The organism is Aeromonas sp. R1-1 (assembly GCF_040908495.1).
GTDB classification, from domain to species: Bacteria; Pseudomonadota; Gammaproteobacteria; order Enterobacterales; family Aeromonadaceae; genus Aeromonas; species Aeromonas veronii.
Genome location: NZ_JBFODV010000189.1, coordinates 1 through 57,671 on the forward strand (window position 1 = coordinate 1; position 57,671 = coordinate 57,671).

The following is a 57,671-nucleotide window of genomic DNA, read 5'->3' on the forward strand; positions in this document are numbered from 1 at the left end:
GCCAGCGGGGCAGTGTTTGCTGGTGAACCCAGGGGTAGATGATGGCAGTGGTTAGCCCCGCCAGCAGGCCGCAGATCATGTCGGCGTGCAGGTTGGGAGCCAGCGTATTGAAGGCGGTGCTGAGCAGCAGGAAGTTGACCGCACCCGCCAGCGTCTGTCCGCCCAGCTCCTGCCGACTCAGGCCAAAGGCGATCGCCACCGCATAGATAAGCGGCATCTGGCTGAAGATCGCCTGACCGGTGAGGGAGAGCACCGCCAAATCGAGCACGTCGGGTTGACCAAGCCGGTATATCAGCGCCGCCATCGGCAGGATGGAGACGGGCAGCAGCAGGGCATAACCGAGCCGCTGCAGGGCTTGAGTAACGACTTGTCGAGTGGCTTTAACGGGCATACAGCGGCTACGTTCTGTGACTTGGCGCACAGTTTAACCGGAAAACACCTATTTGGGGATAGTTTTGGAACCCCTAATTTATATTTTTATTATTTCTGCCCGAAAAGCTCGCGCACTTCCCGCGATGGCGGTGCCGTCAGCAGGCTGACCGTGATAAAGACCACCAGCGCCAGCGTGAGGCTTGGCACGATGGCGTGCAGGCCAGCCAGCTTGAGCCCCCACTGACTCAGTACCCCATAGCTGACGATGCCGCTGACCATGCTTGCCAGTGCGCCCGGGCCGTTGGCCCGCGACCAGTAGAGGCCGAGCACCAGCGGCCAGAGGAACACCGCCTGCAGACCGCCAAAGGCGAGCAGGTTGAGCCAGATGATCATCTCGGGCGGTTGCAACGCCGCCAGCAGCACCAGAGTGCCGAGGATCAGGGTACAGAGCAGGGAGAGGCGGGGGATGCGCACTTCCAGCTTCTCCTGCTTTGGACTCAGATAGTTGAGATAGAGATCCTTGACCAGAGTGGCGGAAGCCTGGATCAGCTGGGAGTCGATGGTGGACATGATGGCCGCCATCGGCGCCGCCAGAAAGACCCCGGCCAGCCAGGGGGGCAGCACTTCCATCATCAGGGAAGGCATGATCTTGTCCGGGCTGTCCATGCCCGGCAGGATGGCGCGGCCGAGGGCGCCCGCCAGATGCATGCCAAACATCAGCAGTGCGCTGACCACGGTGCCGATCAGAATGCCGCGATGGAGCGCTTTGCTGTCGCGATAGCCAAAGCAGCGCAGCGCCGAGTGGGGTAGCCCCACCACCCCGACACAGACCAGGATCCAGAAGCTAAGCATAAAGGGCTGGGTCAGCATGTCGCCGGCCCCCTGCGGGCTCACCAATTTGGGATCGATCTCTCTGAGCTGGTGGATGAGGTTCGGCAGACCGTCACCGGCAACCAGAATCCCCGCCAGCAGGGCGCCGGTGCCGATCAGCATGATGATCCCCTGCAGGGCATCGGTCATCACCACCGCACGGAAGCCGCCGATGATGGTGTAGAGCAGCACGCAGCTGGCAAACAGCATCAACCCCTGTTGGTAGGAGAGGCCGGTGGCGGTCTCCAGCAGGCGGGCGCCGCCGATAAACTGCACCACCATGGTCGCGATAAAGGCGAGGATGATAGTAACGGAGCCGAGGATCACCACCGCCTTGCTCTGATAGCGGGCCCACAGCATGTCGTTGATGGTCACCGCATTGACCCGGCGGGCGATGATGGCGAACTTCTTGCCAAGCACCCCCAGAGTGAGCCAGACGGTGGGCAGCTGGATCATCGCCAGCAACACCCAGCCCAGACCGATCTTGTAGGCCGCGCCCGGCCCACCGATAAAGGAGGAGGCCGAGGTGTAGGTGGCCACTAGCGTCATCGCCAGCACCAGCCCGCCCATGCTGCGGTTGCCGATGAAGTACTCCTGCACGAAGTTGCCTTCTGCGCGATGACGGCTGGCCCAAAAACCCACCCCCAGCACCAGCACCAGATAGATGACAAGCGGCAGCATCAACTCAAGATTCACGGGGGTGCTCCTTCTGCGGGCTGGCGTGGGTATCGAGCGGGATATCCACGAAGAGGCGATTGACCATCAGGGCGCAGAGGATGATGAAGATGAGCGGCATCACCATGCAACTGAGCAGGAACCAGAGCGGGATGTCCCACAGCTCCAGATGGACTGGGATAAAATAGGCGGTGCCATACCAGGCAAAGAAGTAGAGCAGGGTCAGCAGCAGGCAGAAAGCTGCTTCCCGGCGGGCGAGAGCAAAACGGTTCACCTTGGCCTCCGACAAATTTGAGGGGCGCAAGGATAACAAAAAAGGGCCATGTCGCCATGGCCCTTTTTCAGCAGAGGCTCCTTGCGGAGCAGACTTCCACCGGAAGTCCGGTCTCTATCAGCGATCCTTACAGACCCAACTTCTTGCGCAGGTAGTGGGCGTTGGTACTGCCACCGTGCAATATCATCAGGTCTCTATCAAGCGATCCTTACAGACCCAACTTCTTGTGCAGGTAGTGGATATTGGTGCCACCGTGCTGGAAGTTTTCGTCTTTCATGATCTCTTTTTGCAGCGGTACGTTGGTCTTGATCCCTTCCACCACCAGCTCGTCCAGTGCATGGCGCATGCGGGCGATGGCAATGTCACGATTCTCGCCGTAGCAGATCAGCTTGCCGATCATCGAATCGTAGTGGGGAGGTACCTTGTAACCTGCATAGATGTGGGAGTCCCAACGCACGCCCAGACCACCCGGCGCGTGGAAGCGCTGCACCAGACCCGGAGAGGGCATGAAGGTGGCCGGATCTTCGGCGTTGATCCGGCACTCGATGGCATGGCCACGGATGCGAATATCCTGCTGGGTGATCGACAGGGGCTGGCCGGCGGCGATGCGTAGCTGCTCCTTGATCAGATCGATACCTGTGACCATCTCGGTGACCGGATGCTCAACCTGAATACGGGTGTTCATTTCGATGAAATAGAACTCGCCGTTCTCGTACAGGAACTCGAAAGTACCCGCACCGCGGTAGCCGATCTCGATACAGGCGCGCACACAGCGCTCGCCGATGAACTTGCGCATTTCGGCGGTGATGCCCGGTGCCGGCGCCTCTTCCACCACTTTCTGGTGGCGACGCTGCATGGAGCAGTCACGCTCGCCCAGATAGAGGGCGTTGCCCTGGCCGTCTGCCAACACCTGAATTTCGATGTGGCGCGGGTTTTCCAGGTACTTCTCCATGTAGACCATGTCGTTCTTGAAGAACTGGCCTGCTTCGGATTTGGTCAGGGCGATGGCGCCCGCCAGTTCCGCTTCATTGCGCACCACGCGCATACCGCGACCACCACCGCCACCGGCGGCCTTGATGATCACCGGATAGCCGATGCGCTTGGCAATGGCGGCGTTGTGCTTGGCGTCGTTATCGACGGGGCCGTCAGAGCCCGGTACACACGGTACGCCCGCTTTCTTCATCGCTTCGATGGCGGAGACCTTGTCACCCATCAGGCGAATGGTCTCGGCGCGCGGGCCGATGAAGATGAAGCCGGACTTTTCGACCACTTCGGCGAAATCGGCGTTCTCGGAGAGGAAGCCGTAACCCGGGTGGATGGCCACGGCACCGGTTACCTCGGCGGCGGCGATGATGGCCGGGACGTTGAGGTAGGATTCAGTACTGGCCGGTCTGCCGATACAGATGGATTCGTCGGCCAGCAGCACATGTTTGAGCTCCCGGTCGGCGGTGGAGTGAACGGCCACTGTCTTGATCCCGAGCTCTTTACAGGCGCGCAGGATCCGCAGGGCAATTTCACCGCGGTTGGCGATGACTACTTTGTCCAACATGGGTGGCGATTTCCCTTATTCGATGATGAACAGCGGCTCGTCAAATTCGACGGCCTGACCATTTTCAACCAGGATCGCTTTGATCACACCGGCCTTGTCAGACTCGATTTGGTTCATCATTTTCATGGCTTCGACGATGCACAGGGTGTCGCCGACATTAACTTGCTGACCCACTTCCGCGAACGGCTTGGCATCCGGGCTGGAGGAGCGGTAGAAGGAGCCAACCATCGGGGAGCGCATCAGGTGACCGCTCGGGGCGGCATCGGCGGCCGGTGCAGCGGCAACCGGGGCGGCAGCGGCAGGTGTGGCAACCGGAGCGGCTTGCTGCATCATCATCTGCGGCATGGCGGTGGTCACCTGACCGGAGAAGTTGCGGCTGATGCGAACGGACTCTTCACCTTCGGAGATCTCCAGTTCGGCGATGCCGGACTCTTCAACCAGTTCAATCAGCTTCTTGATTTTGCGGATATCCATTAGCATTCTCTTTCTTCTTTATCTGATCAGTGATTATCAAGCCGCGCGCAGATGGTGCACGGCCGCGGTTAAAGCGAATTGGTAGCCATCGGCCCCCAGACCACAAATGACCCCTTTGGCGACATCAGACAGATAGGAGTGATGACGGAACGGCTCCCTGGCATGGACGTTTGACAGGTGAACCTCGATAAAAGGGATGGCGACACCCAGCAGCGCATCGCGAATGGCGATGCTGGTGTGGGTGAAGGCGGCTGGATTGATGATGATAAAATCCACCTGGCCCATGGCCTGATGGATGCGGCCGACCAACTCATGTTCGGCATTGGATTGCAGATGTTCCAGAGTGACACCGAGTTCGCTGGCGTTAAGCTTCAGATCGGCGACGATCTCATCAAGCGTCTTGCTGCCGTAGATACCCGGTTCCCGTTTGCCCAGCAGATTCAGGTTTGGTCCGTTGAGCAGGAGGATTCGGTGATTTTGCGACATATTGAGTACATCCTCGATGATAATGCTGCTATCTATCAGCTATCTTGTGGACTACCAGAAATCTAGCCATTTTCTGCGCAAATCGGTGTGCCCTGGCACACAGATTTCGCAATTATATTGATTTCGTGAAAATTAGCAGCATTTTACTGGTCTAATCTCTACATCTGGCTATTTATTGCACGTTTCGGCCTGAGATACTTCGTCGCTGCCACCTTGCTGTTTGCTGGCAGATAAGAAACGACAAAGCCGGCACAGGGCCGGCTTTGTTGAGCAACAAACGAAGCGGGATCAGGCTGCTTCCGACTTCTCGCGGATGAGTTTGTCTACTACGCCCGGATCCGCCAGGGTGGAGATATCCCCCAGGCTGTCAGTCTCGCCGGTGGCGATCTTGCGCAAGATGCGGCGCATGATCTTGCCGGAACGGGTCTTCGGCAACCCCTCCGCCCAGTGAATGACATCCGGCGTGGCGATGGCACCGATCTCCTTGCGCACCCACTCCTTCACCTCTTTGTGCAGCTCACGGCTCGGCTCTTCTCCGGCGATCAGGGTGACATAGGCATAGATACCCTGACCCTTGATCTCGTGGGGCACCCCCACCACCGCGGCTTCAGCGATCTTGGGATGGGCCACCAGCGCCGATTCAATTTCGGCGGTACCCATGCGGTGGCCGGAGACGTTCAGTACATCATCCACCCGACCGGTGATCCAGTAGTAGCCGTCCTCGTCGCGACGGGCACCGTCGCCGGTGAAGTAGCGGCCCGGGAAGGTGGAGAAGTAGGTCTGCTCGAAGCGCTCGTGATCGCCGAATACGGTGCGCATCTGGCCCGGCCAGGAGTCGGTGATCACCAGATTGCCCTCGGTGGCCCCCTCCAGCGGCTCGCCCATGTTGTCGACCAGCGCCGGCTGCACCCCGAAGAAGGGTTTGGTGGCAGAGCCGGGTTTCAGATCGGTAACGCCGGGCAGCGGGCTAATCAGGATGCCGCCTGTCTCGGTCTGCCACCAGGTATCGACAATGGGGCAGCGCTCATCGCCAATGGTGCGGTAATACCACTCCCATGCTTCCGGGTTGATGGGCTCACCCACCGAACCCATGATGCGCAGGCTCTGGCGTGATGTGCCGGTGACCGCTTCGTTGCCTTTGGCCATCAGGGCGCGGATGGCGGTTGGGGCGGTATAGAGGATGGTGACCTGGTGCTTGTCCACCACCTGACTCATGCGGTTGGTGGCCGGGTAGTTGGGCACCCCTTCGAACATGATGGTGGTGGCACCGTTGGCGAGCGGCCCGTAGACCAGATAGGAGTGACCGGTAACCCAGCCCACATCGGCGGTACACCAGTAGATGTCCTCTTCGTGGTAGTCGAACACATATTTGAAGGTTAGGGTGGCATAGACCAGATAGCCGCCTGTGGTGTGCAGCACCCCTTTGGGTTTGCCGGTGGAGCCGGAGGTATAGAGGATAAAGAGCGGATCTTCGGCGTTCATCGCCTCTGGCGGGCAGTCGCTGCTGACGGCGGCGGTCGCTTCATGCCACCAGATGTCGCGGTGGTTGTGCCAGGCGACATTGCCGCCGGTGCGCTTGAGCACGATCACCTTGTTGATCTGGGTTTCCGGGTTGGTGAGCGCTTCATCCACATTCTTCTTGAGCGGTACCGGACGGCCGCCACGCAGTCCCTCGTCGGCGGTGATCACGATGCGCGAGCCCGAGTCGATGATGCGACCGGCCAGCGCTTCTGGCGAGAAGCCGCCGAAGACGATGCTGTGTACCGCGCCGATGCGGGTACAGGCCAGCATGGCGATGGCGGCTTCGGGCACCATGGGCATGTAGAGGCAGACCACGTCGCCGCGGTGAACCCCTTGTGCTTTCAAGACGTTGGCAAACTTGCACACTTCGCTGTGCAACTCGCGGTAGGTGAGTTTGCGATCTTCGGCGGGGTTGTCCCCTTCCCAGATGATGGCGACCTTGTCACCCCGTTCGGCGAGATGGCGATCGAGACAGTTGGCCGAGACGTTGAGCTGGCCATCTTCAAACCATTTGATGGAGACATGGCCCGGATCGTAGGAGGTGTTCTTGACCTTGGTATAGGGTTTCCTCCAGTCGAGAATTTTTCCCTGCTCTCCCCAGAAGGTATCGGGATCCTCGATGGAGGCCTGATACATGGCGGCGTAGTCGCCCTTGTCGAGCAGTGCATTGCTGCTGATGTGGGGTTTGACCGGGTAGACCTTGCTCTCGCTCATCACTCACTCCTTTGAATACATACTTTTAATAATTAAGTAACAACTTATACCTTTGGCTGATGGGGGCAATTAGACTTTTGGATAGACAGCAACATTTGGTTACAGGGTTATGGGTGACACTCACGCAGTGAGTCGGTAAAAAGGAGGACTTCGATGGATGGAGGTAGTTATGTTCTCTCTATTGCTCTGTGCATCCCTGTGGCAGTTTGATACGACTGTTCTTGCAGACAAGCCTCCCAAAGAGTTTGCGATTACACACCAGGAGCCTTCACAGACTGTGCGGGAGCGGGTTGCTGATCAGCTTGGTCATGCATGGCAGGACAAAAAGTCGGGAACCAAGTTTTCCCTCAGTGAGCCAGGATCCCGCTACTCTGGCGACTCACCGCTCACTCGCATGGCCAATGACCGGGATAATGGTGGTGTTCCTACCTTGACGTTTGGAAAGTAGTTTGATTGGCCGTTTGTTTCCTTGGTATCGCTAATGTTGAACGTTTTGGCAATCCAAGCGTTCGTGCATCTGTTCTACATGCAGTGGTTTGCTGAACAGATAACCCTGTCCTTCGCCGCAGTTGAGTGACTGCAAGAAGGCGTGTTGTGCCTTGGTTTCAATCCCTTCGGCGGTGACCTCCATATCCAGACTGTCGGCCAGATTGATGATGGTGCGGCAGAGCTCCCGACTGTTCTTGTCTTCCGGTAATGCCTGCACAAACGCCCGGTCGATCTTGATGCGATCGATCGGCAGGGTCTTGAGCAGACTCAGTGACGAGAAGCCGGTACCAAAGTCATCGATGGCAATCTGCACGCCGAGATTTTTCAGGCGGGTAAAGAGATCCAGACTCTGTTCGACTCGCTGGATGATGCTCTCCGTCACTTCAATCTCCAGCCGTTCTGGCGGAAATCCGGTCTCGGCCAGGATGGCTGCGACCCGTTCAACGTAGCCCGGGGAGCGCATCTCCCGCACCGAGACGTTGACTGACAAGCGAGGCACCGGCAGTCCGGCGGCCAGCCAGTTTTGTCCCTGCTCGCAGGCGTTGCGCATCACCCACTCCCCAATTTTCTCGATCAGGCCGCACTCCTCTGCCACCGGAATAAAGCGGGTCGGCGCTATCATCCCCTCATTGGGGTGCTGCCAGCGCAGCAGGGCTTCCAGTCCACTCAGGTGGCCGTTGGCCAGATTGGTCATGGGTTGATAGAAGATGCAGAGCTGTTCGAGCTCAAGGGCCTTGAGCAGACCCTGCTCAATCTGCATCCGCTCGCGGGCTCGAGCCGCCATGCAGGGGGTATAGAACTGGAATCCGTTGCGCCCCTGACTTTTCGCCTCGTACATGGCGCTGTCGGCGGCGCTGACCAGGGTTTCCGGGCTGTCTGCATGATCCGGATAGATGGCGATACCGATACTTGCCGAGATCGCCACCAGCTCATGGGCCAGCTCAACCGGTTCACGCAACACGGTTAGCAGGGTATTGGCGAGGGTTGCCAGCTCGTCAGGCTCCTCCAGATAGGGGATCAGTACCAGAAACTCGTCTCCCCCGAGGCGGGTCGCCAGATCGTTGTGCTGCAGGCAGCCGCGGATCCGCTCTGCCAGCCGCTTGAGCAGCTCATCGCCAACTCCGTGGCCCAGGCTGTCGTTGATCAGCTTGAAGCCATCCAGATCGATAAAGAGCAGCCCCAACCGTTTGCGATTGAGCTGCGCGGTTTTCAGCTCAAGGGCCAGCCGCTCCTGCAACAGATGACGATTGCCCAGCTCGGTCAGGGGATCGTGATAGGCAAGGTGATTCAGCTCGGCCTCCACCTTGCGAATGGCGCTGATGTCGGAAAGGGCGATCACATAGTGAGTGGTGTTGTTGAAGTTGTCATAGACAGCGCTGATCTGCTGCCAGGAGGAGAAGTAGCTGCCATCCTTGCGCAGACAAACCATCTCGCCATGCCAGGCGTTGTTGCCGGGGCGCAGGTGATACCAGGGATAGTCGAGGTCGGTGTAGCGCCTGGGATGCATGATGATATCCGGGGTGCGGCCTATCACCTCCTCGGCATTGTATTGGGTCAGCATGGTGAAGGCCGGGTTGACCGACAGAATATGGTGCTCGCTGTCGAGGATGATGATCCCCTCGGCCGTGGTATCGAATACCACGTTGGCTTGATGAAGTCGCTCTTCCTGACGGCGGCGGGCGGTGGCATTGTGAATGACTCCCATGACCCGGTGGCCGACCGACTCGGTGGCGGGGACATGGTCGGCATGAATATCGACCCAGTGGCGCTCGTTGAGAGCGGTGAGGTAGCTCAGGGTGAGATGGATGGGGTCATGACTTTGCAAGGCGGCCTTGAGCTGGCTGCCGGATTCCGGTTCAAAACAGTCGACGAACGCTTGCAGCCCGCCGTGGAACTGGTTGGCCTCGATACCCAGCAGCGGCTCAATCTGGCCGTCGAACAGTAATCTGTCCTCCGCCACGTGCCACTCCCACACCCCGATTTGGGCCGCTCGCATTGCCAGTTGCAGGCGTTGTTCGGTTTCGTACTGCTCGGTGATGTCCCGCACGATGGCGAGGATGCCGTTCAGCTCCCCTTTCTCATCACGCATCGGGCTGTAGGTGGCCTGAAAGCGGCGGGAGCTGCTGTCGTACGCCGCGGTTTGGCCCGTGATGGCGATATCCACGTAGGGCATGCCGCTGCGCATGATCTGCTGAAACATGGGCTCCAGCGTCGGTGCCAGCTTGGGAACCACCTCTCTGAGGTGTTTGCCATGATGCTCCTCGATGCTCTTGCCATTGATGTCGGCCAGCACCTGATTGACTTTACGGTAGCGAAATTCGCAGTCAAAGACGCCGATGCCCAGAGGGGCATTATCCATCAGCTGTTCCAAGACGGTGTGATCTGACAGCTGGGTCAACATTGCCTCGGTGTCGGCGTTGAAAGGCTTCCCATCCATGATGACCTCGGCATTGATTGTTTTATCACTTGCATCAGTTGTCAGTATGGCACGAACTGTTTGGCCGGGAGTCAAGCGGAGTTATCTGGTTGTTTTGACGGCAAGAATAGGCAGAAAAACCTGATAAAAAGGATGGAAAAAGGGGGCGAGTGGTTATCCCTTCTGGCGACCAAACGCCTGAATACCGCGCACCAGTACCAGCCAGCCGATCAGATGGAACGGGAGGGCGAGCAGATAGAGCAGCAGGAAGTGCGACTCGCTGCCACTGCTGTTGATGAAGTCGATCCAGGCGGCCAGCAGCGCCAGCATGCCGGCAATCTGGAAGCGGCGGCGCAACACCACCTCGACGCCGAGATTGGCAAGGTAGAGGGTGAGCAGGATGCCGGCAAAGCCGGTGAGCTGGGCGGTGCCGTAGAGCTCGCGATCAGGGTTGAACAGCAGCGCGATCAGGGGCGTAATGCCCTGATCCAGCGGGATCAGGGCCAGCAGCCAGCATGCAATCAGAAGCAGGGCTGTCTTCATCGCGGCCTCAGTCGGCAGACGGTGCCGGTTTGACCAGAGAGAGGTAGTTGGCATCCATCTTGAGGAAGACCCCCAGCAGACGGGCACTGGCGCCGTAGAAGCCAAACTGGTCGGCGGCGCGACAGGCGCTTTCGAACTTGTCGAACCACCCCAGCAGATGACCGTGCAGCAGCGCTTCCTGCTCGTCGAGCCAGCGTTCCCGCTCGGCTGCGCTCTTGGCTTCCGCCGCACGGATGATGAGATTGCCCATCAGATCCAGCTCGATGGCCAGATGATCGGCAGGCTCTTTGTATTTATCGCTGACATTGATGCCGAGGCGATCGAGGCGGGCCTGCATCTCGGCCATCGGGGCCTGCATCAGCAGCTTGGCCTCGCCGCGGTAGAGCGATTCATAGGGCAGGGCGCCCTGTTTGGGATCCACCAGAAACAGCCCGGCGAAGTCGGCGGCGAGTTCCAGCTGGCGATCCGGGCGCACCAGCAGGCGGGCGATGGCCTCGTTGAGTTCGGCCACGGCTTCGCGCATCGGATCCAGGGTGGAGAGGCTTTTCAGGAAGCTTCGCACATCATAGGTGTCATATTCGGCGATCTGCTCATCACTGAGTTCGGCGGCGAACAGGGTGGAGAACCACCAGTAGAGTTCGGCCCGGCGTTCGCTGGTAGCCATAAATTCCTGCATTTTTCCTCCGTGGATGGCAATCGGGAGCCTTGATGGCTCCCGATTCTAACGACTTTAAAAATAAAGGAAACTCAAGGGGGCGCTTTCGTCCCCCCGGGGTCAGAGTGCCGGGAACATGGGGTCGATGCCCTTGGCCGATTCCGGCGCGCCGAAGGCAGTGATGGCGGGTGCCTGTCCGCGGAACTTCTCGATCTCCACCAGCGCAGTGTGGGCCGTGGTGGCCTGCGCCAGGCTGGAGGAGCCGATGTCGGCGGTCAGCACGTTGGGATCGCCGTAGGTACAGAGAGTCCCCACCTTGCCACCCTCTAGCGGGCCATACCAGGCACCTTCCTGAATGCGCACCACGCCGGGGGCGTAATCATCGCTCACCACCAGACCAGCCAATACCTGACCGCGGCCGTTGAACACCCGCACCAGATCGCCGTCTTTGAGGCCGCGGGATTTGGCATCTTGCGGATTCATGTAGACAGGTTCGCGACCCTGCACCGTGTAGGTGGCGCGGTAGTTGTCGGAGGAGCAGAGCTGGCTGTGCAGCCGCTTGTCCGGGTGGCAGGATTGCAGGTGCAGCGGGTACTGTTTGCTGCCCGGCCCGCCGTGGGAGCGCTCGTAGGGCTCGATCCAGACCGGATGGCCCGGGCAATCCCCATAGCCGTAGTCGGCGATGGTCTTGGAGTAGATCTCGATAAGGCCAGACGGGGTGCCCAGCGGCTCCAGATCCGGCTCCTGACGGAACGACTCGTGGCGCACCCAGGGTTGGCCCGCCGGGAAGGTGACGAAGCCCTCGCCGTGCCAGAACTGGCTGAAACGGGGCAGACGAATGCCGATGCCGCGGCCCTGCAGGCGGGCGTCGTCATAGATGCTCTGGATCCACTCCAGCTTGCTCTTGCCACCGGTGAACTCGGCCTCACGACCGAAGCGACGGCAGAGGTCGGCGAAGATGTCGTAGTCATCGCGCGCCTCGAACAGCGGCTCCATCACCTTGTACATGGCCAGAATGCCCGCGTTGGAATGAGAACCCCACTGCTCGATGTCATCCCGCTCATAAGTGGTGGTGGCGGGCAGCACGATATCGGCGAAGCGGCAGCTGGCGGTCCACTGGTGATCGATGCTGACCACGGTTTCCAGCTTGCGCCAGGCCGAGACCATCTTGTTGCGATCCTGCTGGTGGTGGAACGGGTTGTTGCCGCAGAACACCGCCATCTTCATATGGGGGTAGGTGATGGTCTGGCCGTTGAAGGCGATCTGCTTGCCCGGATTGAGGATGCAGTCGACGAAACGGGCCACCGGAATGTATTTGGAGTAGCCCTTCCAGTCGCCGTCATGGAGTGGTTTAACGCCGGGAATGACCGAGCTGAAACCTGACATGATAGGGCCGCTGGAGGTGATGGTGCCCGCTCCGTTGTAGTGCCAGCCAAAGCCGTAACCGCCCCCCGGCAGGCCGATCTGGCCAAGCATGGAGGCCAGTACCACCAGCATCCAGGCGTACTGCTCGCCGTGGTGCATGCGCTGCACACACCAGCCGCCGATAAGCTGGGTGCGGCCGCTGCTCATGGCGCGGGCCAGCTCGCGGATGGTCTCGGCTGGTACGCCACAGATGGCGGCGGCCCACTCGGCATCCTTCACCTGACCGTCGCTGGTACCCAGCAGATAGGGCAGGAACTTGTCAAAACCGGTGGTGTAGTTCTTCAGGAACGCCTCATCGTGGCGCTTCTCGCTGTAGAGGGTGTGGGCGATGCCCAGCATCAGCGGCACGTCGGTTTGCGGATTCAGGGTCACCTGATCGCAATTGAGGTACTTCTGGGTCTTGGATTTGACCGGATCGACACTGATCACCCGGATCTCGCCCTTGGCCACCTTCTCTTTCAGCTGTGCCCAGTAGTCGTAGACGCTGTGATCCGGCACCAGCCAGCCAACCTGCAGGTTCTTGATGGGATCGGAGCCCCAGATAACGATGGTTTTGCTGTGCTCCAGCACCAGCGGCCAGGAGGTCTGCTGTTCATACACCTCCATGGCGCCCGCCACGTGGGGCAGGATCACCTGGGCGGCACCGGTGGAGTAGTCACCGGCCTTGGCCAGATAGGTGCCGTGCAGGTTCATGGCACGCCCCAGCATGGCGCCAGCGGAGTGCAGCTTGCCCACCGACTGCCAGCCGGAGTGGCCGGCATAGAGGGCGCTCGGGCCATAGGTCTTCTGCACCCGCTCCAGCTCGTGATAGAAAAAATCGAGCGCCTGAGACCAGGTGACCCGCACGAAGCGGTTCTGGCCGCGTTCGCTGGTGTCGGACTGGTGGCCCTTGCGCAGCCAGTCCAGTCGCACCATGGGGTAGCGGATGCGGGAGGGGTTGTAGACCACTTCACTCAAGGCCTTGAGCATGTCGGTGGGGTGCTTGTCGTGCTCGAACGGCAGGGTCTCGACCCAGCGGCCATCGACCACCCGGGCACGGAAGGCGCCCCAGTGGGAGCCGGACTGCACCAGCTTGTCGCCAGACTCGGCAGCCATCACGGCGCGACCGAGCAGGGAGGGGCCGATCAGGGCAGAGGCACCGCTGGCCAGCAAGCCACCCAGAAAACCACGACGGGAAATATTGATCATCTTGTTATTCCTCTTTCGAATCCGGACTTAGTGGCTGCCCTGACCACCGGTATCGGCGGCATGGTTTTGCAGGTATTTGAGCAGGGTGCGCTCCTCTTCCTTGCTCAGGCGATAGTAGGCAGACATCGCCTTGAGCCCCGAGATCCAGCCGTTGGCAGTGAAGTGAGCGGGATCCGGCGCGCCGTGGCAGGAGTTACAGGTGGATTTGTACATCTCGCCGGCGTAATCCCAGATCGGCTTGAGAGAGGACTCAAAGCCCTTGCCATCGACCCAGGCCTGCACCTGAACCTGCTCCCACTTGATATGGGTGGCGCTGTCGGTCTCCTGTTTGAGCACTTTCTCGCTCGCTTTCAGTTCATCACGGATGGTGGCGACGAAGACCCGCTTGCCCATGTATTCGCTCAGCACCCTGCCCTTGCCATCGCTCTCGCGCCACCCTTCGATGGTCACCTTGAGGCGATCGCCGCTGCGGTCCACCACGTCGATGCGGGAGGCAGGCAGCAGTTTGCCGACCGGGTCGCTGCTCTGCTCGCTGGCGTAGAGATCTTTTTCACCCAAGTTGTAGAGGGTCTCGGCGGCTGGCGCCTCTTGCGCGTCGTTGACCAGGGTGGCGTAAGTGGCCCGGAAGCCCCCCGCCATGTTGGGGAGTTCGTGGGCGATGCCCTTGTGGCACTCGATGCAGTTCATGTTCTTCGCCGCCGCGTCTTTCATCGCCAGCGCGGCCGCCGGGGACTGCTTGGCGTGATCCATGTTGTCGTAGCTGTGGCAGGACTTGCAGGTCTTGGAGTTCTGGCTGCTCATCCGTGCCCACACCTTCTCGGCCAAATGCAGGCGCCGGTCCTCGAACTTCTCCTGGGTGTCGATGCTGTGGCCTATGTACTCCTGATAGAGGTCGTTGGCCGCCTCCATCTTGCGGGCCACCTTGCCGACAAAGTCCTTCGGCTGGTGACAGTCGGTACAGACCGCCTGTACCCCTGAGGCATTCTTGAAGTGGATGGACTCCTTGTACTCCGGATAGACGGTGTCTTTCATGGAGTGGCAGGAGATACAGAATTCGAGGCTGCTGGTTTTCTCAAAGCCATAGTGCAGGCCGACGGTGCCCGCGAGGGTGACGCCGACGCCCACCAGAAGCAGCGCCAGTACCGACCAGCGGCGGCTGGGGGTGCGCAGGAAGTGCCACAGTTTTTTCATCATGCTCTCTCACATCACTTTTTTGATGGGAGCCATGATAGGGAGGCGTTGTGAACAGGGTTGCCGCCACAAATTAATGAAATAGGGGTATTTATGACAAAATGTGAATAGAATAATCCTCCCTTGTCGACCATCGTGAACCCTGCCCATGAGCTACCACATTCTGGTTGTTGAAGATGATGCGGTTACCCGCGAGAAGCTGACCGGCTATTTCGAGCGGGAGGGCTATCGGGTGACGGCGGTCGAAAACGGCCAGGAGATGCGCGCCGTGCTGGCGGAGCAGACGGTCGATCTGGTGATGCTGGATATCAACCTGCCGGGGGAAGATGGTCTGCTGCTGACCCGTGAACTGCGGGCGCGCAGCACGGTGGGGATCATTCTGGTCACCGGCCGCAGCGATGCGGTGGACCGGATTGTCGGCCTCGAGATGGGGGCCGATGACTATGTCACCAAGCCGTTCGAGCTCAGGGAACTGCTGGTGCGGGTCAAGAATCTGCTGTGGCGGATCTCGCTGGCGGCCGCCGCGCCGAGCGAGCCTGCGGTGGCTGACGATGCGGTGCGCTTTGGCCCCTGGCGTTTTGATATTCCCCGCCGCCAGCTCAGCAAGGACGGAGTGCCGGTGCGTCTGACCAAGGCCGAATATGAAGTGCTGGTGGCCTTTGTCGCCCATGCCGGACGGGTGCTCAGTCGGGAGCGGATCCTGACCCTCATCAGCCATCGCGGCGATGGCCCGAGCGATCGCACCATAGACGTGTTGATCCGGCGGCTGCGCGGCAAGATGGAAGCGGATCCACGGGATCCCCAGCTGTTTGTCACCGTCCATGGTGAAGGCTATCTGTTTGCCGGCGAGATAGCCTCCTGATCCCGTTGCGGCGGCCTTGACCTATTTGACCGGGTATCAGACCGGCGGGCGGGTATCAAATTGCGGGCAGTCGTCGCCAATTTGGTGCCAGGGCGCCTTGGAGCCGACAAAGATGTGAAACGCGGGTCGCTGGCTCGGCACGTCGTCCAGTACCCCCAACCGCAGATTGATCTTGCCGCTGCTGCTCTTCTGGCTGAACAGGCTGGAACCGCAGTGACGACAGAAGGCCAGGGTGGTCTCTGCCGATTTCCGGTAGCGGCCGATGGCCTCTTCTCCCTTCACTATGGTGACCTTGTTGCCATCCAGTCCGCCGACCGAGGCGTAATCTCCCCCTGAAAACTTGCGGCATTCGCTGCAGTGGCAGTTCCCCATATAGTCGAACTGATCCGGCAGGGTCAGGGTGACGGCGCCGCACAGGCAGCTGGCATGTAACTCTTTCATCTCTTCTCCTTGAGTGGGCTGATTGGATTTGGAACGGCTATTCGACCCGATAGACGGGGCGAAAAGCGCCCTCCGAGAGGGAATCTGCGGGATCGGCCAGCGGCGCAGACAGCGTCAGAATGGGTGGCCCCATCACCCGCGGGCACTGCTCGGCATTGGCATCAGGGTGTTGCAGCAGGCAGACCGCCTGAGCGACCGCAAGGCGCCCCTGCAGCCGCATCTGATCGCTGTTGGCGGCCAGGATCTTGCCCCGGCGCAGGCCCCGCTGTACCCCGTGGCTGAAGTAGGTGCTCAGCACCCGGGGCCTGTCGAGATGGCGCTGCGCCAGCTCGTTGACCGCCACTTCGGCGGCGATGGCGCCTCCTACCAGATAGTCGAGGTCGGGATAGCGGGCTAGGGTCTGCTGCACCAGCGTGCGCTGGATTTCCCGGCTGTTGTCGCCGCGCTCGGTGGTGACCAGCTTGATGGCGCTCCCCTTGATGGCGTCGGCAAAGCCCGGTTCGACAAAGTTGTTGCCGCCACTCGCCTGCGGGCCGGGGAAGAGGGCGACCGAGACCGGCTTGCTGCCGGTGGGGTGACGCTGCGCCAGCCAGTGGCCAATCTGCCAGCCCATCTGGTACCAGGAGACCCCCACCTTGGCCTGCACCAGACCGTTGGGCAGATCGTTGACCAGACCAAAGAGCGGCAGCGGCGTGGCCTTGATGGCCTCGCGCAGGCCCTGATAGCTCACCGCGCCGAGCAAGATGGCATCGCTCCCTTCCTGCACGCAGCGCTGCAACTGCTGGCGCTGCTCGGCGAGGGCGCCGTAACCCCCCGCTTCGTGGATCTGCAGCTTGACTCCCAGCCGCTTCGCCTCGTCCACCATGCCCTGATTGACCGAGAGCCAGTAGGCGTCGCGCAGATGGGGGTAGAGGGCACAGAGGGTCAGCGGTTTGGTTGCGGCAGCGGGTTCCGGCCACTGCTGGCGCACCGGCTGGCCGCTGAATTCGCCGCCGGGCCAGATATCGACCGCAAAGGCGAGGGCGGCGCGAGGCAGCGTGAGCAACCACATGAGCAACAACGGGGAGAGATAGACGCTTCGCATGGCCAGGGGTTTTGTTAAAGTGTTGGGCCATATTATCCGGTCAAAGCCGACCACAACCAAGGGACTTCCCGTGAGAATCTTTTCCGGCCTGGGTGGCAAGTTGCTGCTGGCCTTCTCCTTGATGGCATTACTCACACTGAGTGCCTCCCTGCTGGGTTGGGTGGGGCTTAGCCATCTGCGCCAGCTGGAGCAAGGGGTGCAGCAGACTCTGGCCGATCAGGAGCTGGCCCGCACGCTCTCTCGTCTCAGCGGCGAGATCCAGAGCGCGTCACGGCTGCTGGCCACCGCAACCAGCGAGCAGGAGCGGGAGCATCAGGGACGCCTGCTCACCCTGCAGGGGCAACAGCTGCAACAGGTGCTGGCGCAACTTGGCCGTGGGCAGGGTTCAACAAGCCTCGATCAGCTCAGTCAGAGCATCATCGGCAATCTGGGCCAGCAGGGCTGGCTGGTGGGGGAAAGGTTGACCCTGATGGCGCAGGGGGAGGCGCAGCGGGCCCGTCTGGTGGCGGCGGCCGGACAGATCGCCGAGCTGGCGCGCAGCCAGATGGAGAACGCCGAAACCGTGATGGTGGCGGGATTGGGTTCCCTCTACCAACAGCAAGGTGCGCAGGCGGCCCGGACGCTGGACCGCCTGCTGGAGCAGGATCTCGACTGGCTGGAGCAGATGACCGAGCTGCGTCATCGCACCCTGATGCAGCAGCAGCGTATCGAGGAGATGTGGCGCAGCGAACGACAGGAACAGTTGCAAACGCTGTTGCAAGAGGGGCAGCGGGAGCTGGCTATCTTGCAACTGCGGGCCGGGGCGGTGACCGATCCGGCCCGCCGTCAGGCGGTAGAGCAGGCGCTGACCGTGCTGGCGCAGAGCGACAAGCTGGTGCAACTGCGCAGCGACTGGCTCGGCAAGGGGGAGGCACTGCGGGTGCTGGCCAATGCCAACGAAGCCCTGATGAGCAGCCTCAACCAGCAGGTCGGAGAGCTGGTTAGCTTTGCCCGCGATTCGTTGGGGCAGAGCCAGCAGGCGCTAAGCCAGCGCCTCAGGCTGCTGGAGCAGGCGCTGATGACCATTGGCCTGCTCACCCTGCTACTGCTGATGCTGTTGATGTGGCGCATGGTTTACGGCCGGATCGTCTGGCCGTTGCAACGGGCGGTGGCGGGGATGAGCCGGTTGGCGCGCGGGGATCTGGCCCCTCTTGAGCCGATCGCCAGCACCGGGCGCGATGAGCTGGCGGAGCTGGGCCGGGCCCTGCAGGTGTTTCGTGACAATGCGGTGGAACTGGGCCGCTATCAGCGCGAGCTGGAGTCGCGGGTTGAGGAGCGCACTGGCCAGCTCAGCCACGCCAACGAGCGGCTCAATGAGGAGGTGGAGAAGCAGCGGCAGGCCCGCGCCGAGGCAGAACAGGCCAACCGCGCCAAGTCGGTGTTTCTCGCCACCATGAGCCACGAGATCCGCACCCCCATGAACGGCATTCTCGGGGGCCTGACGCTGCTGGAAGATACCCACCTGAGCGATACCCAGCAGCGCTATCTGGCCGCCATCGAGCACAGCGGCGAATCCCTGCTGGAGATCCTCAACGACATTCTCGACTACTCCAAGATAGAGGCGGGCCATGTGGAGGCGCGCCGCGAGCCCTTCCCCCTGTTCCAGCTGGTGGATGAGCTCAGCGCGCTGTTCCGGCCAAAGGCAGAGGCCAAGGGGGTCACCCTGGCGCTGGAATATGCGCCAGGGCTGGCGCCTGTGGTCGAGGGGGATCTGGGCAAGCTGCGCCAGGTGCTCGGCAACTTACTCGGTAATGCAGTCAAGTTTACCGCCCGTGGCCAGATTACCCTGACGGTGGCGCCTCTTGCCTGCCAAGGCCCTTGCGCCGAGCCCTGCATCCGGTTTGTGGTGCGCGATACCGGCCCCGGCATTCCGGCCGATGAGCAGGAGGCGGTGTTTGAGGCGTTTCGCCAGCGCAAGCGTGATATAGGCCATCAGGGCGGCACCGGGCTGGGACTGGCGATCAGCCGCAAGCTGGTGGCCGCCATGGGGGGCGAGCTAAACCTTGCCAGCGAACCGGGCAAGGGGTGTGAATTCAGCTTCAGCCTGCCCTTGCAACGCTCGAGTGCTCAATTGCCCGCCGAGGCGCAACCGCTGCACCTTGGCCAGTCCCGCAACATCCTGCTGGTGGAGGATAACGAGATCAACCGGTTGGTGGCGCACGGCATGCTGACCCGCCTCGGCCATCGCGTCACCCTGGCGGAGGATGGTCGCAGTGCGCTGGCGCTGGTGACCGAGCGCCCCTTCGAGCTGGCGCTGCTCGATATCAATCTGCCCGATATGGACGGCATGACCCTGCGCGAGGATCTGGCCGCCATCAGCGAGGAGATGCATGAGCGGCCGCTGCCCGCCATCGCCATCTCGGCCCAGATGTATCCGGAGGATATCCGCCACTGCCTTGCCGCCGGGTTTGTCGATTTTGTCGGCAAGCCGGTGCGGCTGGCGGTACTGGCGAACGCCATCGATCAACTATTTCGGCAAGAAGGGGCCTCTATCGAGCAGCCAGCGCAGCTAGCGGCCGTGCCCCCAACTAACCAGCCAGAGTGGGCCAATCCAGTGCTGGACGCCGATCTGCCCCTGCTCGGCATGGCGCGGATCCGCCAGCTGGTCGCGCTGTTTGAGTCGCAAGGGCGGGTGTTGGTAGATAAGTTGGCTCAGGATGAGGGAAGTGAGCAACGTCAGCTGGCGCACAAGCTAAAGGGGAGTGCGCTGGCGCTGGGGGTGACCGAATTTGCCAGCCATTGCGCGGCTCTTGAGGCGGGAGGCGGGGAGCCTGCGACAATCGGGGCGCAATTTGAAGCGGCGGTGAGCGGGTTGCAGCAGTGGCTGGTGGCCAACAGGGATGCGCCGTTCTGATCCCTGCTGGCGATGTACGGCGTTTAGGGAGGGTGGCCAGCCTCTGCGCCGTTATTTGCTCTCGCGAAACAGCACCTGCTTGCACTTGGCACAGACCCATTCCCGGCGAAAATCGGTCAGGTGCACCATGCCTACCTCCAGCAACTCGTGGTGGCCGCAGTGATAACAGAAGATGATGTCGCCATCGACGGATTCAGGGTGGGCCGCCAGATAGTCGGCTTTGGTGGGGAGCTGCTCCCACGAGGTGGTGGGGAGATGTTTGCGTTGGCTGGTGTAGTAGACCCAGTAGAACAGAAAAAAGACCGCCAGGATCACGAATGTCAGCAGATGGTCCATCTTGAACTCCTCCGGTTAGGTGCAGCCCCTCGGATGCATGGCTGCAATCAGCTCCATCATCATTAAATTTGTTTCGAATTAATATGTTACAGGATGGATAAAGAGGGCGTTGTGATCCCCTTCGGGTTTTGCCCGCCCGCAGCGAGATGAAAAATGTGCCGTTTGGCGGAGCGGCCAGGGTATTGAACGGGGAGGGAATCTTGCTTTTTACAACATAAATTCAACATTTTTTAGGTGGTTGGACTGTCTCTTTGATCCAGCTCACGTTACAATGCCCGCGCCCACTTCACCTAACGCGCAAACGATTTTCAGGAGAGAAACGGATGTTGAAACGTGACATGACCATCGCCAATTATGATCCGCAATTGTGGCAGGCCATCACAGACGAAACCCGTCGTCAGGAAGAGCATATCGAGCTGATTGCGTCTGAGAACTACACCAGCCCCCGTGTCATGGAGGCCCAGGGCTCCCAGCTGACCAACAAGTACGCCGAAGGTTACCCCTCCAAGCGTTACTACGGTGGTTGCGAGTATGTGGATGTGGTCGAAACCCTGGCTATCGAGCGCGCCAAAGAGCTGTTCGGTGCCACTTACGCCAACGTGCAGCCGCACTCCGGCTCTCAGGCCAACAGCGCCGTTTACATGGCTCTGCTGCAGCCGGGCGACACCGTACTGGGCATGAACCTGGCACACGGCGGTCACCTGACCCACGGCTCTCCGGTCAACTTCTCCGGCAAGCTGTACAACATCGTGCCTTACGGTATCGATGAGTCCGGCAAGATCGACTACGACGACATGGAACGTCAGGCTGTCGAGCACAAGCCGAAGATGATGATCGGTGGCTTCTCCGCCTACTCCGGTATCGTTGACTGGGCCCGCATGCGCGAAATCGCCGACAAGGTCGGTGCCTACCTGTTCGTCGACATGGCCCATGTGGCGGGTCTGATTGCCGCTGGCGTCTACCCGAACCCGGTGCCCCACGCTCACGTGGTTACCTCCACCACTCACAAGACCCTGGCTGGTCCGCGCGGTGGTCTGATCCTCTCCGCTGCTGACGACGAGGAGCTCTACAAGAAGCTCAACTCCGCCGTCTTCCCGGGTGGTCAGGGTGGCCCGCTGATGCACGTCATCGCCGGTAAAGCAGTTGCCTTCAAAGAGGCGCTGGAGCCGGAGTTCAAGACCTATCAGGCTCAGGTCGTGAAAAACGCCAAGGCGATGGCTGCTACCTTCATCGAGCGCGGTTACAAGATCGTCTCCGGCGGTACCGACAACCATCTGATGCTGGTTGACCTGATCGGTCGCGAGCTGACCGGTAAGGATGCTGACGCTGCGCTGGGCAAAGCCAACATCACCGTCAACAAGAACTCCGTGCCCAATGACCCGCGCTCCCCGTTCGTCACCTCCGGTGTGCGGATCGGTACCCCGGCCATCACCCGCCGCGGTTTCAAGGAAGCCGAGTCCATCGAGCTGACCCACTGGATCTGCGACGTACTGGACAACCACGACAACGATGCCGTGCTGGCCACCGTGCGCGAGAAGGTGCTGGATATCTGCCGCCGCTTCCCGGTCTATGGCTGATAAGTCAGACCATCCGGTTTGAGACCAATGCCACCTGCGGGTGGCATTGTTTTTTCTGGCTTTTACCGGTTTTGGATGGCCGTGCTACACTGGCCGACCTAGATCCTGGCCCGCCGGGCCGGTCCCTGTTCCATTAACGCCGGAGGTCCGATGCATTGCCCATTCTGTAGTGCGGTTGATACCAAGGTGATCGATTCCCGTCTGGTGGCCGAAGGCCATCAGGTGCGCCGCCGTCGTGAGTGTCTGCTCTGTCACGAGCGTTTTACCACCTTCGAGATGGCCGAGCTGGTGATGCCCCGCGTCATCAAGTCCAACGGTTCCCGCGAGCCGTTCAATGAAGACAAGCTGCGCGCCGGCATCCTGCGGGCGCTGGAGAAGCGGCCGGTGAGCATGGAGGCCATCGAAAAGGCGGTCAACCATATTAAATCCCGCCTGCGTGCCACCGGTGAGCGTGAAGTCGCCTCCGAGCTGGTGGGCAATCTGGTGATGGATGAGCTCAAGAGTCTGGACAAGGTGGCCTATATCCGCTTTGCCTCCGTCTATCGCAGCTTCGAAGATATTCGCGAGTTCGGTGAAGAGATCGCCAAATTGGAGAAATGATGGTATCGGATGGGCAAGTGGATATCCGCTTCGCCCCTCTCTACCTCAGGACACGAAGATATTCGCGAGTTCGGCGAAGAGATTGCCAAGCTGGAGAAGTAAACCGCCATTCTCACCCATGTTGCCGCGTCCGATTACGCTGCGCTAATCGAACCTACGATACTGCGTAAAGTCGAGATGTGTTGTCAAAGGAGCCCGAATGTTTAGTCAAGATGATTACCAATGGATGAGTCGGGCCCTCGAACTGGCCCGCCGCGGCCGCTACACCACGGCCCCCAACCCCTGCGTCGGCGCCGTGTTGGTCAAAGATGGCGTGGTGGTTGGCGAAGGGTGGCATCAGAAGGCGGGCGAGCCCCATGCCGAGGTTTACGCCCTGCGCGCCGCCGGTGACAACGCCCGTGGCGCCACCGCCTATGTAACCCTCGAACCCTGCTCCCATTACGGTCGTACTCCCCCCTGCGCCGAGGCGCTGATCAATGCTGGCGTCGCCCGGGTGGTGGCGGCCATGGTCGATCCCAATCCCCAGGTGGGTGGGCGTGGCCTGCGTATGCTCTCCGAAGCGGGCATCAAAACCGATTTCGGCCTGCTGGCGAGCGAAGCCGAAGCGCTCAACCCGGGCTTTTTCAAGCGGATGCGTACCGCCTTCCCGCGGGTGACCGTCAAGCTGGGGGCCAGCCTCGATGGCCGCACCGCCATGGCGAGCGGCGAGAGCCAGTGGATCACCTCCCCGGATGCGCGCCGTGACGTGCAGCGGCTGCGGGCCCGTCACGATGCGGTGCTCTCCAGCGCTGAAACCGTGCTGGCCGATGGTGCCTCCCTGACCGTGCGCTGGGACGAGCTGCCCCCCTCGGTGAAGGCGAGCTATCCCAAGGAGACCCTGCGCCAGCCGCTGCGGGCCATCGTCGATTCGCAAAACCGGCTTACCCCAGATCTGCCGCTATTCCAGAGCGAGAGCCCGGTGCTGCTGGCCCGCCACAAGGCGTCCGGCGAGTGGCCTTCGTGGGTGCAGCAGCTGGAGCTGCCGCTGCTGGATGGCAAGCTGGATCTGGTCAGCCTCTTCATGCTGCTGGCCAAGCAGAACGTCAACTCGGTACTGGTCGAGGCGGGCCCGCGGCTGTGCGGCGCTCTGCTGGAAAAAGGGCTGGTGGATGAGCTGGTGCTCTATCAGGCGCCCAAACTGATGGGCGATGAAGGGCGCGGCCTGTTCCATCTGCCGGGCCTGACCCGGCTGTTCCAGGCGCCCAAGCTCGCCATCAAGGATGTGCGCATGGTCGGCCAGGATATTCGCATTACTGCCAAAATAGCCTGATTTATCAATGTTCAAGGGGGCATAAGCAGCCCCCGTCATCAGCAAGGTGATCTGCATGTTTACCGGAATTATCGAAGCGGTGGGAACCCTGGCCGAGCTGCGCCGTCAGGGCGATGACATGGCCCTCACCGTCCATGCGCCGCATCTCGACTTCAGTGACGTCAAACTGGGCGACTCCATCGCTACCAACGGCGTCTGCCTCACCGTGGTGGCGCTGGGCGACAAGAGTTATACCGCCGACGTGTCGCTGGAAACCCTCTCCCGTACCGGTTTTGCCGCCGCCAGAGTGGGCGATCGGGTCAACCTTGAGAAGGCGCTGATGCCCACCTCCCGCCTCGGCGGCCATCTGGTCTCCGGCCATGTGGATGGGGTAGGGGAGGTGAAAAGCGTCTCCAGCAGCGGCCGCGCCATCGAGTACTGGATCAAGGCGCCGGGCGAGCTCTCCCGCTATATCGCCGAGAAAGGCTCCATTGCGGTGGATGGCATCAGCCTCACCGTCAACGCGGTGCAGGGGGACCTGTTTCGCCTGACCATCGTGCCCCACACCGCCCAGGAGACCACCATCGCCAGCTGGAAGCCGGGCCACAAGGTCAACCTCGAGGTGGATCAGATCGCCCGCTATCTGGAGCGGCTGATGATGGGGAAAAGTCAGGAGAGCAGCGCCTCGACCCTGACCATGGAGACCCTGGCCAAGGCCGGCTTTCTCTGACGGTGTGCGCTGAATCTGGCCACCAAAACGATTTTCTGTGATCCCGCTCTGATTGAAATGGGGCCGCTAGCCCCAATCTAGAGCAACATACACTCGCATTTGCGTTGAGCCTGCTGGCTCAACCCCCAAGCACACTGATGGAGTAGCCCATGGCGCTGAGCACAACCCAGGAAATCATTGCCGATATCAAGGCTGGCAAGATGGTGATCCTGATGGATGACGAAGACAGGGAGAACGAAGGGGACCTCATCATGGCCGCCTCCTGCGTCCGTCCGGAGGATATCAACTTCATGGCCCGCTACGGCCGTGGCCTCATCTGCCTGACCCTGACCCGGGATCGCTGCAAGCAATTGGCGCTGCCGCTGATGGTGGATCGCAACAATGCCCAGTTCTCCACCGCCTTTACCGTCTCCATCGAGGCGGCAGAAGGGGTGACCACAGGTATTTCCGCCGCCGATCGCGCGGTGACCGTGCAGGCCGCTGTGGCGCCCAATGCCAAGGCGGCCGATCTGGTGCAGCCGGGCCACATCTTCCCGCTGATGGCGCAGGATGGCGGCGTGCTGACCCGTGCCGGCCACACCGAAGCCGGTTGCGATCTGGCCCGTCTGGCCGGTTTCGAGCCTGCCGCCGTCATCGTCGAGATCCTCAACGAGGATGGCACCATGGCGCGCCGTCCGGATCTGGAGGTGTTTGCCGAGGAGCACGGCATCAAGCTTGGTACCATCGCCGACCTGATCGAGTACCGCAACCAGCACGAGACCACGGTCGAGAAGGTGGCCGAGTGCAAGTTGCCGACCGAGTTTGGCGAGTTCGACCTCATCACCTTCCGCGACACCATCGACAATCAGGTTCACTTTGCCCTGAAAAAGGGTGAGGTGCAGGCCGATCAGCCGACCCTGGTGCGCGTCCATCTGCACGATGTGCTGAGCGATCTGCTGTTGACCGACCGCCACGCCGCCCGCAGCTGGCCGCTGCCCAAATCCATGGCCCGCATCGCTGACGAGGGCGGCGTGCTGGTGATTTTGGGGGCGGAATCCCATGGCGCCGAGCTGCTGGCTAGGGTCAAGGGTTTTGAAGCCGCCGACAAGGGGCTAGCACCGGAAGGAGCCAAGTGGCAGGGCACCTCGCGCCGGGTTGGTGTGGGTTCCCAGATCCTCAAGGCCCTTGGTGTAAGCAAGATGCGCCTGCTGAGCTCGCCGAAGAAGTACCATGCCCTCGGTGGTTTCGGTCTGGAAGTGGTTGAGTACATCGGCGAGTAACGTACTACCAGAGAAGTACCATCCCCTTCCGGGCGGTTTAGGCCTGGAAGTCGTGGAATTTACCGGCGAGCAAGTGCGCCGGACTGGTTAAATCGCGATCATGGCCGTCTATTGCGGCCATGGTTTTTGTCGTGGGTCTGTTGTGCTAGAATGTGCGCACTTTTGACTCCGGCCCTTTTGATTGCACAGATACAGGATTTCCAATGAAGGTTATCGAAGGAAATATCGCCGCTCCTGAGGCGCGCGTTGCTATTGTTGTTGCCCGTTTCAACAGCTTCATCAACGACAGTCTGGTGAACGGCGCGGTGGACGTACTGAAGCGTCAAGGTCAAGTGCAGGACAGCAACCTGACACTGGTAAAAGTGCCGGGCGCGGTTGAAATGCCATTGGTCATCAAGAAGCTGGCCAAGAGTGGTCAATACGACGCCATCGTGGCGGTCGGTACTGTCATCCGTGGCGGCACCTACCACTTCGACCTGGTGGCAAACGAGAACAGCAAGGGCATGGCCCAGGTAATGATGGAATATGAAATTCCCGTTGCCTTCGGTGTGCTGACCACTGAAAACATTGAACAAGCCATCGAGCGTGCAGGTACCAAGGCGGGTAACAAGGGTGCAGAGGCTGCACTGGCAGCGCTCGAAATGATCAACGTCCTGAAAGAACTGGACGTGTAACGAGGAGAAGTACATTGAAACCGTCTGAGCGCCGTAAAGCCCGCCATTGCGCCACCCAGGCCATCTACCAGTGGCAGATGACCAAGGCTAACGTGGGTGACATCGAAGAGCAGTTCAAGATCGATCAGGACACCAAGGGTGTAGACCTGAACTATTTCCGCGATCTGCTGTTCGGGGTAGCCCTCCACTGCAGCGAGCTGGACAAGGTGTTTGCACCCTTCCTCTCCCGTCCGCTGGAAGAAGTGGACATGGTGGACAAGGCGATCCTGCGTCTGGCGACCTACGAGCTGACCCGTCGTGATGATGTACCGCCGCGCGTGGTTATCAACGAAGCGATCGAGCTGGCCAAAGCTTTTGCTGCCGATGACAGCCACAAGTTTGTCAACGGTGTACTGGACAAGGTGATCAAATCGCTGAACAAGCGTTGATCCTGCTGTCCGTCAGCATCTAAGAGAGGAGCCAGCTTATTGCTGGCTTTTTACTGTATGGGTGAATTTGAGCTGATTGATAAGTACTTCAAGGTTCCCCACGCCCGCAAGGACGTGGTGATGGGCCCTGGAGATGACTGTGCCCTGCTGACCCTGCCCCCCGATACCCAACTGGCGGTGAGCACCGACACTCTGGTGAGCGGCGTACACTTCTTTCCCGACATGGATCCGGTGGATCTCGGCTACAAGGCGCTGGCGGTCAATCTCTCCGATCTCGCCGCCATGGGGGCCGAGCCGCGCTGGGTGTCGCTGGCACTGACTCTGCCTGCCATCAACGAAGGTTGGGTTGCCGGGTTTGCCGAAGGGTTTCTGGAGCTGGCCGAGTACTACAATGTGGCGCTGGTGGGCGGAGACATGACCCGCGGGCCGCTCTCCATCACCATCTCGGTGAAGGGATCGGTGCCTGCCGGGCGCGCCTTGATGCGCAGCGGCGCCAAAGCCGGTGACGGCATCTATGTGACCGGCACTCTGGGCGATGCCGCGCTGGCGCTCTCCCACCTGCTGGGCAAACGCACCCTCAACGAGAACCAGCTGGCTGCCGTGCTGCCACGGCTCGACCACCCCCATCCCCGCATTCTGGCCGGTCAGGCGCTGCGCGGGCTGGCGGGTAGTGCGCTGGATCTCTCCGACGGGCTGGCATCGGATCTCGGTCATATCCTCAAGGCCTCCGGCGTGCGGGCCCAGATCGATCTCGATCTGCTGCCGCTCTCACCGGTGCTGCAGGATGCGGTGAGCGAGCAGGAGGCGTGGCAACTGGCGCTGGCCGGTGGCGATGACTACGAGCTCTGCTTCACCGTACCAGAGGAGCACCGCGGCGCGCTCGATACGGCGCTGGCCCACAGTGGGGTCAAGTTCAGCCGCATCGGCCGCATCGTGGCGGGCGAGCCGGGCATCGACTACCTGCGTGGCGACCAAGCGGTCGAGCTGCAACTGAAAGGGTGGGATCACTTCGCATGAGTTTGTTCAGGATAAAGCCCGAGCTGACACGACTGGATCTGAAAAATCCGCTTCATTTTTTGGCGGTGGGGTTTGGTTCCGGCCTCAGCCCCAAGGCGCCGGGCACCATGGGCACCCTGGCGGCCATTCCGCTCTACCTGCTGGTGAGCGGGCTGCCGACCTATTGGTTTATCGCCTTGCTGGCGGTGGGTTTTGTTGTGGGGATCCGTATCTGCCAGAGCGCCACCGATGCCATCGGCGTGCCGGATCACGGCGCCATCGTCTGGGACGAGGTGATCGGCTTTGGCGTTACCATGATCGCAGCGCCAGCCGGTTGGGAGTGGGTGGTGGCGGGCTTCGCGCTGTTCCGGTTGTTTGATGTGCTCAAGCCCTGGCCCATCTCCTGGTTTGATCGCCGGATCCACGGTGGCCTAGGCATCATGCTGGACGATCTGATCGCCGGCCTGTTCGCTCTGTTTTGTATGCAATTACTGGCATTCTGGCTCGGTTGAGAGCCACCTTCCGGGGGATGACCGTTCTGGCATCCCCCGATTTATATCTGCTTAATTTTCATTCATCGGCATATGCTGCCGTTTATCATCCATTTCACATAAATATTCACTACTCATTCGGGGCTGGTGATTGTTTTGGAAATAGTGATAAATGCTGCTTGTTGCGTTGTTGTTGAAATTAAAGTAATGATACCAATAGATGTACGGACGCACCGGCCATTTGTGTGATGAAAATCATCATTTATCTCTGCCGAATTGGTGGTTATCTGCACAAAACATTGCGGAATTGTATAACTCAATCATTTACACCCGTGGTCAAACCGTCTAAGTTACTCGCGGGTTATTCCAAAAAAATGCAAAAAACCCGCCCGGATCGCTGGTTTCGCTGCCTCATGGATTGAGCAAATATTGCCCAAGGTAACAACCGGCATCTGCGGCTGATTTACGGACGAATTATTTGGGACGGATGTCCCCCGCAGAGGTAAACATGTCCTTGCTCGAAGTAAAGAACTTGCGGATCGAGTACCCCTCCCGCTACGGGGTGCTGGCCGCGGTGAAGGATCTCTCTTTCTCTATCGAAAAGGGTGAGATTGTCGGGGTGGTCGGTGAATCCGGCGCCGGCAAGTCCACCATCGGCAACGCCGTTATCGACCTCCTGAGCCCGCCGGGTCGCATCGCTCGTGGCGATATCTATCTCAATGGCGAGCTCATCTCCGGCAAGAGCCAGAACGAGATGCGGGCCATCCGTGGCTCCCGTATCGGGTTCATCTTCCAGGACCCCATGACCTCCCTCAACCCGCTGTTCACCGTTGAGCATCAGCTGGTGGAGACCATTCTGGCCAATACCGACCTCTCTCGCGAGGCTGCTTTTGCCAAGGCATTGGAGCTGATGGGGGCGGTGGGTATTCCGCAGCCGGAGCTGCGCATCAAACAGTATCCGCACCAGTTCTCCGGTGGCATGCGTCAGCGGGTGGTTATCGCCATCGCGCTCTCCTGCGATCCGGAGCTGATCATCGCAGATGAACCGACTACGGCGCTGGACGTCTCCATTCAGGATCAGATCCTCCAGCTTATCCGCGCCCTCTGCAAAGAGCGTCAGGTGGGCTGCATGCTGGTGACCCACGACATGGGCGTGGTCTCCAACGTTACCGACAAGGTGGCGGTGATGTATCGCGGCGATCTGGTGGAGTTCGGCCTGACCGAACAGGTACTGGGCAGCCCCAATCACCCCTATACCCGCAGCCTCATCTCGGCGGTACCCCGCTCCGATGTGAAGCTGGTGCGTTTTCCGCTGGTCTCCTATATCGAGGATGCCAGTGCGCCGGATACCAATATCGACCTCAAGACCCACTGGCTCGGCCAGAGTCAGGACGAGCGTGCCTATGAAGGGGCGCTGCTGCGGGTGGAGAACGTCGATCTGAAGTTCGTCACCAAGGACTCCATCTTCCCGAGCCGCCGCCAGTATGTGCGCGCCTGCAACAACATCAGCTTCGAGATCTTCGAGGGTGAAACCTTCGGTCTGGTGGGGGAGTCGGGCTCCGGCAAATCGACCATTGCCCGCGCCATCACCGGTCTCTATCCGCCTGATACCGGCAAGATTTTCTTCGAGGGGATCGATCTGACCGCTCTCAAGAGCGAGCGCGAGCGTCGCCCGTTGCGTCGCCAGATGCAGATGGTGTTCCAGAACCCCTATTCGTCGATGAACCCGCGGATGAAGGTGCGCGACATCATTGCCGAGCCGATCCGCTTCCATCAGCTGGCGAGCAGTGAGAGCCAGATTGAGGGGATTGTCGGCGATCTGCTGGATCACGTGGGTCTCGGTCGTGGTGCCGGGGTCAAGTATCCCCACGAGTTCTCCGGCGGTCAGCGCCAGCGTATCTCCATTGCCCGCGCCCTGGCCACTCGCCCGCGCTTCCTTATCTGCGACGAGCCGACCTCGGCACTGGATGTGTCGGTGCAGGCCCAGATCCTCAACCTGCTCAAGGATCTGCAGCAGGAGCTCAAGCTCACCATGCTGTTTATCAGCCACGATCTGCCGGTGATCCGCCAGATGTGCGACCGCATCGGGGTGATGCAGCACGGCCATTTGGTGGAAGTGGCCGAGACCGAGAAACTCTTTACCAATGCCGAGCATGAGTACAGCCGCAAGCTGATCTCCCTCATGCCGGAGTTCAAGGGAATGTCCCGCGAGGGGCTGGAAATCGCAAGCTAGGAGAGCGCCGGTGCGCCGGTCTGCTTGTCAAAAAAAGTGTCATAAGAAAGCCAAAAGCATGGAGAACAAGATGAAGAAAGGATTGTCCAAGATTGCCCTGGCGCTGTTTGCCGCCGGTTTCGCCTTCAGTGTCTCAGCCGCTGATATCAAGGTGGGTGTCGCTTCTGACGCCACTTCGCTGGATCCGCAGGAGCAGCTCTCCGGTCAGACCCTGGAGATGTCGCACCTGGTATTCGATCCCCTGATGCGTTACACCCAGGACTTGCAGTTCGAGCCCCGTCTGGCCGAGAAGTTCGAGCGTGTCGATGACAAGACTGTCCGCTTCCACCTGCGCAAAGGGGTCAAGTTCCACTCCGGTAACGACTTCACCGCAGACGACGTGGTGTGGACCGTCAACCGCCTGAAATCCTCCGTCGACTTCAAGGCGATCTTCGATCCCATCAGCGAAGTGAAGAAGGTCGATGACTACACCGTGGATCTCGTCACCGCCAAGCCGTTCCCGCTGGTGCTGCAGACCGTCACCTACATCTTCCCGATGGACTCCAAGTTCTATACCGGCAAGACCGAAGCGGGCAAAGACAAGGCCGAGATCGTCAAAAACGGCGACTCCTATGCTTCTACCCACGTCTCCGGTACTGGCCCGTTCACCGTCAAGTTCCGCGAGCAGGGTGTGAAGCTGGATTATGCCCGCAACGCCAACTACTGGGACAAAGCCTCCAAGGGTAACGTCGAGAACCTGACCGTGGTGCCCATCAAGGAAGATGCGACCCGTGTTGCAGCCCTGCTGGGTGGCGACGTGGACATGATCTATCCGGTTGCGCCGAACGATCTGGAGCGCGTGAAGAATGGCAAGGACTCCCAGCTGGTCACCCTGTCCGGTACCCGCGCCATCATCATCGAGCTGAACCAGAACACCAACCCGGCACTGAAAGACAAGCGCGTGCGTCAGGCGATCAACTACGCCATCAACCAGGTGGGCATTGTCGAGAAGATCAACAAGGGCTTCGGTACCCCTGCTGGCCAGCTGAGCCCGAAAGGCTATGCCGGTCACAACGAGGCGCTGGTGCCCCAGTATGATCTGGCCAAGGCCAAGGAGCTGATGAAAGAGGCCGGTTACGAGAAAGGCTTCAAGATGACCTTCATCTCCCCGGCTGCCCGCTACGTCAACGACGTCAAGATTGCCCAGGCTGTCTCCGCCATGCTGGCCAAGATCAACATCAAGGTGGATCTGAAGACCATGCCGGTGGCCCAGTACTGGCCCGAGTTTGACAAGTGCGCCGCAGACATGCAGCTGATCGGCTGGCACTCCGACACCGAAGATACCGCGAACTTCTTCGAGTTCCTGACCTTCACCAAGGACGCCAAGACCGGTATGGGCCAATACAACTGCGCCGGTTATGCCAACGCCGAAGCTGACAAGCTGGTGATGGATGCCAACGCCGAGACCGATCCGGCCAAGCGTGCCGAGATGCTCAAGAAGGTCGAAGCCATGCTGATCGAAGATGCTGCCTACGTGCCGTTGCACTGGGAAGATCTGGCCTATGGCGCCAAGAAGAACGTCGACATCAAGCCGGTGGTCAACGTGATGAACTTCCCTTACCTGGGTGACCTGGTGGTCAGCAAGTAAGAGAACGTCGCAAGGAAGGACGGGGCGGGGTGGTCAGCTGGCCACTCCGCCCACTAACAGAAGCCTGTGCCACGACACAGGCCACGTAGAAGGACAAGCATGTTTACATTCCTGCTGAAACGGTTCTATCAGGCCGTGATAGTGATGTTCGTCATCAGCCTGGTCGCCTTCTCCATCCAGGATAACCTGGGTGACCCGTTGCGCGAGCTGGTGGGACAATCCGTCTCCGAAGCCCAGCGTCACGAGTTGCGCGAGAAGATGGGCCTTAACGATCCCTTCCTCATCAAATACAGCCGCTTTCTGAAAAATGCGGTGCATGGGGATTTGGGCACCTCCTATTTCTTCAAGCGACCTGCTCTCGAGGTGATCCTCGACAAGCTGGTGGCTACCCTTGAGCTGGTGTTTGCCGCCGCGCTCATCATCGTGGTGGTCTCCATTCCACTCGGTGTCTATTCGGCGATCCGCCCGCGCAGCATTCCCACCAAGATCATCATGGCGGGGAGCAGCATCGGCATTTCGATCCCGGTATTTTTGACCGCCATCATGCTGATGTACCTCTTCTCCATCCAGCTGGGCTGGCTGCCGGCCTATGGCCGCGGCGAGACCCGTAACCTGCTGGGCTGGGAGTCGGGCTTCTTCACCTGGGATGGCATCCTGCACCTGATCCTGCCGGCGGTGTCGCTCTCTTCCATCATGCTGCCGCTGTTTATCCGGCTGGTGCGCTCCGAGATGCTGGAGCAGCTCTCCTCCGAATACGTCAAGTTCGCCCGCGCCAAGGGGCTGGACAACAACAAGGTCTACTATCAGCACGCTCTGAAGAACACCATGCTGCCGGTCATTACCGTCGGCGGGGTGCAGATCGGCACCATGGTGGCCTACACCATCCTGACCGAGAGCGTGTTCCAGTGGCCGGGCACCGGCTTCCTGTTTCTTGAAGCGATCCACCGGGTCGATACGCCCCTCATCACCGCCTACGTCATCTTCGTGGGACTGATCTTCGTGGTGACCAATACCCTGGTCGACCTGCTCTACGGGTTGATCAACCCGACCGTTAACCTGACTGCCAAGGGGTAAGCATGAGTAACGCTGTAACTGCAAGCCCAAGCCGTTGGGCACGTTTCAAGAACTCTGACATCGTCTACTACTTCCTGCGGGACAAGGTAGCCATGTTCAGCTTTGCGGTGTTCGTGGTATTTGTGCTGGCGGCGCTGCTGGCCCCCTGGCTCGCCCCGCACAACGTCTATGACCAGACCAGTTTTGATCTGATGGATGCCGAGCTGCCCCCCTCCTGGCTCGAAGGTGGCGAGGAGCGCTTCTGGCTCGGTACCGACAACCAGGGGCGGGATATCTGGAGCACCATCCTCTATGGCGCCCGTATCTCCCTCACCATCGGCCTGTTTGCGGTGGCGCTGCAGCTGGTGCTCGGTATCGTCATCGGTCTGATTGCCGGTTATTTCGGTGGCCGTATCGACAACCTGCTGATGCGCTTTGCCGATGTGCAGCTGTCGTTCTCCACCATGATGGTAGCGATCATCATCTCCGCCATCTTTCAGGCAACCTTTGGTTCCGAGTTCTACTCGAAGTTCGCCATCATGATGCTGGTGGTGATCATCGGGATCGCCGAGTGGCCGCAGTACGCCCGTACCGTGCGCGCCTCTGTGCTGGCGGAGAAGAAGAAGGAGTATGTGGAAGCGGCCAAGGTGATGGGATTCCGCGCCCCGCGCATCATGTTCCGCCACATTCTGCCCAACTGTTTGTCGCCCATTCTGGTCATCTCCACCGTACAGGTGGCCAACGCCATCATGAGCGAAGCGGCACTCTCCTTCCTCGGGCTGGGAATGCCGGTTGATCAGCCCTCGCTCGGTTCGCTTATCAGCGTCGGCTTCAACTACATCTTCTCCGGCTCCTGGTGGATCACCGCCTTCCCGGGCATCTGTCTGGTGGTGCTGGTGCTGGTCATCAACCTGCTGGGTGACTGGTTGCGGGATGTGTTTAACCCCAAGATCTACAAAGGGTAATCCGGGTCAGAAACGCAAAATAAAAAGGGCGCTAATGAGGCGCCCTTCTTTTGTTTGATAGCTTTGAACGTTATCAGGGTTGCAGCCAGCTTTCGATACTGCGCTGGATGCCTGCATCGTCCAGACCGAGCAGGGCATAGATCTCCTGCTGGGTACCCTGTTCGACGAAGCGATCCGGCAGGCCGAGGTTGAGCACCGGCTTGCACTGTTTATTGCGCATCAGCAGCTCGTTTACCGCCGAACCGGCGCCGCCCATGATGGCATTGTCTTCGATGGTGACGAAGTGATCGTGGTTGGCCGCCAGCGACAGCACCAACGCTTCATCCATTGGCTTGACGAAGCGCATGTCCACCAGAGTTGCATCAAGTGCTTCGGCCGCTGCTTTGGCGTGTTGCAGCAGAGTGCCAAACGCCAGAATGGCGGTGCCCTTGCCCTCTCGAACGATACGTCCCTTGCCAAGCGCCAGCGCCTGCATCTCCTGCGAGATGGGTGCATCGCTCAGGCTGTTGCCACGTGGGTAGCGCACCGCGGCTGGCCCCTGATGGCGGTAGCCGGTATAGAGCATCTGACGGCATTCGTTCTCGTCGGAGGGGGTCATGATCACCATGTTGGGCACGGTGCGCAGGAAGCTGATATCGAACGCACCCTGATGGGTAGGGCCGTCAGCGCCCACCAGACCGGCCCGATCGATGGCGAACAGCACCGGCAGCTCTTGCAGCGCTACGTCATGGATCACCTGATCGTAGGCCCGTTGCAGGAAGCTCGAATAGATGGCGACCACCGGCTTCTTGTCGGCAATGGCGAGACCGGCAGCAAAAGTGACCGCGTGCTGCTCGGCAATGGCCACATCGAAGTAGCGATCCGGATACTGTTGGCTGAATTTCACCAGCCCGGAGCCTTCGCGCATGGCTGGGGTGATACCGACCAGCTTTTCGTCTTTGGCCGCCATGTCGCACAGCCACTGGCCGAAAATGGCCGAGAAGGTGGGCTTGGCCCCGCTCGCCTTGGGCAGGGCGCACTCGTCCGGATTGAACTTGGGCACCGCGTGATAACCGATGGGGTCTTTCTCCGCCGGCTCGTAGCCCTTGCCCTTCTTGGTCTTGACGTGCAGCAGCTGCGGGCCCTTGAGATTGCGCATGTTGCGCAGGGTCTCGACCAGCGCTTCTATATCGTGACCGTCGATGGGGCCGATATAGTTGAAGCCGAACTCCTCGAACAGGGTACCGGGTACCACCATCCCCTTGAGGTGCTCTTCGGCCCGCTTGGCCAGCTCCTTGACCGGTGGCAAACCCGCCAGCACCTTCTTGCCGCCTTCGCGGATGGTGGTGTAGAGCTTGCCGGACATGACCCGGGCCAGATGGTTGTTGAGCGCCCCGACATTCTCGGAGATGGACATCTCGTTGTCGTTGAGGATCACCAGCATGTCTTTATGGACATCGCCGGCGTGGTTGAGCGCTTCAAAGGCCATCCCTGCGGTAATGGCACCGTCACCAATCACCGCAACGACCTTGCGACCCAGCCCTTCACTCTCGGCGGCAACCGCCATACCGAGCGCCGCACCGATGGAGGTGCTGGAGTGGCCGACGGAGAGCACGTCGTACTCGCTTTCACCACGCCAGGGGAAGGGGTGCAGGCCATCCTTCTGCCGGATGGTGTGGATCTGGTCACGGCGCCCGGTCAGGATCTTGTGGGGATAGGCTTGATGGCCCACATCCCAGATCAGCCGATCGAACGGGGTGTTGTAGACGTAGTGCAGGGCCACGGTCAGTTCGACCGTGCCGAGACCGGAGGCAAAGTGTCCGCTGGAGCGGCTGACAGAGCGCAGCAGATATTCGCGCAGCTCGTTGCACAGCACCGGCAGCCGATCTTTGGGCAAGGAACGCAGCTCGACCGGAGTGTCCGCGAGGGCCAGGTTGGGGAAATTGCTAATATCAACGCTCATATTGTTACTGTTATCCAGCGTTTAGTGGGTTCGCTCGATGATGTAATCGGCAAACGCTTCCAGAATGTCGGTATTGTAGGGCAAGGATTGCAGGGCTGTTAAGGCTTTCCCATGCAGTTCGCGAGCCAGCTCACGGGCATTTTCGAGTCCGAGCAGGGCCGGATAGGTACTTTTCTCCAGCGCCAGGTCAGAACCTTGCGGCTTGCCCAGGGTGGCGGTATCGCCTGTGATGTCGAGGATGTCATCCTGCACTTGGAAGGCGAGGCCAATCGCGGCGGCATAGGTTTGCAGGGCAGCCAGCGTGGCGTCATCGACATCGGCTTTGCACAGGGCACCGAGCGCTACGGCACATTCAATCAGCGCACCAGTCTTGTGGCGATGTACCTGCTCCAGTTCGGCAAGCGTGATCTGGCGCCCTTCGGCCTGCAGATCCAGCGCCTGACCACCACACATACCGAGATAGCCGGAGGCGCGGGCGAGGGTACTCAGCATCCGCACCCGGTTGGCCATCAAGGAGTCGGGCATGGGGTGATCGGCCAGAATGGAGAACGCCAGGGTCTGCAGCGCATCACCGGCCAGAATGGCGGTTCCTTCGTCAAACGCCTTGTGAACGGTTGGCTGACCACGACGCAGGTCGTCATTATCCATGGCGGGCAGGTCATCGTGCAGCAGGGAGTAGGCGTGGATGCACTCCACGGCAGCCGCAGGGCCATCCAGCAGGTCGCTCTTGACGCCCAGCATCTCGCCGACCGCGTAGACCAGAAACGGGCGAACCCGCTTGCCGCCCAGCAGCAGGCCATAACTCATGGCATCGCGCAGGCGCGGTGCCATGGCGGGCAAGGATTCAAGTTGTGCTGACAGACAGTCGTCAATACGCTGACGATGCAGACGGGAAAAATGGTCCAGCGCCACTTACTCCTCTCCTTGTTCTGGCTGGAAGGGGACGAGCTGGTCACTGCCATCGGCTTGACTGAGCAGGATCTGGATCTTCTGTTCGGCCAGTTCCAGCTTCTGCTGACCGGCCCGAACCAGATGAACGCCCTGCTCGAACTGCTTGAGTGCCTCTTCCAGGGATAGGGAACCTTGTTCCAGCTGATGAACGATGGTTTCCAGCTCTTCCAGAGTGGCATCAAAACTCAGACGGTCGATTTTTTTACTGGCCATGTCCATCCTCGGGGATTGAAAAAAACGGCTTATATTAACATCGACCGTCCACAGGGGGGAGGCAGAAAAGCATTGCCCTCTCAAACTCTCGCTAAACTGGCCGATAATGAGCCATCATTCTCAGTGGATGCATGCTTGCCGCATGGGTCGCAATAGCAGAAAATTCAACAAACTATAAATAGACATAAGAACCGGTGACAGGAGTAGGGACGTGGATCTAGGCAGTCTGATAGGGATAGTGCTGGGTTTCGGGGTGGTGGTGTACGGCATGCTGCTGGGTGGCCCCATGAGCATGTATGTTGATATGCCATCGGTCTACATCACTGTATTGGGATCAATCTTCATCGCCATGATGAAGTTCAACCTTGGCCAGTTCCTGATGGCATTCAAGGTGGCGGGTAAAGCCTTTATGTACAAGGGCGACAAGCTTGAAGACCTGATTACCAAAGCCGTTGAATTGGCTGACGCGGCTCGCAAAGGGGGCTTTCTGGCGCTGGAGGCTGCAGAGATCCCCAATGCATTTATGAAAAAAGGGATCGACATGCTGGTGGATGGTCACGATGCCGAGGTGGTGCGTGCCGTGATGGAAAAGGATATCGACCTGACAGCCGAGCGCCATGTCATTGCCATCAAGGTCTTCCGTACCCTTGGGGATCTGGGCCCAGCCATGGGGATGATAGGTACGTTGGTGGGTCTGGTGGCCATGTTGGCCAACATGAGTGACCCCAAGTCGATCGGGCCGGCGATGGCGGTGGCCTTGCTTACCACCCTATACGGTGCGATAGAGGCCAATATGTTGGCGATCCCGATTGCCGACAAGCTGGAGCTGCGCAGCGGAGAGGAGAAGCTCAGTCGTACCCTGATCCTTGATGCCATTATGGGGATTCAGGATGGCCAGAACCCGCGGGTGATCCAGTCCATGCTGCAAAACTATCTGAACCAGTCCAAACGTAATACCGGCACCGAATAGGGGGCGTTATGTCTGATTGCAAGTGCCCGCCACCAGGGCTCCCTGGTTACATGGGAACCTTTGCCGACCTGATGTCGCTGCTGATGTGCTTCTTCGTGCTGTTGCTCTCCTTTGCCGAGATGGATGTACAGAAGTTCAAGCAGATAGCCGGTTCCATGGACAAGGCATTCGGGGTACAGAACATCCTTGAGGTGAAAGATATTCCCAAGGGGACCTCGGTGATTGCCCAGGAGTTCAGGCCCGGTCGCCCTGAGCCCACGCCAATTGATACCGTGATGCAGCAGACCATCGATCTGACCCAGACCGAACTGGAGTTTCTGCCCGGCGAGTCGGATCAGGCAGGTGGTCAGGACAAGAGTGATGGCAAACAGACGGGGGGCGATACCGCGCAGGATGCGAAGAAGGCGCAAGAACAGTCCAATACCCTGGCCAAAGCCCTCGCCGAGCAGATGAAAGATCAGATCCAGGATGGCGCCATCGAAATTGAGGCGCTGGGCCAGCAGATCATCATCCGGATCAGGGAAAAAGCGTCTTTCCCGGCCGGTTCGGCGTTTCTGCAGCCCCAGTTCTGGCCGGTCATTCGCAAGGTAGCGACCCTGCTCAAGGATGTGCCGGGTGAAATCACCATCTCTGGTCACACCGACAACGTGGCGACTGAAGATGAGCTGTTCCAGTCGAACTGGGAGCTGTCGTCGCAACGGGCGGTGGCGGTGGCGCACCAGATGCTGAAGGTCCCCGGTTTTGATCAGGGGCGACTGGTGGTGCAGGGGATGGCGGACTCCCAGCCATTGGTGCCCAATACCACCCCGGAAAATCGTCGGATGAACCGGCGGGTGGAGATCGCCATCATGCAGGGCAAACCGACCGTTTCGGCCCCCATTTCCGTACCGGAAGGGAAGTAAGCGAGGGGAATGCCGATGACGCAAGTGGGATCTGCATCAGGGGGCTGACGTGGATTTTGTGTTGGCTTCATATTAAGATGCCTCATCCGAACCGATTGCTGCGGCCTCCTTGCAGATGGCCGCAGTTTCTATTTTCAAGCAACCCAGGTTTCGACTATGAATCATACTCCGATGACTGTTCGCGGCGCTGAGAAGCTGCGCGAAGAGCTCGATTATCTCAAGACCGAGCTTCGTCCCCAGATTATCGAAGCGATTGCCGATGCCCGTGAGCACGGCGATCTGAAGGAAAACGCCGAATACCATGCCGCTCGCGAGCAGCAGGGGTTCTGTGAAGGCCGCATTCAGGAGATTGAAGCCAAGCTCTCCAATGCCCAGGTGATCGACGTCACCAAGATGACCAACAACGGCCGCGTTATTTTTGGCGCGACTGTGACTTTGCTCAAGAGCGAGACAGAGGAAGAGGTGGTTTACCGCATCGTGGGTGATGATGAGGCTGATATCAAACAGAACCTCATCTCTGTCAACTCCCCCATTGCCCGCGCCCTGATTGGCAAGGAAGTGGACGATGTTGCAATCGTCAAGACCCCTGCTGGCGATGTGGAATACGAAGTGCTGGAAGTCGCTTATATCTAAGCGAATGCTACAGATGATGAAACAGGGGGGCTGGCGCTCCCCTGTTTGTCTTTATCTATGTGATTATTGATAAAAATCAGGACAGATACGCCTCGGTAAAGGCGTCCTGATGGCGCTGAAACAACCAGTGGCGCAGCCGTTCGATGTTGTTCTCGCTCATCTGAAAGCTCAGTGCCCAGGTGGCATGGTCGGCATTGGCTTTGATGCGCCTTACCAGTCGTCCCTGCAGTGGAAGAGGGTCCTCTTGCTCGATGCAGAGCTCGCCGTTGATGGGGGTATCGGCCACCATGTCGGTTGGCAAATTTTCCACGATGAGGCCGTTGAGGGAGAGGCTGAGTACCTGAAACAGGCCCAGCTCGCTGCAAAGTTTGGCTTTTTGGGTGAGACGCCAGGCACGCGGTTGCGCAAATCCCAGCTCCCTGATGACCGGTGCAGATAAGCGGGGCTCGACGAAGCCATCTTCCCCTTGGGTAAAGCTCAGGGGAAAACGCAGCTGATGGCCAGCGAAGCGGGCTTCGAGTACAAGGTGTTCGGCTTTTTGCAGCAAGCCAAGCATGGGGGCATCGAGGTGACCACTCAGAACATGGGTGTCCTGATTGCTCCCCAAGTCCCGCAGCATGGCCAGCTCATCGTCGGTCAGAATAGGATGGTGAGCCATAATGCGTGTCCGGAAGTATTCATCGCAGGTTAAGGGCTTTGCGACTACTTTGGCAAGCGACTCGGGAAGATGTGGAATAAGGAAAGAGCGATGCTCTTTCCTTTTACTTGCGGGGCAGCTGGATTTTGGGTTCGTTGGCTTGACGATAGATGGTCAGCACATGGCCCATGCTTTGCACCTTGATTGAACCGGTTTCACGGACGATAGCATCCATAACCAGTTGTTTCATTTCGCGATCTTCAGAGGCAACCTTAACCTTGATCAGCTCGTGATGGTTCAGTGCCAGATCGATCTCGGCCAGTACACCTTCGGTCAGACCATGCTGACCCAGCAGGACGACAGGCTTGAGGCTATGGGCAAGGCCCTTGAGGTACTGTTTCTGTTTATTGTTGAGAATCATCGCAATTTCTTCATAAGTCAGGGTTGAAAGGGGCGTATTCTACCCCCACTTAGCCCTTAATACTAATAACCCTTGTGGTTTTTTAAAGTCGATTATCATGACCCAGAAAAAACGTTCCCCCAGTTCAACTCGCTGGTTAAAAGAACATTTCGACGATCAATACGTCAAAAAAGCCCAGAAAATGGGCCTGCGTTCTCGTGCTGTTTTCAAGATTGACGAGATCCAGGGCAAGGATCGCTTGCTGAAACATGGCATGACCGTAGTGGATTTGGGTGCTGCCCCCGGTGGTTGGTCTCAGTTCGCGGTTGAACAGGTTGGTGATTCGGGTCGCGTCATCGCATGTGATATTTTGCCGATGGATCCCATTGCCGGTGTCGATTTCCTGCAAGGGGACTTTCGGGAGGAAACTGTACTCGGCGCCTTGCTGGAACGAGTGGGTCCCGACAAGGTCGATGTCGTGATGTCTGATATGGCGCCCAACATGAGCGGTACCCAGCAGGTGGATCAGGCTCGCGCCATGTATCTGGTCGAGCTGGCGCTGGACATGTGCAATCAGGTATTGCGTAGTGACGGCAGTTTCGTAGTGAAGGTGTTTCAGGGAGAGGGCTTTGATGCCTATCTCAATGAAATTCGTAAACTTTTCTCCGCTGTCAAAATTCGTAAACCAGACTCATCCCGCGCCAGATCACGGGAAGTCTACATTGTGGCTACCGGTTTTAAACTGTAGTACCCTAACCTTCATCGTTAACTGTCAGTCTGCGAGGTTACTGATTTGAGTGACATGGCGAAAAACTTAATCCTGTGGCTGGTCATCGCCGTCGTTTTGATGTCGGTGTTCAATAGCTTCAGCCCCAGCGATACCACCAGTCGCCAGCTGGACTATTCCAGCTTCGTTAAAGAGGTGACCCAAGAGCAGATCCGTGAAGTGCGGATGGACGGTAAGGTCATTAATGGCGTCAAGCGTACTGGTGAACGATTCACCACCATCATCCCGGCGCCGGATCCCCAGCTGCTCAACGACATGCTCAATCACAATGTCAAAGTGATGGGCGAGAAGCCGGAAGAGCCGTCTCTGTTGACCTCTATCTTCATCTCCTGGTTCCCGATGCTGCTGCTGATCGGTGTCTGGGTCTTCTTCATGCGTCAGATGCAGGGCGGCGGTGGCAAAGGTGCCATGTCGTTCGGCAAGAGCAAGGCTCGCCTGATGAGCGAAGATCAGATCAAGACCACCTTTGCTGATGTTGCAGGTTGCGATGAAGCCAAGGAAGAGGTGAAGGAGCTGGTCGACTATCTGCGCGACCCGAGCAAATTCCAGAAACTGGGTGGCAAGATCCCGACCGGTGTGCTGCTGGTTGGTCCTCCCGGTACAGGTAAGACTTTGCTGGCCAAGGCCATTGCGGGCGAGGCCAAGGTGCCTTTCTTCACCATCTCTGGTTCCGATTTCGTGGAGATGTTCGTCGGTGTCGGTGCCTCCCGGGTGCGTGACATGTTCGAACAGGCCAAGAAATCTTCCCCCTGCATCATCTTCATCGATGAAATTGATGCGGTCGGTCGCCAGCGTGGCGCCGGTCTGGGTGGTGGTCATGATGAACGTGAGCAGACCCTTAACCAGATGCTGGTCGAGATGGATGGCTTTGAAGGCAATGAAGGCATCATCGTCATCGCAGCCACCAACCGTCCTGACGTACTGGATCCGGCACTGCTGCGTCCGGGCCGTTTCGACCGTCAGGTTGTGGTCGGTCTGCCGGATGTCCGTGGTCGCGAACAGATCCTGAAAGTGCACATGCGCAAAGTTCCGTTGGCGGATGACGTCAATCCGGCACTGATTGCCCGTGGTACCCCCGGTTTCTCCGGTGCGGATTTGGCCAACCTGGTCAACGAAGCAGCCCTCTTCTCTGCCCGTGAGAGCCGCCGAGTGGTCTCCATGGCTGAGTTCGAGAAGGCTAAGGACAAGATCATGATGGGTGCGGAACGCCGCTCCATGGTGATGAAAGAGTCCGAGAAAGAGATGACTGCGTATCACGAAGCTGGCCACGCCATCATTGGTCGTCTGGTGCCGGATCATGACCCGGTTTACAAGGTCTCCATCATTCCGCGCGGTCGTGCGCTGGGTGTGACCATGTATCTGCCGGAGCAGGATCGCTGGAGCCACTCCAAGCAGCATCTGGAGTCAATGATCTCCAGTCTGTATGGCGGTCGTCTGGCAGAAGAGCTGATCTATGGTGCCGAGAAGGTATCGACCGGAGCGTCCAACGATATCGAGCGGGCGACCGACATTGCACGCAAGATGGTGACCCAGTGGGGTATGTCCGAGCGTCTCGGCCCGATGCTCTACGCGGAAGAAGATGGCGAGGTTTTCCTCGGTCGCAGCATGGCCAAGGCCAAGCACATGTCCGACGATACCGCTCGCGTTATCGATGCCGAAGTCAAGCAGGTCATCGACCGCAACTATGCCCGTTCCAAGCAGATCCTGCTGGATAACATGGACGTGTTGCACAGCATGAAAGATGCGCTGATGAAGTACGAAACCATCGACGCCAAACAGATCGATGATCTGATGGCGCGTCGCGAGGTACGTGCTCCGAGCAACTGGCATGACGAACACGGTGATACCCCGCAAGGCGGTTCCACCGTGGCTGCCGAGGCCAAGCCTGCCGATGAGGCTGCACCGGTGGCGGATGTCACTATCGACAAAGCCAACGACGCTCCGGCCAAATAATTGTGACTCTCCAAACCCCGGGCTTGCCCGGGGTTTTTCTTTATCAGATGGACGTGAAAATGCAGTTAACCAGCAAGGGGCTCAGCCTCTCCCTCGATCGTCCCCATGTTATGGGGATCCTCAATGTGACGCCCGACTCCTTCTCTGATGGCGGTAATTTCAACCAGTTTGAACGGGCAATGGCCCATGCGCGCCAGATGGTCTCTGACGGTGCGACCATCATCGACATCGGTGGCGAGTCAACTCGCCCTGGTGCGCCCGATGTGAGCGAGCAGGAGGAGCTGGACAGGGTCATTCCTGTCGTGGAGCAGATGGCCCGTGAGTTGGATGTGATGATCTCCCTCGATACCTCCAAAGCGGCTGTGATGCGGGAGGGTTGCAAGGCGGGAGCCCATCTGATCAACGATGTGCGGGCACTGCAAGCACCTGGAGCACTGCAAGCCGCGGCCGAAGCGCGGGTTCCGGTCTGTCTGATGCATATGCAGGGGCAGCCGAGAACCATGCAGGTCGAGCCCCACTATGACGATCTGGTCGGGGAGGTTCGCGCCTTTTTTGATGAGCGTATTGCGGCTTGTCTGGCGGTCGGGATCCGTCGTGAAGAGCTGTTGCTGGATCCGGGATATGGCTTTGGCAAAACCCTTGCACACAACTATCAGCTGTTGGCGGCTCAAAAGGAACTGCTTGATTATGGCTTGCCGCTATTGGTGGGGATGTCGCGAAAGTCTATGATAGGCAACTTGCTGGGCCGTCCGGTGGATGAGCGTCTGGCGGGCAGTCTGGCATGCGCCCTTATCGGCATGCAGCATGGGGCCCGCATCATCAGGGTACACGATGTAAGGGAGACCATCGACGCATTGCGCGTCGGTTGGCTGGCAATGACGGGACAAGATTTTATTTCCAGATAATAAAGAGAACAGACAATGGCAAGAAAGTATTTCGGTACCGATGGTGTGCGCGGCAAGGTTGGTGAATACCCGATCACCCCTGATTTTGTAATGAAATTGGGTTGGGCTGCCGGCAAAGTGCTCTCCAAGAAGGGCACCAAAAAGGTGCTGATTGGAAAAGATACCCGCATTTCCGGTTACATGCTGGAATCCGCGCTGGAAGCGGGGCTCTCCGCGGCAGGCCTTAAAGCCATTCTGATGGGGCCCATGCCAACACCGGCGGTTGCCTACCTGACTCGCACTTTCCGTGCCGAAGCTGGCATCGTCATCAGCGCTTCCCACAACCCCTTCTATGACAACGGCATCAAGTTCTTCTCCGCAGATGGCACCAAGCTGCCTGATTATGTCGAGCTGGCTATCGAAGCCGAGCTGGATCACGAGCTCAAGTGTGTCGAGTCTGCCGAACTTGGCAAAGCGGTGCGCATTGATGATGCTGCCGGTCGCTATATCGAATTTTGCAAGAGCACCTTCCCCTCCCACATGAATCTGGATGGGGTGAAAATGGTGGTCGACTGTGGCCACGGCGCCACTTACCACATTGCGCCGTCGGTTTTCCGCGAGCTGGGTGCTGAAGTGATCACCATGGGCTGTGCCCCGGATGGTCTCAACATCAACGATGGTGTCGGTTCGACTGCGCCTGACGCACTGGTTGCCAAGGTGCTGGAGTGCAAGGCCGATCTGGGGGTTGCCTTTGATGGCGATGGTGACCGTCTGATCATGGTTGACCATACCGGTTATCTTATCGACGGTGACGAAGTGCTCTATATCATCGCGCGCGATGCCCTGCGCAATGGTCGCCTCAAAGGCGGTGTCGTCGGCACCCTGATGGCCAACATGGGTCTGGAGCTGGCGCTGCAAACCCTGGGCATTCCGTTTGCCCGTGCCAAGGTGGGTGACCGCTATGTGCTGGAGATGATGGAAGAGAAGGGCTGGCGTATCGGTGGCGAGAACTCCGGCCACATCATCTGCCTGGATCAGACCACTACGGGTGATGGCATCGTAGCCGCCTTGCAGGTGCTTACCGCCATGCGCAGCGCCGAGATGCCGCTTGCCAAGCTGCGCTCTGGCATGAGCAAGTTCCCGCAGGTGCTGGTGAATGTTCGCTTTGCCGAAGGCAAGGATCCGCTGGCCGCTGATGCTGTCATGGCTGAGGTTGCCAAGGTGGAACAGGAGCTGGCTGGTCGTGGTCGCGTACTGTTGCGTAAATCAGGTACCGAACCGCTGATCCGGGTCATGGTCGAAGGGGAGCATGAACAGCAAGTGCGTGACATGGCTCAGCGCATCGCCAAGCAGGTTGAATCGGCGTTTTAATGAACAACCAGGGCTGCTTTTTAGCTGCCCTGGTTGTATCTTGTTCAAACGATTCAAAAATTTAAAAATAGCACTTGTCAGCTGAGCATCCTCTGGATATTATCAGCCCCGCTTTCGCAAGGGAGTTGCCGATGGGACATCGCAAGCCGTTTGTAGCAGCCAACTGGAAGTTGCACGGTAGTAAGTCGCAGTTAGAGCAGTTTACGAGTCAGTGTCTAAGCGGCGTTGACGGAAAAGTAGATGTGGTTCTCTGTCCTTCCCATGTGCATCTCGACTTTAGTGCTTCACTGCTCAATGAGCAGAAGGTAATAAAGTTGGGGGCTCAGAATGTGAGTCAGCACGCTACTGGCGCTTACACTGGAGAAATCTCGTGTCAGATGCTCGTTGAGGCAGGGTGTCGTTACGTATTGGTAGGGCACTCCGAGCGCAGGCGTCTCCTTGGTGAGACCAGCTTTATCGTCGCAGAGAAGTTTGCGGCAGCCAGAGCGGCAGGCTTGATTCCCATCCTCTGTTTAGGTGAATCAGGTGCGGCTAGGCAGGCGAGAAGAGCCTTAGAGGTGATCGCTGAAGAGCTGGATATCGTCATAGAGAAAAATGGCGCGATGGCTTTCGATAATGCTATCATCGCCTACGAGCCGATTTGGGCTGTAGGTACAGGTAAATGCGCCACACCCGAGCAGGCACAAGAGGTTCATTCCTTTATACGTGGTCGCTTGGCGGAGGATACTCCGGTAATAGGTGAGAAAGTTAGAATCATCTATGGTGGGAGCGTAACGCCGAGCAACGCGAGAGACTTGTTTGCACAGCCCGACATTGATGGCGGACTGATTGGCGGAGCAAGCCTCGATAGCGATGCGTTTTTAGGAATTATTGAAGCGGCAAAGGGTGCAAGTTAAATGTACGAGATTCTTTTAGTCGTTTATCTGCTGGTTTCACTGGCTCTGATTGGTCTGGTGATGATTCAGCAAGGTAAAGGGGCTGATATGGGCGCCTCCTTCGGCGCAGGGGCATCGAACACAGTATTCGGCTCCGGTGGTTCAGGCAGTTTCCTGACCCGAACAACAGCAATTTTGGCTACTCTGTTTTTCGTTATCAGCTTGGTGCTCGGATCTATGTCAAGCAACAAGGTCAAGCAGGGTAGTGAGTGGGAAAATCTGCAACAAACCCAACAGGTTGAGCAGACCAAAGCGCCAGTGAAGAAAGATACTGACGTTCCCGAGTAAGAGTTTTGCCGTGGTGGTGGAATTGGTAGACACGCTATCTTGAGGGGGTAGTGCTCTAGGGTGTGCGGGTTCGAGTCCCGCCCACGGCACCAATTAAGCAGTGAACTCGGGAAACCGAGTGTATTATAGCCAGTCAGTCTTGTATCGAGAGAGTGAAGTGGCTATAATCTCGCACGATTTCGGACGCGGGGTGGAGCAGCATGGTAGCTCGTCGGGCTCATAACCCGAAGGTCGTCGGTTCAAATCCGGCCCCCGCAACCAAATTTCACGCATTTCCTACGCTCAGGAAGGCGGTCGCTGCGAGGCGACAATCAGGGTAAAGCGCCAAGCCCCGATTTGACATCGGGGCTTTTTGTTATGTGCAATTTACTCTGAATCGATATCTATCTGGGCTTTATGCCCTTTTTTTGTTTTTCGGAGGGTGACTTTGGCTACGTTGGAACAACGTTTGACCGATCTGCTCGAGGCTCCGGTCGTTGCCTTGGGTTTTGAACTTTGGGGTATTGAGTTTATCCGTGCGGGTAAACACTCCACCTTGCGTGTCTATATCGACGGCGAGCAGGGTGTGACTGTCGAGAACTGTGCTGAGGTCAGCCATCAGGTTGGCGCCATCATGGACGTCGAAGATCCCATCACCGAGGAGTACTACCTCGAGGTGTCCTCCCCAGGCCTGGATCGTCCCCTGTTCAAGGTTGCCCATTTCGAAAAATACGTTGGCCAAGAGGTGGCGGTAACGCTTCGGATGGCAACAAACAACCGCCGCAAGTTCAAAGGCGTAATCAAAGCTGTGCAAGGCGACATGATCACCCTGACAGTAGATGGTAAGGACGACGTGTTGGCTTTCACCAATATCCAAAAAGCGAACATAGTGCCGAACTTTGGTTAACGAGGCTATCGGATATGAATAAAGAGATTTTGCTGGTCGTTGACGCAGTATCCAACGAGAAAGCGGTACCCCGCGAGAAGATCTTCCAGGCTCTGGAAACCGCGCTGGCGACTGCGACCAAGAAGAAATATGAAGGCGAGATTGAAGTTCGGGTCGAAATCGATCGCAAGACCGGTGACTACGACACTTATCGCCGCTGGGTAGTCATTGCGGATCAAGCCGCGATGGAGAACCCCTATGCTGAAATCACCCTGGAAGCGGCACAAATTGATCAGCCGGAAATCCAGATCGGTGAGTATGTTGAAGACCAGATCGACTCTGTGACCTTCGACCGTATCACTACCCAGACCGCCAAGCAGGTTATCGTGCAGAAAGTGCGCGAAGCCGAGCGTTCACAAGTAGTTGATCAGTTTAAAGATAAAGAAGGCACCATCATCAGTGGTGTGGTCAAGAAGAGCAACCGCGACAACGTCATCCTGGATCTGGGCAGCAATGCTGAAGCCGTGATCTTCCGTGATGACATGCTGCCGCGTGAAACCTTCCGCCCTGGCGACCGTGTCCGTGGCCTGCTCTACGCAGTACGCCCGGAAGCCCGTGGTTCCCAGCTGTTTGTCAGCCGTTCCAGCCCGGACTTCCTGAAAGAGCTGTTCCGTATCGAAGTACCGGAGATCGGTGAAGAGATGATCGAAATCATGGGCGCTGCCCGTGATCCGGGTTCCCGCGCCAAGATCGCGGTGAAGACCAATGATCGTCGTATCGACCCGATCGGTGCCTGTATCGGTATGCGCGGTGCCCGTGTGCAAGCTGTCTCCGCCGAGCTGAGCGGTGAGCGTGCCGACATCGTGCTGTACGATGACAACCCGGCCCAGTACGTGATCAATGCCATGGCACCTGCCGATGTGGCCTCCATCATCGTTGATGAAGACAACCACACCATGGATATCGCCGTGGAAGCTGCCAACCTGGCGCAGGCCATCGGTCGCAATGGTCAGAACGTGCGTCTGGCCTCCCAGCTGACCGGTTGGGAGCTGAACGTGATGACCGTTGAGGACATGCGTGCCAAGCACCAGGCCGAAAACGACCGCATCATGAACCTGTTCACCAGCACCCTGGATATCGATGACGATTTCGCCGGTCTGCTGATGGAAGAGGGCTTCTCTACCCTGGAAGAGATCGCCTTTGTACCGGTCAACGAGCTGCTGGCTATCGACGGTCTGGATGAAGACATGGTCGAAGAGCTGCGCAAGCGCGCCAAAGATGCCCTGACTACCAAGGCACTGGCCAAAGAAGAGTCTTTCGATGGCGTTGAGCCGTCCGAAGAGCTGCTCAATCTGAACGGTCTGAGCCGCGAACTGGCTTACGCTCTGGCGGGCCGTGGCGTGGGCACCCTGGAAGATTTGGCTGAGCAAGGTATCGATGACCTTGCTGATATTGAAGGGCTGACTGCCGAGAAGGCAGGTGAGCTCATTATGGCTGCTCGCAATATCTGTTGGTTCGGAGAAGAGCAGTCCGAGTAAGATCAAACGGAGGAAAATGAATGGCAGAAGTATCAGTCAAACAACTTGCCACTGACATCGACACACCGGTTGATCGTCTTCTCCAGCAGTTTGTCGATGCCGGTATCAGCAAGAGCAAGGCCGACGACATGGTCAGCGAGTCTGAGAAACAGGCTCTGCTGGCACACCTGAAGAAACAGCATGGAGGTGACGAGTTCGCCGCTCCTGCCCGCATGACCTTGCAGCGCAAGACCAAGAGCACCATCAGTGTTCAGGGGACTGGCGGCAAGAACAAGGAAGTGCAGGTAGAAGTGCGCAAGTCTCGCACCTATGTAAGACGCTCGGCGCTGGAAGATGAACAGCGTCAGGCGGAAGCCGAGGAAACAGCGCGTTTGGAAGCAGAAGAAAAAGCTCGTCGCGAGGCCGAAGAGAAGGCCCGTCTCGAAGCTGAAGAGAAGGCTCGCCGTGAGGCTGAGCAAGCTCGTCGTGAAGCTGAGGAAAAGGCGCGGATCGAGGCACAATCAAAGGCTCGACAGGCTTCACAGCCCGCCAAAGCAGCCAGTAGCACAGCTCAGCAAGAGGCAGAAAAGATGGCCAAGCGCGAAGCAGAAGAACTGAAGCGCCAACAGGAACAAACAGCTTTGAAAAAAGCTGAAGAACTCGCCGCGAAGAAAGCCGAAGAGGCTCGTCTCATGGCGGAACAGAACGCAGCCCGCTGGGCTGAAGAAGAGGCCGCTCGCGCCAAAGAGAGCAGCGACTACCATCTGACCACCAACAAGCATGCGCAAGCCGCAGAAGACGAGTTGGATCGGAAAGAAGAGACCAGCCGCCGCACTGCCGCAGCAGCCAAGGCACCGAAGAAAGCCGGTCGTCGTGAAGATGATCGCGACTCTCGCAACCCGCGTGCCCGTAAAGGCAAGCGCGGCAAGGTCGCCATGCCGAACGCCATGAAGCACGGCTTCAACAAGCCGGCTGCCGTGGTGAACCGCGACGTCGTCATCGGCGAGACCATCACTGTGGCCGAGCTGGCCAACAAGATGGCCGTCAAGGGCGTTGAAGTCATCAAGGTGATGATGAAGATGGGTGCCATGGCCACCATCAACCAGGTGATCGATCAGGAGACCGCTCAGCTGGTCGCCGAGGAGATGGGTCACAAGGTTGTGCTGCGTCGTGAGAACGAGCTGGAAGAGGCGGTACTGTCCGATCGTGACGAGACCTCCGAAGCCAAGCCGCGCGCACCGGTCGTTACCATCATGGGTCACGTTGACCATGGTAAGACCTCGCTGCTCGACTACATTCGTAAAGCCAAGGTTGCTGCTGGCGAAGCCGGTGGTATTACCCAGCATATCGGTGCTTACCACGTCCAGACTGACAGTGGCATGATCACCTTCCTGGATACTCCGGGTCACGCGGCGTTTACCTCCATGCGTGCTCGTGGTGCCAAGGCGACCGATATCGTTGTTCTGGTTGTTGCAGCTGACGACGGCGTGATGCCGCAAACCATCGAAGCTATCCAGCACGCCAAGGCGGCCGGTGTGCCGCTGGTTGTTGCGGTCAACAAGATCGACAAGCCGGAAGCGGATCCGGATCGCGTCAAGACCGAACTGGCCCGTTACAACGTCATGTCCGAAGATTGGGGTGGAGACTGCCAGTTCGTGCACGTATCAGCCAAGTCTGGCGAAGGCATCGACGACCTGCTGGAAGCCATCCTGATCCAGGCTGAAGTACTGGAGCTGAAAGCGGTGGTTGACGGCATGGCCAACGGCGTCGTGATCGAATCCTTCCTGGATAAAGGTCGTGGTCCGGTTGCTACCGTACTGGTACAAGAAGGTACTCTGCGTCAGGGAGACATCGTTCTGTGTGGTCTCGAGTACGGCCGTGTTCGCGCCATGCGTGACGAACTGGGTCGCGAGATCAAGGAAGCGGGTCCGTCCCTGCCGGTGGAAATCCTGGGTCTGTCCGGCGTTCCCTCTGCCGGTGACGAAGCCACCGTTGTCCGTGACGAGAAGAAAGCCCGTGAAGTGGCGCTCTATCGTCAGGGCAAGTTCCGCGAAGTCAAGCTGGCTCGCCAGCAGAAGGCCAAGCTGGAAAACATGTTCGCCAACATGACCGAGGGCGAAGTGTCCGAAGTGAACGTGGTGATCAAGGCTGACGTACAAGGTTCTGTGGAAGCGATCTGCGATGCGCTGGTCAAACTCTCCACCGACGAAGTGAAGGTGAAGATCGTGGGTTCCGGTGTAGGTGGTATCACCGAAACCGACGCGACCCTGGCTGCTGCTTCCAGCGCCATCCTGGTTGGTTTCAACGTCCGTGCCGACGCATCTGCGCGCAAGGTCATCGAATCCGAGAGCCTGGATCTGCGTTACTACTCCGTCATCTATGACCTGATCGACGAAGTGAAGCAGGCCATGAGCGGCAAGCTGGCCCCTGAGTATCGTCAGGAGATCATCGGTCTGGCTGAAGTGCGTAGCGTCTTCAAGTCTCCGAAGTTCGGCGCCGTTGCCGGCTGTATGGTTACCGAAGGTGTGGTCAAGCGTTCCAACCGTATCCGCGTTCTGCGTGACAACGTGGTTATCTATGAAGGCGAGCTGGAATCCCTGCGCCGCTTCAAGGATGACGTCAACGAAGTTCGCAACGGCTACGAGTGTGGTATCGCGGTCAAGAACTACAACGACGTGCGCGAAGGCGACCAGATCGAAGTTTACGAGACTGTTGAAATCCAACGGACTCTGTAAGCCGAGAGTTAGACAAAATAGGGGGCCGCGGCCCCCTTTTATCGCAGGATAGAATATGGCCAGAGAATTCAGCCGGACCCGTCGGGTCGGACAGCAGATCCAGCGTGAAATCGCGCTGATCCTGCAGCGCGAGGTGAAAGACCCGCGCATCGGCATGGTGACCGTTTCCGATGTGGAAGTGTCCCGTGACCTCAACTATGCCAAGATTTACGTCACCTTCTTGCAGCTGGAAAATGATGCCGAGCGCATCAAGGAAGGCTTGCAGGGTCTGACCGAAGCAGCCGGATATATCCGTAGTCTGCTGGGCAGTGCCATGCGTCTGCGCGTGGTGCCCGAGCTGCGTTTCTACTACGACCAGACCCTGGTCGAGGGGATGCGTCTCTCCAACCTGGTGACCAACACTGTGCGTGAAGACAAGCGTCGCATGGCCGAATCCGGCCGTGACGAAGAAGCTGAATCCGCACCGGATGACACGACTGAGGATAAAGCCTGAGATGACCCGAAGACGTCGTTTCAAGGGCCGTGATGTGCACGGCATTCTGCTGCTGGACAAGCCGACCGGCCTGACCTCCAACGATGTGTTGCAGAAGGTCAAGCGCATCTACAACGCCGCCAAGGCTGGTCACACTGGCGCACTGGATCCGCTGGCGACCGGCATGCTGCCGATCTGCCTCGGCGAGGCCACCAAGTTCTCCCAGTATCTGCTGGAAGCGGACAAGCGCTATGAGGTGACCGCCAAACTGGGCGAGCGCACCAACACCAGCGACTCCGACGGTGAGGTGGTCTCCACCCGTCCGGTGAACGTGGCTGTCGGTACCCTGATCGAGGCGCTGGACCAGTTCCGCGGCCCCATCATGCAGGTGCCCTCCATGTACTCCGCGCTCAAGCACAACGGCCGTCCGCTCTATGAATATGCCCGTGAAGGCATCGAGATCGAGCGAGAAGCCCGTCCCATCACCGTATTCGAGCTCAAACTGCTGAGCTTCGAAGGTGATGAAGTGCGCCTTGAAGTGCACTGCAGCAAAGGCACCTACATCCGCTCTCTGGTGGATGATCTGGGTGAAGTGCTGGGCTGTGGTGCCCACGTGACCCAGTTGCGTCGTACCCAGGTGGCCAGTTATCCGTACGAGCGGATGCTGACCCTGGAGCAACTCGAGTGCATCTTCGAGCAGGCCAAGGCCGAGAGCATCCCGCCGCGCGAGCAGCTGGATCCGCTGTTGCTGCCTATGGACACCGCCGTGGCAAGCTTGCCCGAGGTGAACATGCTGGCTGTTGTGGCTGCCTATGTGAATCAGGGCCAGGCCGTGCAGGTGGCGGGTGCGCCGCAAAGCGGTCAGGTTCGCATGACGGTCGGCCCGGAGCGCGAGTTCATCGGGGTTGGCGAGATTGATGATGATGGCCGCGTCGCTCCCAAGCGACTGGTGCGTTATCACGACGAGGAGTGATCCTCAGGCGGTATCAGCGCGTCTTTCCCGTTTCGCCTCTTTATCGTTGCGAAAAGGGGCGGGGACGATTATGATACCGCCCTCATTTCACGGCTGAATTAGAGATTGGCTGTGAACCTTTAAACACTCTACTGGAGTATTACCATGTCTCTAAATGCTGAGATCAAAGCTCAAATCGTTGCTGACAACGCTCGTTGCGCCAACGACACCGGTTCCCCCGAAGTGCAAGTTGCCCTGCTGACTGCCCAGATCAACCATCTGCAAGGTCACTTCAAAGAGCACTCCAAGGACCACCACGGTCGTCGCGGTCTGCTGCGCATGGTTTCCCAGCGTCGTAAGCTGCTGGACTACCTGAAGCGTAAAGATTCCGAGCGTTATGCTGCTCTGATCGCCAAGCTGGGTCTGCGTCGTTAATCGACCATCAGATTTCGCGAAAAAGGGGAACCGTCAGGTTCCCCTTTTTTATTGCTCTTCAAGCCGTTGCCTGCCTCACAGAATTCGCGTAGCCGCTTACCTTTTGCATCGAATCAAGTATACTTGTGCGCGAATTTAAAGAGCCAAATTGTAAAAAGGAAATTCACGTGAATCCTATTGTAAAGTCATTCCAGTACGGTCAACACACCGTCACTCTGGAAACCGGTGTGATGGCCCGTCAAGCCACTGCGGCCGTTATGGTCAGCATGGACGATACCTGCGTATTTGTGACCGTAGTCGGCAAGAAAGAGGCCGATCATGGCCGTGATTTCTTCCCGCTGACCGTCAACTACCAGGAGCGTGCCTATGCTGCTGGTCGTATCCCGGGTGGTTTCTTCCGTCGTGAAGGCCGTCCGAGCGAAGGCGAGACCCTCATCTCCCGTCTGATCGACCGTCCTATTCGTCCGCTGTTCCCGGAAGGCTTCCTCAATGAGGTTCAGGTCGTTGCGACCGTAATGTCCGTGAATCCGGCCGTATCCCCCGACATCGTTGCCATGATCGGTGCCTCTGCTGCACTGGCCATCTCCGGTATCCCGTTTGGCGGCCCGATCGGCGCTGCTCGCGTGGGTTACATGAACGGTCAGTATGTGCTGAACCCGACCACCACCGAACTGCCGCAGAGCGATCTGGATCTGGTGGTTGCCGGTACTGCCAACGCGGTACTGATGGTTGAGTCCGAAGCGGCCATCCTCTCCGAAGAGGTAATGCTGGGTGCCGTGGTATATGGTCACGAGCAGATGCAGACCGTGATCAATGCGATCAACGAGTTTGCCGCTGCCGTTGGCACCAAGCCGTGGGACTGGACTCCGCCTGCCGTCAACGAAGCGCTGAAAGCCAAGGTTGCCGAGCTGGCGAGCGCCGAACTGGGTGAAGCCTACCGTATCACCGAGAAGGCTGTTCGTTACGAAACCATCGCTGCCATCAAGGGGCGTGTGGTTGAACAAGTTATCGCATCCGGTGTGGAAGAAGATGCCAAGAAGATTGGCGAAGAGTTCCACAGCCTGGAAAGCCGCATCGTACGTGGTCGCGTAGTACGTGGTGAGCCGCGTATCGATGGTCGCGATCCGGAAATGATCCGCGCCCTGAGCGTAGGTACCGGTATTCTGCCCCGTGCCCACGGTTCTGCCCTGTTCACCCGTGGTGAAACTCAGGCCATCGTGGTCGCCACTCTGGGGACCGAGCGTGATGCCCAGAACATCGACGAGCTGACCGGCAACCGTGCCGATCGCTTCATGCTGCACTACAACTTCCCGCCATACTGTGTCGGTGAGACCGGCATGATGGGTAGCCCGAAGCGTCGTGAAATCGGTCACGGCCGTCTGGCCAAGCGCGGCGTTGCTGCCGTGATGCCGAGCGCCGCCGAGTTCCCGTACGTGGTGCGCGTGGTCTCTGAAATTACCGAATCCAACGGCTCCTCCTCCATGGCGTCTGTCTGTGGTTCCTCTCTGGCGCTGATGGATGCCGGTGTGCCGATCAAGGCCTCCGTTGCCGGTATCGCCATGGGTCTGGTGAAGGAAGAAGAAGGTTTCGTCGTGCTGTCCGACATCTTGGGTGACGAAGATCACCTGGGCGACATGGACTTCAAAGTAGCCGGTACCACCGAAGGTGTGACCGCGCTGCAGATGGACATCAAGATCGAAGGCATCACCAAAGAGATCATGGAGATTGCTCTGAAGCAAGCTCGTGGCGCTCGTCTGCACATCCTGAAAGTGATGGACGAAGCTATCCAGGCTCCGCGTGCCCAGATCTCCGATTTCGCACCGCGTATCCACACCATCAAGATCAATCCTGAGAAGATCAAGGACGTGATCGGTAAGGGTGGTTCCGTGATCCGTGCGCTGACCGAAGAGACCGGCACCAACATCGAGCTGGATGATGACGGTACTGTACGTATCTCCGCCGTGGCCAACGAAGCCGCCATGGAAGCGATCCGTCGCATCGAGGCTATCACCGCCGAGATCGAAGTGAACCGCATCTATGAAGGTAAAGTTGTTCGTCTGGCCGATTTCGGTGCATTCGTCAACATTCTGCCGGGCAAAGATGGTCTGGTACACATCTCCCAGATCACCGACGCTCGCGTACAGAACGTGGCTGACCACCTGACCATCGGTGACGTGGTCAAGGTGAAGGTACTGGAAGTGGACCGTCAGGGTCGCGTACGTCTCTCCATCAAGGAAGCGAACGCCCCGACCGAAGCAGCTGCACCTGCTGCTGACGCCGCTCCGGCCGCTGAAGAAGCGCCTGCTGCAGAGTAATCTACTCGCCTGATACCGGATTGGTTCCGGTTGATGTAAAAAGTCCGGCTCCCCAATGGGAGCCGGACTTTTTTATGGCAGGATCAGCGGTGGCTGGTTGACATCCGGCAGTGGTTGGCAGCTGCCATCCGGCAGACAAACCTTTCCTTGGCGACTCCCCATCTGGCGCACAAAGTTACCCCACTCGGTCAATAGCCACTGATTGGGAGCAAACAGCAGCGACTGTTGGGCCGAGGCATCAGCACCCTCTGCCGGAGCCGGTGTGAGCGTGATCTGCCAGCCGATCTCCTTGCAGGAGAAGGGCTGGTTGAGGGCAACCGGCTGGTTGTTTGCAAGGCAGACCAGCGCGGGGGAAACCGGCGCGGCACTGCCCGGCAACTGGCGGGCGGGGAGCAGGGTAAAAGGGGGCTTGCCCTGCATGGTGAGGCGCACTTGCAGCACATTGGCGCTGGCGCCCTGTTCGATAAGGTAGCGGGGGCCGCTCGCGTCATTGCCAGCGCAGGCCCACAGCGGCAGCAGCCACAGGGCAAACAGGGTGATATGACGACTCATAAGGGGGTTAGCGCTCCTGCTCGTAGCCCAGCAGATCGCCGGGCTGGCATTTGAGTTCACGGCAGATGGCCTCCAGAGTGGAGAAGCGCACCGCCTTGGCGTGGCCATTCTTGAGGATCGAGAGGTTGGCCTCGGTGATGTCGATGCGCTGGGCCAGCTCGCGGGCGGTCATTTTGCGCTCGGCCAGCAGGGCATCGAGGCGGATGATAATGGGCATACGTTCCTCACACCGTCAGTTGCTGTTCATCGGCCAACAGTTTGGCCTCGCGCATGACCAGCGCCAGCGCCAGTACGATCAGTCCCGCCAGCAGTACCCGAAAATCTGAGGTACTCAGCGCTATGGTACCGAGTACTTCCGGGCCTCTCATGGTGAGCACCGTATCCAGCAAGGGGGTCAGGATCAATTCGACCAGGAAGGTTGTACAGAGCAGCAGTCCGATCTGCCGATAGCGGCGGATCTGCTCGAAGGTGAAGAGCAGACCGGCGCGGTAGCCACGAAACAGCTGACGCAGTTGCCAGAGCATCATCATAAAGACCAGATCCGGCAACAGCTGCACCAGGGTGCCGAGCAGCCGAGTGGAGA

53 protein-coding genes, 2 tRNA genes and 1 pseudogene (1 of these 56 running past the window's edge) are annotated in these 57,671 nt (G+C 59.0%); 33 read left to right on the forward strand and 23 right to left on the reverse strand.

Annotated elements, in window-relative coordinates:
* From AB5Y92_RS11805 to torC, 12 genes are all read right to left on the reverse strand, one after another.
* Positions 1-391 (reverse strand): PTS transporter subunit EIIC (locus AB5Y92_RS11805; protein WP_368226836.1); only part of this gene is annotated, 391 nt, incomplete at its 3' end.
* Between the two features lie 89 nt (positions 392-480).
* The gene (gene panF / locus AB5Y92_RS11810; RefSeq protein ID WP_368226837.1) at positions 481-1,938 is read right to left on the reverse strand and encodes a sodium/pantothenate symporter; all 1,458 of its coding nucleotides are present in this window, start codon (positions 1,936-1,938) and stop codon (positions 481-483) included.
* Positions 1,928-2,191: a DUF997 family protein gene (locus AB5Y92_RS11815; protein ID WP_346196946.1), complete on the reverse strand. Its 264-nt coding sequence runs from the start codon at positions 2,189-2,191 to the stop codon at positions 1,928-1,930. Before AB5Y92_RS11815 ends, panF begins: the two co-directional genes overlap by 11 nt.
* Positions 2,192-2,399: 208 nt before the next feature.
* Complete coding sequence (gene accC, locus AB5Y92_RS11820; protein WP_005338910.1) at positions 2,400-3,740, reverse strand: acetyl-CoA carboxylase biotin carboxylase subunit; 1,341 nt, start codon at positions 3,738-3,740, stop codon at positions 2,400-2,402.
* A 15-nt stretch (positions 3,741-3,755) separates the two neighbouring features.
* Complete coding sequence (accB, locus tag AB5Y92_RS11825; protein ID WP_368226838.1) at positions 3,756-4,214, reverse strand: acetyl-CoA carboxylase biotin carboxyl carrier protein; 459 nt, start codon at positions 4,212-4,214, stop codon at positions 3,756-3,758.
* Positions 4,215-4,250: 36 nt separating this feature from the next.
* On the reverse strand, positions 4,251-4,700 hold the full coding sequence (aroQ, locus tag AB5Y92_RS11830; protein WP_368226839.1) for a type II 3-dehydroquinate dehydratase: 450 nt from the start codon (positions 4,698-4,700) through the stop codon (positions 4,251-4,253).
* 288 nt (positions 4,701-4,988) lie between these two features.
* Positions 4,989-6,935 carry an acetate--CoA ligase gene (gene acs, locus AB5Y92_RS11835; RefSeq protein ID WP_368226840.1) on the reverse strand — a complete coding sequence of 649 codons (1,947 nt, stop codon included), beginning with the start codon at positions 6,933-6,935 and terminating at the stop codon, positions 4,989-4,991.
* Between the two features lie 478 nt (positions 6,936-7,413).
* Positions 7,414-9,825 carry an EAL domain-containing protein gene (locus tag AB5Y92_RS11840; RefSeq protein ID WP_368226855.1) on the reverse strand — a complete coding sequence of 804 codons (2,412 nt, stop codon included), beginning with the start codon at positions 9,823-9,825 and terminating at the stop codon, positions 7,414-7,416.
* Positions 9,826-10,014: 189 nt separating this feature from the next.
* On the reverse strand, positions 10,015-10,383 hold the full coding sequence (locus tag AB5Y92_RS11845; RefSeq protein WP_005358420.1) for a hypothetical protein: 369 nt from the start codon (positions 10,381-10,383) through the stop codon (positions 10,015-10,017).
* 7 nt (positions 10,384-10,390) lie between these two features.
* Positions 10,391-11,059: a molecular chaperone TorD gene (gene torD / locus AB5Y92_RS11850; RefSeq protein WP_368226841.1), complete on the reverse strand. Its 669-nt coding sequence runs from the start codon at positions 11,057-11,059 to the stop codon at positions 10,391-10,393.
* Positions 11,060-11,158: 99 nt separating this feature from the next.
* A complete protein-coding gene (gene torA / locus AB5Y92_RS11855; protein WP_368226842.1) occupies positions 11,159-13,651 on the reverse strand; it encodes a trimethylamine-N-oxide reductase TorA in 2,493 nt (830 codons plus the stop codon).
* A 27-nt stretch (positions 13,652-13,678) separates the two neighbouring features.
* Entirely contained in the window at positions 13,679-14,845 is a 1,167-nt protein-coding gene (gene torC / locus AB5Y92_RS11860) for a pentaheme c-type cytochrome TorC (protein ID WP_080771394.1), read from the reverse strand.
* 145 nt (positions 14,846-14,990) lie between these two features.
* Between torC and torR the strand changes: the two genes are divergently transcribed.
* Positions 14,991-15,704: a two-component system response regulator TorR gene (torR, locus tag AB5Y92_RS11865; RefSeq protein WP_042080622.1), complete on the forward strand. Its 714-nt coding sequence runs from the start codon at positions 14,991-14,993 to the stop codon at positions 15,702-15,704.
* A 36-nt stretch (positions 15,705-15,740) separates the two neighbouring features.
* Here torR and AB5Y92_RS11870 read toward each other — a convergent pair whose 3' ends face one another.
* On the reverse strand, positions 15,741-16,145 hold the full coding sequence (locus AB5Y92_RS11870) for a GFA family protein (protein WP_005358434.1): 405 nt from the start codon (positions 16,143-16,145) through the stop codon (positions 15,741-15,743).
* A 37-nt stretch (positions 16,146-16,182) separates the two neighbouring features.
* Positions 16,183-17,229, reverse strand: a complete 1,047-nt coding sequence (gene torT / locus AB5Y92_RS11875; protein ID WP_368226843.1) for a TMAO reductase system periplasmic protein TorT — start codon at positions 17,227-17,229, stop codon at positions 16,183-16,185.
* Between the two features lie 70 nt (positions 17,230-17,299).
* Between torT and torS the strand changes: the two genes are divergently transcribed.
* Positions 17,300-20,122: a TMAO reductase system sensor histidine kinase/response regulator TorS gene (torS, locus tag AB5Y92_RS11880; protein ID WP_368226844.1), complete on the forward strand. Its 2,823-nt coding sequence runs from the start codon at positions 17,300-17,302 to the stop codon at positions 20,120-20,122.
* 51 nt (positions 20,123-20,173) lie between these two features.
* On the opposite strand, the gene AB5Y92_RS11885 is transcribed toward torS, so the two are convergent.
* Positions 20,174-20,458 carry a hypothetical protein gene (locus AB5Y92_RS11885; RefSeq protein ID WP_368226845.1) on the reverse strand — a complete coding sequence of 95 codons (285 nt, stop codon included), beginning with the start codon at positions 20,456-20,458 and terminating at the stop codon, positions 20,174-20,176.
* A gap of 323 nt (positions 20,459-20,781) precedes the next feature.
* On the opposite strand from AB5Y92_RS11885, the gene glyA reads away from it, so the two are divergent.
* From glyA to AB5Y92_RS11950, 13 genes are all read left to right on the forward strand, one after another.
* Positions 20,782-22,035, forward strand: coding sequence for a serine hydroxymethyltransferase (gene glyA, locus AB5Y92_RS11890; protein WP_005338884.1), 1,254 nt, complete (start codon positions 20,782-20,784; stop codon positions 22,033-22,035).
* A 150-nt stretch (positions 22,036-22,185) separates the two neighbouring features.
* Positions 22,186-22,635 (forward strand): transcriptional regulator NrdR, encoded by a 450-nt coding sequence (gene nrdR, locus AB5Y92_RS11895; protein WP_005338880.1) that lies wholly within the window; start codon positions 22,186-22,188, stop codon positions 22,633-22,635.
* A gap of 199 nt (positions 22,636-22,834) precedes the next feature.
* Positions 22,835-23,944, forward strand: a complete 1,110-nt coding sequence (gene ribD, locus AB5Y92_RS11900) for a bifunctional diaminohydroxyphosphoribosylaminopyrimidine deaminase/5-amino-6-(5-phosphoribosylamino)uracil reductase RibD (protein ID WP_368226846.1) — start codon at positions 22,835-22,837, stop codon at positions 23,942-23,944.
* 55 nt (positions 23,945-23,999) lie between these two features.
* Positions 24,000-24,653 (forward strand): riboflavin synthase, encoded by a 654-nt coding sequence (locus AB5Y92_RS11905; RefSeq protein WP_047438140.1) that lies wholly within the window; start codon positions 24,000-24,002, stop codon positions 24,651-24,653.
* A gap of 149 nt (positions 24,654-24,802) precedes the next feature.
* Positions 24,803-25,912, forward strand: a complete 1,110-nt coding sequence (gene ribBA / locus AB5Y92_RS11910; protein WP_021230382.1) for a bifunctional 3,4-dihydroxy-2-butanone-4-phosphate synthase/GTP cyclohydrolase II — start codon at positions 24,803-24,805, stop codon at positions 25,910-25,912.
* A 203-nt stretch (positions 25,913-26,115) separates the two neighbouring features.
* Positions 26,116-26,586, forward strand: a complete 471-nt coding sequence (ribE, locus tag AB5Y92_RS11915) for a 6,7-dimethyl-8-ribityllumazine synthase (protein WP_005338866.1) — start codon at positions 26,116-26,118, stop codon at positions 26,584-26,586.
* Positions 26,587-26,600: 14 nt separating this feature from the next.
* Entirely contained in the window at positions 26,601-27,014 is a 414-nt protein-coding gene (nusB, locus tag AB5Y92_RS11920; protein WP_005343514.1) for a transcription antitermination factor NusB, read from the forward strand.
* Between the two features lie 57 nt (positions 27,015-27,071).
* Positions 27,072-28,031, forward strand: a complete 960-nt coding sequence (gene thiL, locus AB5Y92_RS11925) for a thiamine-phosphate kinase (RefSeq protein ID WP_026034998.1) — start codon at positions 27,072-27,074, stop codon at positions 28,029-28,031.
* Positions 28,028-28,522: a phosphatidylglycerophosphatase A gene (locus tag AB5Y92_RS11930; RefSeq protein ID WP_368226847.1), complete on the forward strand. Its 495-nt coding sequence runs from the start codon at positions 28,028-28,030 to the stop codon at positions 28,520-28,522. Before thiL ends, AB5Y92_RS11930 begins: the two co-directional genes overlap by 4 nt.
* Before the next feature lie 487 nt (positions 28,523-29,009).
* Positions 29,010-30,734: an ABC transporter ATP-binding protein gene (locus AB5Y92_RS11935; RefSeq protein ID WP_005358467.1), complete on the forward strand. Its 1,725-nt coding sequence runs from the start codon at positions 29,010-29,012 to the stop codon at positions 30,732-30,734.
* A gap of 70 nt (positions 30,735-30,804) precedes the next feature.
* Positions 30,805-32,361, forward strand: a complete 1,557-nt coding sequence (locus AB5Y92_RS11940; RefSeq protein ID WP_021230378.1) for an ABC transporter substrate-binding protein — start codon at positions 30,805-30,807, stop codon at positions 32,359-32,361.
* A 99-nt stretch (positions 32,362-32,460) separates the two neighbouring features.
* Positions 32,461-33,435, forward strand: a complete 975-nt coding sequence (locus AB5Y92_RS11945; RefSeq protein WP_005349514.1) for an ABC transporter permease — start codon at positions 32,461-32,463, stop codon at positions 33,433-33,435.
* Between the two features lie 2 nt (positions 33,436-33,437).
* Entirely contained in the window at positions 33,438-34,379 is a 942-nt protein-coding gene (locus AB5Y92_RS11950) for an ABC transporter permease (RefSeq protein ID WP_040068611.1), read from the forward strand.
* 73 nt (positions 34,380-34,452) lie between these two features.
* Here the strand turns inward: AB5Y92_RS11950 and dxs are convergent, their stop codons facing one another.
* The 3 genes from dxs to xseB are packed head-to-tail and all read right to left on the reverse strand — an operon-like array spanning position 34,453 to position 37,485.
* Positions 34,453-36,321 (reverse strand): 1-deoxy-D-xylulose-5-phosphate synthase, encoded by a 1,869-nt coding sequence (dxs, locus tag AB5Y92_RS11955; RefSeq protein ID WP_368226848.1) that lies wholly within the window; start codon positions 36,319-36,321, stop codon positions 34,453-34,455.
* A gap of 21 nt (positions 36,322-36,342) precedes the next feature.
* Positions 36,343-37,233 carry a (2E,6E)-farnesyl diphosphate synthase gene (ispA, locus tag AB5Y92_RS11960; RefSeq protein WP_201992260.1) on the reverse strand — a complete coding sequence of 297 codons (891 nt, stop codon included), beginning with the start codon at positions 37,231-37,233 and terminating at the stop codon, positions 36,343-36,345.
* Entirely contained in the window at positions 37,234-37,485 is a 252-nt protein-coding gene (gene xseB, locus AB5Y92_RS11965; RefSeq protein ID WP_158110281.1) for an exodeoxyribonuclease VII small subunit, read from the reverse strand.
* A 211-nt stretch (positions 37,486-37,696) separates the two neighbouring features.
* Between xseB and pomA the strand changes: the two genes are divergently transcribed.
* The 3 genes from pomA (at position 37,697) to greA (ending at position 39,990) form a co-directional block, all read left to right on the forward strand.
* A complete protein-coding gene (pomA, locus tag AB5Y92_RS11970) occupies positions 37,697-38,455 on the forward strand; it encodes a flagellar motor protein PomA (protein ID WP_005349525.1) in 759 nt (252 codons plus the stop codon).
* Positions 38,456-38,463: 8 nt separating this feature from the next.
* The gene (locus tag AB5Y92_RS11975) at positions 38,464-39,357 is read left to right on the forward strand and encodes a flagellar motor protein MotB (RefSeq protein ID WP_005349528.1); all 894 of its coding nucleotides are present in this window, start codon (positions 38,464-38,466) and stop codon (positions 39,355-39,357) included.
* Between the two features lie 156 nt (positions 39,358-39,513).
* Positions 39,514-39,990, forward strand: coding sequence for a transcription elongation factor GreA (greA, locus tag AB5Y92_RS11980; RefSeq protein WP_005343528.1), 477 nt, complete (start codon positions 39,514-39,516; stop codon positions 39,988-39,990).
* A 76-nt stretch (positions 39,991-40,066) separates the two neighbouring features.
* On the opposite strand, the gene AB5Y92_RS11985 is transcribed toward greA, so the two are convergent.
* The gene (locus tag AB5Y92_RS11985; RefSeq protein WP_164536193.1) at positions 40,067-40,648 is read right to left on the reverse strand and encodes a PilZ domain-containing protein; all 582 of its coding nucleotides are present in this window, start codon (positions 40,646-40,648) and stop codon (positions 40,067-40,069) included.
* Between the two features lie 103 nt (positions 40,649-40,751).
* Positions 40,752-41,048, reverse strand: coding sequence for a ribosome assembly RNA-binding protein YhbY (yhbY, locus tag AB5Y92_RS11990; RefSeq protein WP_005338829.1), 297 nt, complete (start codon positions 41,046-41,048; stop codon positions 40,752-40,754).
* A 97-nt stretch (positions 41,049-41,145) separates the two neighbouring features.
* On the opposite strand from yhbY, the gene rlmE reads away from it, so the two are divergent.
* The 15 genes from rlmE (at position 41,146) to pnp (ending at position 56,536) form a co-directional block, all read left to right on the forward strand.
* Positions 41,146-41,775, forward strand: a complete 630-nt coding sequence (gene rlmE / locus AB5Y92_RS11995; RefSeq protein WP_005338828.1) for a 23S rRNA (uridine(2552)-2'-O)-methyltransferase RlmE — start codon at positions 41,146-41,148, stop codon at positions 41,773-41,775.
* A gap of 45 nt (positions 41,776-41,820) precedes the next feature.
* The gene (gene ftsH / locus AB5Y92_RS12000) at positions 41,821-43,767 is read left to right on the forward strand and encodes an ATP-dependent zinc metalloprotease FtsH (RefSeq protein WP_005343537.1); all 1,947 of its coding nucleotides are present in this window, start codon (positions 41,821-41,823) and stop codon (positions 43,765-43,767) included.
* Between the two features lie 59 nt (positions 43,768-43,826).
* Positions 43,827-44,672, forward strand: a complete 846-nt coding sequence (gene folP / locus AB5Y92_RS12005) for a dihydropteroate synthase (protein ID WP_164536194.1) — start codon at positions 43,827-43,829, stop codon at positions 44,670-44,672.
* 15 nt (positions 44,673-44,687) lie between these two features.
* Positions 44,688-46,022 (forward strand): phosphoglucosamine mutase, encoded by a 1,335-nt coding sequence (gene glmM, locus AB5Y92_RS12010; protein WP_368226849.1) that lies wholly within the window; start codon positions 44,688-44,690, stop codon positions 46,020-46,022.
* A 131-nt stretch (positions 46,023-46,153) separates the two neighbouring features.
* Positions 46,154-46,918: a triose-phosphate isomerase gene (tpiA, locus tag AB5Y92_RS12015; protein WP_368226850.1), complete on the forward strand. Its 765-nt coding sequence runs from the start codon at positions 46,154-46,156 to the stop codon at positions 46,916-46,918.
* Positions 46,919-47,245, forward strand: a complete 327-nt coding sequence (secG, locus tag AB5Y92_RS12020; RefSeq protein ID WP_005338811.1) for a preprotein translocase subunit SecG — start codon at positions 46,919-46,921, stop codon at positions 47,243-47,245. It begins immediately after the preceding gene.
* A 7-nt stretch (positions 47,246-47,252) separates the two neighbouring features.
* Positions 47,253-47,337 (forward strand) — tRNA-Leu (locus AB5Y92_RS12025).
* A 92-nt stretch (positions 47,338-47,429) separates the two neighbouring features.
* Positions 47,430-47,506, forward strand: a tRNA-Met gene (locus AB5Y92_RS12030).
* Positions 47,507-47,672: 166 nt separating this feature from the next.
* The gene (gene rimP / locus AB5Y92_RS12035) at positions 47,673-48,131 is read left to right on the forward strand and encodes a ribosome maturation factor RimP (protein ID WP_184156913.1); all 459 of its coding nucleotides are present in this window, start codon (positions 47,673-47,675) and stop codon (positions 48,129-48,131) included.
* 14 nt (positions 48,132-48,145) lie between these two features.
* Positions 48,146-49,648 (forward strand): transcription termination factor NusA, encoded by a 1,503-nt coding sequence (gene nusA / locus AB5Y92_RS12040; protein WP_005338808.1) that lies wholly within the window; start codon positions 48,146-48,148, stop codon positions 49,646-49,648.
* 20 nt (positions 49,649-49,668) lie between these two features.
* Positions 49,669-52,362, forward strand: coding sequence for a translation initiation factor IF-2 (gene infB / locus AB5Y92_RS12045; RefSeq protein WP_368226851.1), 2,694 nt, complete (start codon positions 49,669-49,671; stop codon positions 52,360-52,362).
* A 55-nt stretch (positions 52,363-52,417) separates the two neighbouring features.
* Positions 52,418-52,855, forward strand: a complete 438-nt coding sequence (gene rbfA, locus AB5Y92_RS12050) for a 30S ribosome-binding factor RbfA (protein WP_005338799.1) — start codon at positions 52,418-52,420, stop codon at positions 52,853-52,855.
* A gap of 1 nt (position 52,856) precedes the next feature.
* On the forward strand, positions 52,857-53,807 hold the full coding sequence (gene truB, locus AB5Y92_RS12055) for a tRNA pseudouridine(55) synthase TruB (protein ID WP_005338798.1): 951 nt from the start codon (positions 52,857-52,859) through the stop codon (positions 53,805-53,807).
* Between the two features lie 144 nt (positions 53,808-53,951).
* Entirely contained in the window at positions 53,952-54,221 is a 270-nt protein-coding gene (gene rpsO / locus AB5Y92_RS12060; protein ID WP_005338797.1) for a 30S ribosomal protein S15, read from the forward strand.
* 167 nt (positions 54,222-54,388) lie between these two features.
* Positions 54,389-56,536: a polyribonucleotide nucleotidyltransferase gene (gene pnp / locus AB5Y92_RS12065; protein WP_368226852.1), complete on the forward strand. Its 2,148-nt coding sequence runs from the start codon at positions 54,389-54,391 to the stop codon at positions 56,534-56,536.
* Between the two features lie 75 nt (positions 56,537-56,611).
* Here the strand turns inward: pnp and AB5Y92_RS12070 are convergent.
* From AB5Y92_RS12070 to AB5Y92_RS12080, 3 genes and pseudogenes are all read right to left on the reverse strand, one after another.
* A pseudogene (locus AB5Y92_RS12070) lies at positions 56,612-57,088 on the reverse strand (hypothetical protein); the annotation flags it as partial.
* A gap of 7 nt (positions 57,089-57,095) precedes the next feature.
* On the reverse strand, positions 57,096-57,305 hold the full coding sequence (locus AB5Y92_RS12075) for a helix-turn-helix transcriptional regulator (RefSeq protein WP_005335250.1): 210 nt from the start codon (positions 57,303-57,305) through the stop codon (positions 57,096-57,098).
* Between the two features lie 7 nt (positions 57,306-57,312).
* A protein-coding gene (locus tag AB5Y92_RS12080) for a DUF2975 domain-containing protein (protein WP_368226853.1) crosses the window boundary here: on the reverse strand, positions 57,313-57,671 show its 3' portion. Its footprint extends 190 nt past the window's final position; only the last 359 of its 549 coding nucleotides appear in the window; its start codon lies off the right edge, out of view; it ends in the stop codon at positions 57,313-57,315.

Bases quoted from the DNA above. Each gene is read 5' to 3' on its own strand.
- accC (WP_005338910.1), bottom strand. From the start codon at position 3,740: ATGTTGGACAAAGTAGTCATCGCCAACCGCGGTGAAATTGCCCTGCGG.
- accB (WP_368226838.1), bottom strand. From the start codon at position 4,214: ATGGATATCCGCAAAATCAAGAAGCTGATTGAACTGGTTGAAGAGTCC.
- aroQ (WP_368226839.1), bottom strand. From the start codon at position 4,700: ATGTCGCAAAATCACCGAATCCTCCTGCTCAACGGACCAAACCTGAAT.
- acs (WP_368226840.1), bottom strand. From the start codon at position 6,935: ATGAGCGAGAGCAAGGTCTACCCGGTCAAACCCCACATCAGCAGCAAT.
- AB5Y92_RS11840 (WP_368226855.1), bottom strand. From the start codon at position 9,825: ATGTTGACCCAGCTGTCAGATCACACCGTCTTGGAACAGCTGATGGAT.
- AB5Y92_RS11845 (WP_005358420.1), bottom strand. From the start codon at position 10,383: ATGAAGACAGCCCTGCTTCTGATTGCATGCTGGCTGCTGGCCCTGATC.
- torD (WP_368226841.1), bottom strand. From the start codon at position 11,059: ATGCAGGAATTTATGGCTACCAGCGAACGCCGGGCCGAACTCTACTGG.
- torA (WP_368226842.1), bottom strand. From the start codon at position 13,651: ATGATCAATATTTCCCGTCGTGGTTTTCTGGGTGGCTTGCTGGCCAGC.
- torC (WP_080771394.1), bottom strand. From the start codon at position 14,845: ATGATGAAAAAACTGTGGCACTTCCTGCGCACCCCCAGCCGCCGCTGG.
- torR (WP_042080622.1), top strand. From the start codon at position 14,991: ATGAGCTACCACATTCTGGTTGTTGAAGATGATGCGGTTACCCGCGAG.
- AB5Y92_RS11870 (WP_005358434.1), bottom strand. From the start codon at position 16,145: ATGAAAGAGTTACATGCCAGCTGCCTGTGCGGCGCCGTCACCCTGACC.
- torT (WP_368226843.1), bottom strand. From the start codon at position 17,229: ATGCGAAGCGTCTATCTCTCCCCGTTGTTGCTCATGTGGTTGCTCACG.
- AB5Y92_RS11885 (WP_368226845.1), bottom strand. From the start codon at position 20,458: ATGGACCATCTGCTGACATTCGTGATCCTGGCGGTCTTTTTTCTGTTC.
- glyA (WP_005338884.1), top strand. From the start codon at position 20,782: ATGTTGAAACGTGACATGACCATCGCCAATTATGATCCGCAATTGTGG.
- nrdR (WP_005338880.1), top strand. From the start codon at position 22,186: ATGCATTGCCCATTCTGTAGTGCGGTTGATACCAAGGTGATCGATTCC.
- ribD (WP_368226846.1), top strand. From the start codon at position 22,835: ATGTTTAGTCAAGATGATTACCAATGGATGAGTCGGGCCCTCGAACTG.
- AB5Y92_RS11905 (WP_047438140.1), top strand. From the start codon at position 24,000: ATGTTTACCGGAATTATCGAAGCGGTGGGAACCCTGGCCGAGCTGCGC.
- ribBA (WP_021230382.1), top strand. From the start codon at position 24,803: ATGGCGCTGAGCACAACCCAGGAAATCATTGCCGATATCAAGGCTGGC.
- ribE (WP_005338866.1), top strand. From the start codon at position 26,116: ATGAAGGTTATCGAAGGAAATATCGCCGCTCCTGAGGCGCGCGTTGCT.
- thiL (WP_026034998.1), top strand. From the start codon at position 27,072: ATGGGTGAATTTGAGCTGATTGATAAGTACTTCAAGGTTCCCCACGCC.
- AB5Y92_RS11930 (WP_368226847.1), top strand. From the start codon at position 28,028: ATGAGTTTGTTCAGGATAAAGCCCGAGCTGACACGACTGGATCTGAAA.
- AB5Y92_RS11935 (WP_005358467.1), top strand. From the start codon at position 29,010: ATGTCCTTGCTCGAAGTAAAGAACTTGCGGATCGAGTACCCCTCCCGC.
- AB5Y92_RS11940 (WP_021230378.1), top strand. From the start codon at position 30,805: ATGAAGAAAGGATTGTCCAAGATTGCCCTGGCGCTGTTTGCCGCCGGT.
- AB5Y92_RS11945 (WP_005349514.1), top strand. From the start codon at position 32,461: ATGTTTACATTCCTGCTGAAACGGTTCTATCAGGCCGTGATAGTGATG.
- AB5Y92_RS11950 (WP_040068611.1), top strand. From the start codon at position 33,438: ATGAGTAACGCTGTAACTGCAAGCCCAAGCCGTTGGGCACGTTTCAAG.
- dxs (WP_368226848.1), bottom strand. From the start codon at position 36,321: ATGAGCGTTGATATTAGCAATTTCCCCAACCTGGCCCTCGCGGACACT.
- xseB (WP_158110281.1), bottom strand. From the start codon at position 37,485: ATGGCCAGTAAAAAAATCGACCGTCTGAGTTTTGATGCCACTCTGGAA.
- AB5Y92_RS11975 (WP_005349528.1), top strand. From the start codon at position 38,464: ATGTCTGATTGCAAGTGCCCGCCACCAGGGCTCCCTGGTTACATGGGA.
- greA (WP_005343528.1), top strand. From the start codon at position 39,514: ATGAATCATACTCCGATGACTGTTCGCGGCGCTGAGAAGCTGCGCGAA.
- AB5Y92_RS11985 (WP_164536193.1), bottom strand. From the start codon at position 40,648: ATGGCTCACCATCCTATTCTGACCGACGATGAGCTGGCCATGCTGCGG.
- yhbY (WP_005338829.1), bottom strand. From the start codon at position 41,048: ATGATTCTCAACAATAAACAGAAACAGTACCTCAAGGGCCTTGCCCAT.
- rlmE (WP_005338828.1), top strand. From the start codon at position 41,146: ATGACCCAGAAAAAACGTTCCCCCAGTTCAACTCGCTGGTTAAAAGAA.
- folP (WP_164536194.1), top strand. From the start codon at position 43,827: ATGCAGTTAACCAGCAAGGGGCTCAGCCTCTCCCTCGATCGTCCCCAT.
- glmM (WP_368226849.1), top strand. From the start codon at position 44,688: ATGGCAAGAAAGTATTTCGGTACCGATGGTGTGCGCGGCAAGGTTGGT.
- tpiA (WP_368226850.1), top strand. From the start codon at position 46,154: ATGGGACATCGCAAGCCGTTTGTAGCAGCCAACTGGAAGTTGCACGGT.
- secG (WP_005338811.1), top strand. From the start codon at position 46,919: ATGTACGAGATTCTTTTAGTCGTTTATCTGCTGGTTTCACTGGCTCTG.
- nusA (WP_005338808.1), top strand. From the start codon at position 48,146: ATGAATAAAGAGATTTTGCTGGTCGTTGACGCAGTATCCAACGAGAAA.
- infB (WP_368226851.1), top strand. From the start codon at position 49,669: ATGGCAGAAGTATCAGTCAAACAACTTGCCACTGACATCGACACACCG.
- rbfA (WP_005338799.1), top strand. From the start codon at position 52,418: ATGGCCAGAGAATTCAGCCGGACCCGTCGGGTCGGACAGCAGATCCAG.
- truB (WP_005338798.1), top strand. From the start codon at position 52,857: ATGACCCGAAGACGTCGTTTCAAGGGCCGTGATGTGCACGGCATTCTG.
- rpsO (WP_005338797.1), top strand. From the start codon at position 53,952: ATGTCTCTAAATGCTGAGATCAAAGCTCAAATCGTTGCTGACAACGCT.
- AB5Y92_RS12075 (WP_005335250.1), bottom strand. From the start codon at position 57,305: ATGCCCATTATCATCCGCCTCGATGCCCTGCTGGCCGAGCGCAAAATG.